This is a genomic window from Mariniflexile soesokkakense (genome assembly GCF_039650365.1).
Taxonomy (GTDB): Bacteria; Bacteroidota; Bacteroidia; order Flavobacteriales; family Flavobacteriaceae; genus Mariniflexile; species Mariniflexile soesokkakense.
On record NZ_JAZHYP010000002.1, the window covers coordinates 519,044 to 576,542 of the forward strand.

Consider the following 57,499-nt stretch of genomic DNA (forward strand, 5'->3'; position numbering starts at 1 on the left):
TTAATGGGCTTTGGGCTAGATAGTGACGCTATACACTCACCAAACGAACATTTTGGCATTTTCAATTATTTAAAAGGCATCGAAACCATTCCGTTATTTTATAAATATTTTACCAAACTTTCAAAATAATATGGGCGTTACCACAAGGGTCGCGCTATCCACTATTAGTTTTGGCTCGATGCTTCCGCTCGCCAAAAGCTAACCGTTACTATCGCTAACGCAACCTAGCAACACACCATGAAAAACCAACACAGCAACCACTTAATTCAACTTACACTAGCCACTTTTTTTATTAGTACATCGGGTGCATTAGGTAAATATATAGATATGCCAACCTCCGTAATTATTTGGTGGCGATGTATTTTAGGTGGTTTGTTTTTATTTACATTTTGTAGTTACAAGAAAATCAACCTTAAAATTTATTCAAAAAAAGACCTGCTACCCATTATTATAAGCGCCATTTTAATGGGAGGGCATTGGATTACTTATTTTTATGCTCTAAAGCTTTCAAATGTAGCATTGGGCATGTTATCGCTATTTGCATATCCCATATTAACAGCTTTATTAGAACCGTTTTTTATTAAAGTGAAATTCGACCCCATATATATTGTATTAGGAGTTATGGTGTTGTTGGGCATATACATTTTAGCCCCAGAATTTAATCTGGAAAGCAGCTATGTACAAGGTGTATTGTTTGGTTTACTATCTGCTCTTTTTTATGCATTACGCAACATTATATCTAAAAAACTTACCAACATATATAACGGAACCAGCATTATGCTTTATCAAGTAATGATACTCTCCATTGTCTTAATGCCCACATTGTTTTATTTGGACACTTCTGGTATTAAAACCCAATTTCCATTTGTTATTATGCTCGCACTTATAACCACAGCTATTGGGCACACCATGCTGGTAAACAGTTTAAAACATTTTTCTGTAAGTACGGCCAGTATTATTAATAGCACCCAACCCATTTTCGGAATCATCATTGCTTTTTTCTTTTTAAATGAAATACCAACTTTAAACACCTTTTTAGGTGGCTCACTAATTCTTGCTACGGTAATTATTGAAAGTGTTCGGTCTAGAAATAAGTAGATACAATTCATTTGTTTTATCAGACTTCACAGGTTTCTAAAACCTGTGAAGTCTTTTTTATTGATTTAATGTAACAAATTGACTGTCTTAACGTTCTAATAGACAATCATCAATCAAAATCAATAATCATGTTAAAACATTTTTTTATTATCTGCTCAGGTTCGGATACCGATATTTTAAGCAGCTGTTCTAAAGGCGAACAAAATAAATATGCAGGCATAGGTGCCACTGTATTTTTTACAGCTATCATGGCGTTTATTGCTGCTAGTTTTGCTCTATATACGGTTTTCAACAATCTTTATTCAGCTATCTTTTTCGGGTTTATTTGGGGGCTTCTTATTTTTAATCTAGACCGTTATATTGTTTCAACCATCAAAAAAACTGGAAACGTTTTGGATGAACTCATACAAGCATCTCCCAGAATTTTGTTAGCTGTTATTATAGCCATCGTTATTTCAAAACCACTAGAATTAAAGATTTTTGAGAAAGAAATTAATCAGGTGCTTTTAGAGCAAAAAAACGACTTAACATTGGCTAATAAAATCCAAATTTCGAAACAATTCAACCCAACCATTGAAAATTTAAACAAAGATATTAGTGCTTTACAACAAGAAATTATTACTAAAGAAGCCGAAGTTAATGCACTTTATGATACTTACATAACCGAAGCCGAAGGAACAGCAGGAACCAAACTATTAGGTAAAGGACCTGTTTACAAAGAAAAAAGAGACAAACACGATGCGCTATTAGCAGAATTACAACTACTTAAAACTAAAAATAAAACAAAAATCGAAGCCTCTGAAAAACAAATAACAGCACTAAAAATTGGTTATGAAAACCAAATTATAAGCACACAACCCATCATCAATAATTTTGATGGGCTAATGGCGCGTGTAAATGCCTTGAACAAACTGCCTTGGCTTCCGTCATTTTTTATTTTCCTTTTATTTATCGCTATTGAAACCTCTCCAATTTTCGCTAAATTATTGTCACCAAAAGCTGCTTACGATTATAAATTAGAAGATGAAGAAACCGCCCTAAAAACAAACGTTGCTCAAAATATAAGCCAAAGAGAAGTGATGTTAAAAGCTGATTTTGCTATTAACGACCGTATTTATAAAGATTTAGAAAACGAAGACGAACTATACACCTACAAGCGCACAAAAGCGAGGGAACTTATGCAGCTTCAAGCAGACGCCTTCTATAAACAACAAAAAAATATATTATAAATTATGCAGCTATTTCCGTTTTGAAATGATTGTATAAATCTTTGCAACCCAAACCAACAATAGACAAGTTTTTGTTTTTTGCAATAGCTTCTCTATAAAGTGCTGTTAAAGCATTAACAGCAAAACGGTCCATACTATAAACATCTTCAATACTTATAGTTACTGATTGTTCTTTCTCAAAAATGTTTTTAAATTCACTTTGAAACACCCCTAAATTATCTTTGTTTAGTGTCCCTTTAATTTTAAAAAAATTGTTGCAGTTTGAAATTTTTAAATCCATAATAAGTTATTTAATTTGATTAAACAATAAATTTAGGCTATCAATCAATTAGTTTATTATCAAGTAAATATAAACACTAAAAGTCTATTACCATTATTTTTTCGATAAATCGATTTTAACTTTAGATTAACAAAAATTATATGCTAAATTAATCGATGAGTAACACTTTTTAAAATAAACAATTCGCTATTTTTACCACCATTCAAAAAAGAGAAACACCTATTTTATGAAAAAATTTATATTTCTAATTTGCTTTATTTCTGCTTTTAGTTTGTTTGGACAAACTACTGAACAAAAAGATAAAGATGCGATTCAAGCTGTTTTAAAAGCACAGCGCATAGCATGGTCTAAACATAATATTGAAGAATTTATGGAAGGCTACTGGAAAAGCGACTCACTTAAGTTTTATGGTGCAAATGGGATTACTTATGGTTGGGAAAACACCCTTATACGTTATGAAAAAAGTTATCCTACCGAAGCACATACTGGCAAATTAAGTTATAAAATAAACGACATAACTAAAATAAGTGACGGTGCTTATTTTGTTTTAGGAGAATACCATTTAAAACGTGACGTTGGAAATGCCGATGGTATTTTTATGCTTGTTTTTAGAAAAATTGAAGGCGAATGGAAAATTGTTGCTGATACTTCTTGTTAATTTAGTTTGAATTACGGTATCGCTTAGAAGTTACCAATACATTTCTATTTTAAAGATGAAATCGTGAATACGCCGTATTTGCAGTGAAAAACCCAAGCCTTTTGGTAACACCCAAATATTACAACTTTTTAACGTATTTAGTAATAATTACTATGTGCTGACCATCTACTTTACCCTCAATATATTCGGCGTTTTCATGGTCTAACCGGATGTTTCTAACGGCTGTACCTTGTTTTGCTACCATACTAGAACCTTTTACTTTTAAATCTTTAATAAGAACTACCGAATCGCCTGCTTCTAAAATAACACCATTTACATCGCGATGTATTATTTTGTTGTCTTCGTCTTCATGCTCACCAGTAGCACGTGCTAAAGCCAAAGCCTCATCGTTTAAATACATCATATCTATCAAATCTTTTGGCCAACCTTCATTTCGCAACCTTTGTAGCATTCTCCATGCCATAATTTGCACCGCAACAAACTCGCTCCACATACTGTCGTTTAAACAACGCCAGTGGTTTGCATCCATATCTGTACTTTCTTCAATTTGACTTAAACAGTTACTACAAACCAACAAACTATTGTCTACATTTTCGTTTAATGAAGGTGGAATGGTGTATTGTTTTAATTGATTATTTGAAGTACAAAGCTCGCAGGTATTGTTACTTCGTTCTTGTAATGTTTGTAATACACTCATGAATATGGTTTTAATTCTGCAATAATACAGCAAAATAGAAGGTTCTACAAGTTTAGATTTGTTTGATGCTTTTTAAAATAAAAAAGGGTGCTTGATGCACCCTTTTTTAATAAATTAACCAGTTGGTTGTAATTCAATATTTAAACTATAACATCGGTTTTATTATGTAAAATTTCAGAAATTAAAGTAAAATAATGGCACCCAACGGGTTAAATTATGATATTTTTACTTGGAAAGATCGTGAATAAATGTGTACAAATAATCACCATGAACCCCTGTAAAATATTTACCCCAAGCTTTTCCTTTTGCTTTATTAGCTTCGGTGTCTGGATAGGCAGCTTTCATTAATTCATCATTTCTATCGAACATTTTATCTAAATCTGATAAAGAATCTAGGTAATATGCTTCTATAAACTCTGTTTTGTCAGAACCCCAAGCATGCACATTTGGATAGTATGCTTTTACGTATTCGTTTTTTTGAACAATGGCGGCATTGCCTTCCATTCTTAATTTATCAAACTCTTCCATGGTCCCCTCCTCCGGGAAGGCAAAATAACTTTTTTTAAGATATAACACCATATCTTTTGTTGGTTTCTCAGTCATGAATTTACCACCAGAAATAGGTGCATAAATCTCATCGGAGTGCTCGTTGGCGTAATAGGAACCTAGATTTTTTAAGAAGGCCTTACGCTTAGTTTCGTCTGGCCATGCTTCCTTTTCTAATTCAGCATTTCTTTTTCCAAACTTACCTATATCATCCCAAGAGGCAAAGGTTTGTACTGTAATAAATTCGGTATTATCAGCTGTCATATTATGCAAAAACATGGCTGTTCCCATGATGTATTGATTTTTCATGGTTACTTTTTCCAGATACTCTTTTTCGGCTGCTTTCCACTCACTCATTTTAAAATCTTCTTTATCCATATTCCAATGGTTAGTAGTTACCGTAATGAATTCTGGCCGTTTAGGAGCATCATCTTGTGCTAAAACTGTTGTGGTACTAAATAAGAATAGCGTTAGAGCTATTACTGAAAATAATTTGTTGGTTGTTTTCATAATCTGTTAAAAAATTAAAGTTAATATATTGGTTTACTAAATACTACTTTAAGATTTTAGGGCTTACTGATTATGCTACTAATAAATTCTGGGATAGAAAATAACGAATTAAGTAAATATACAAAAAAGCCCTGAATTACAACAATTTAAACTTTATATTAATTATAAAGTGTCTCTTAGCTTTTTAGGCATACTTTTTACAACCATACTATAAGAATGATCAATAAGTTTCAATATGAATTTAGGTTGTAAATCGCCCTCTTGGATATAAACAGTATTCCAATGCTTTTTACTCATGTGATATCCTGGTTGTATACTGCTATATTGAGCACGAAGTTCTTCGGCGTAGTCGGGGTCGCATTTTAAGTTTATGGTTTTTTCTCCAGACTCCCATTTTTTTAAACCGATTAGGGCAAACATTTTACCTAGCACTTTAAATACAAGCGTGTCTTCATCAAAAGGGAAATCTTCAGTAACTCCCTTTTTCTTAATACAATATTCGTGAATCTGTTCTATGTTCATTTTAGAAAAACTTATATTATCTTATATAAAACAGGTTTACTAGGTGTTGCATCATTTTCGAATGGCGCTATTTGAAGGTTTAACAGATACCTACCATCTTCAATTTTATTGGGAACATAAATGAGTTCTGTAATGGTACAATCTAACCTTTGTTTACCATTAAAATCCCAAAAGGCTTTGTGTGCTAACAATTTTCCACCATCGTGTTCTCTATCAATACTTGGCAAATCTATAAGCAGGTGTTTAATGCCTTTGTCACGTATAAACACTACGGCTTCTTCAGTCATATAAGTCCAATTGGTATTTGAATAATGCCTTTTTTTCTTGTCTTTAGTATTCGGCATTGTCCTAATTACCAACGCTTCTGGCACATTGCCTTTCAAAAGTAATTCTATTTGCTTTTTTGAAATTACAGTATCTTTCATGTACTTTTCTGCAGCTACCGAAATTAATTCTGCAGTAAAGAAAAACTGCTTTATGTGCTTATTTACTGAATGAAACTCCTTAGTAATGTGCCCAATACATTCTGTATGTGTTCCATGCGCATGCGGATTGAAATAAATATTATTAAAATTAACCGATGCCCCAGCCTCTACACTACCAATCCAATCTTCATTTTTAACAGGATCGATTATAGGGTCGTCTAAATACCATGCATTTACATTGTTTTCTGAAGCACTTAAAGGCATTGAAATATCTAACGGTTTAGACAAATCTATTTGGAATTTCTTGGAGTTATATTGAATGGTGGCAATCATGCTAAATTAATTTTAAACAAGTCTGAAGCGATTCCATCGCTCAAAAATTTACCTTTTTTTGTGACTAATAATTTATCATCATCAATATACAACAAATGTTGGTTAATGTATTTTTCAGATTGTTCTAAAAGATATTTTTTATACTGAATTCCAAAATCCTGTTCAATTTTTTCTAAAGAAACACCCCAAACGGTACGTAAACCTGTCATAACATATTCATTATATTTATCGGTTGTTGACAGTATTTCGGCTTCAATAGGAAGTATGTTTTGTTCAATCGATTGAATATATTTTGAATTGTTTCGCACATTCCAACCCCGTTCATTACCATTAAACGAATGTGCAGAAGGACCAATACCTAAATAGGGTTTCCCTTGCCAATAAGCCGAATTGTTTTTACTGAAATAATCATGTTTTCCGAAGTTAGATAATTCATAATGCACAAATCCAGATGTTTCCAACTTTTCTATTAAAATATGGAATTGCTGTTGTGCCAAATCATCATCCACATTATCAATTACGCCATTCTTTATAAAAGTATCTAAAGCTGTTTTAGGTTCTACAGTTAAGGCATAACTTGAAATATGCGGAATATTATAACTCAAAACTGTTTCAATATTTTTTATCCAGTTATTATTAGTTAAACCTGGAATTCCGTAGATTAAATCGATGGAAATATTATCAAAGTGTTTAGTTGCTTCTTTCAAACAACTTTTTGCCTCATCAGCATTATGAGCGCGATTCATGAGTTTTAAATCGGCCTCAAAGAACGATTGTACGCCTATACTTAATCTATTTACTCCAACTCTTTTATAATCTTCAAAAATAGTTCTCGACTGGGCTCGAACGGACACTAAATCATCTGGGTTTGCTTCTAAAGTAATTTCTGGATTTTTGGCAACTTCATAATTATTGTAAACTTCTGAAATCAAAAATCTTAATTCATCAATCGTCAATAAACTAGGTGTACCACCACCAAAATAAATGGTTTCAACTGTTATATTTTTGAATTCCCCTTTGCGTAACTCGATTTCTTTCACCAACGCCTTAACCAAGCCGTCCTTCTTTTTCAACGAGGTTGAAAAATGAAAGTCACAATAATGACATGCTTGCTTGCAAAATGGGATATGGATGTAGATTCCTGCCATTATTTTTTCACTCTATCTCCATTCTGCTTCACAAAAGCATCCCAACCAGAATAACTCTTACCAACCTCTATTCTTCCTGAATTATAAAAATGGCACACGGCAGCCGCTAAACCATCTGTGGCGTCTAGATTTTTTGGTAATGTTTTTAAACCCAACAGGCTTTGTAACATCTTAGCAACTTGCTCTTTACTGGCATTTCCATTACCTGTAATTGCCATTTTTATTTTTTTAGGAAGGTATTCCGTAATAGGGATTTCTCTACTTAAACCAGCAGCCATAGCAACACCTTGTGCACGACCAAGTTTTAGCATACTTTGTACATTTTTTCCAAAAAAGGGTGCTTCAATAGCTATTTCATCAGGATGATGTGTATCAATAAGTTCAATAGTACGCTCAAAAATAAGCTTTAGTTTTAGGTAATGGTCGTCGTACTTTTTTAAATCGAGCTCATTAAGTTGCAAAAAAACCATGGTTTTACCCACTACTTTTATGAGACCGAATCCCATAATGGTCGTTCCGGGGTCAATACCTAGAATAATTCTTTCTTTACTCATTAATGTGTTCTATTTGATTTGGTAACAGAATATTGGTTTAATTTGTAGCCTGAGTTTATGATTTACACCTTGCCATACAAAACTAAACAATTCTTTTTTGTACTTATTAAAATAAGCATTGTTGTTGCTGCTTTTTATTTTATATACCAAAAACTAACGAGTAACAGTGCATTTAATTTTTATGATTTTATTCATAAAAATGGTGTTTTTTCATTAAAACGCTTTGTAATTTTACTGATTTTAACTGGCATTAACTGGTTTTTAGAAATTTTGAAATGGCAAAAAATAGCATCTGTCACTAAAAAAATAACTTTTAAAAATGCATACAAACAAAGTTTAGGAGCCTTAACCGCATCCTTATTCACACCAAATAGAATTGGTGAATATGGCGCCAAAGCGATTTATTATACTAAAGATTCTAGGAAACGTATCTTGCTAACAAACCTACTTGGCAACATTTTGCAAATGAGTGCTACTACCTTTTTAGGTATTATTGGATTTAGCTTTTTTGCAACCAAATACAACATATCATTAAATTACTCTAAACTGCTTCTACTAGTGATTTTTACAATAATTAGCATTGGTTTAGGAGTTTTTATAATTCGAAAAACCAAGTTAAGTATCAAAGGGTTTTCTTTAGAAAAAATAAAGGATTTCATTTTAAATTATCCAAAGAAACTTATTTTCTACGGGTTTTGTTTGTCGTTGCTACGCTATGTTGTATTTTCATTTCAGTTTTACTATTTACTGGGTGTTTTCGGAATAAATATCTCTTACCTACATGCCATGAGTATTATCTCATCTATGTATTTATTGGCATCTATAATACCGTCCATTTTTATTTTTGACGTGTTTATAAAAGGAAGCGTTGCCATATATTTATTTAGCTTTGTTGGGGCAAATGCTTTTACCATTTTATGCATTATAACCCTTATGTGGGTGTTTAATTTTGTGTTTCCAAGTATTCTGGGAAGCTATTTTGTACTGAATTTTAATTTCCCTAAAGACGACTTATGACTCTAATTAGCATTATCATCACCGTACTTTATTTGGCTTTAATAGCAAGTTTCGTTTTCGGTTTTGACAAGGTTAAAACTTTCAAGTTGGAAGGTTCAACCTCTAAAACAACATTTTCAATAGTGATTTCCTTTAGAAATGAAGCTGAAAATTTACCTGCTTTATTAAAATCGATAAGCTCACTAAATTACCCAAGGGAGTTATTTGAAATTATTTTTGTTGATGATGATTCGGAAGATGATTCTGTTGAAATTATAAAAAAAACGCTAGAGAACCCATCGAATATTTCAATTATAAAAAATAAAAGAGTGTCCAATTCACCAAAAAAAGACGCTATCTCCACAGCCATTAAACAGGCTAAAAACGAATGGATTGTTACTACCGATGCCGATTGTCTATTACCAAAATATTGGTTGGATAGTTTTGATGCGTTTATTCAAAAAAAATCAGCAAATTGTATTGCAGCACCTGTTACCTACTTTAATAAAAACAGTTTTTTAAATCGGTTTCAGTTACTCGATCTATTAAGTTTACAAGGCGCTACTATGGGCGGTTTTGGTATTAATAAACCTTTTTTGTGCAACGGTGCAAATTTTGCTTACAAAAAATCATTGTTTATAGAGTTGAATGGTTTTGAAGGAAATACTAATACGGCAAGTGGCGACGATATTTTTCTACTTGAAAAAGCGGTGAAAAAACACCCAAAAGAAGTTCATTATTTAAAATGCAACTATGCTATTGTAAAAACCCATACGCAACCAACTTGGGAAACTCTATTAGCCCAACGTATACGTTGGGCAGCCAAAACCAGTGCCTATAATAATTGGTTTGGTAAGTTTACAGGCCTTATCGTTTTACTTAACAATACGCTTATTATTGTTTTACTGGCACTTTTAATAGCTGGTATTTTTAATTTGAAGGCATTTCTATATATCTGCATAGTAAAATTCAATATCGATTTCTTTTTAATTTATAAATCGGCAGTGTTTTTTAATCAAAAAAGCGTGTTAAAAAGCTTTATTATTGGGTTTCTAGTATACCCTTTTTTTAGCGTTTATATTGCTTTTATTTCCATGTTCTCTAGCTACAAATGGAAAGGACGTACTTTTAAAAAGTAATATTAATTGGCGTGAATAATAATGGGCAATTCAAACTCTGTTTTTACTTGTTGCCCACGTTTTATTGCAGGAAACACTTTTGGCAAGGAATCTAAACTACAATAAATTAATTCTTTTACATGAGGAATTTCTTTAATTATTAGACTATCCGCTTCTATATTTAAAAGTGACAACATACCAGTTTCAGACACTTGAAATTTTAAGCTTATGGTATCGGTAACATCGTGGGTGACAACTATGGATTTATTTTGAAGATATCCTAAAATATGAGTTGTTAAAACCTGAGTAAAACAAGCCGTTTTCTCATTTTTAGTTTCATTAGAATCGCAAACAGAAAAAGTAGGATATACGTCTACATCGTTCCAATTAAACGTTTGCAACTCTTCATTCAAAATAGCTTCTGAAGATGTTTTTTTTACATTAAAATACTCACAAGATGTAAGCATTAAAACTAATATAAAAACACAAATTTGTTTCATGGGTTAAAACTAAAGCCGAAAAGTACGATTTTTTTGGTTTTTAAATTCAACAAAACCCTAATTTGTATCAATTTGCTTAATGACATGATATATTAAAGAAGAAACCCTATGGGTCTCTCACATCCATAGGGTTTATGTAAATTGCTATTATCAACAAAAAAATTGAGGGATTTCTAATTTTTTGAAGTGTTGACATGACAAATATACGAATAACATATTTTTTTAAGTTACGGGAAACCCGTAATACATTTACGGGTTACGCATAGACCTCAAGTATAATAGGCAAGTTGAGTGTGAAAAAAATGCAAAAAAAATTTGCTTATTTTAAATTAACAAGAAACCCCTCACTTTATCATACAAATCCTTTATTTTTGGCAGCATTAATAAGCGTTTCGTCTTGCCCATCTTGAACTTCAAAAATCTCTCTTAATTGCTTTTTGCGTTTTTCAACAGCACTTAAAGAAAGATCTAAATGGGATGCTAAATTTTTTGTTTTTACGCCTTGTGATAACAAGTGAAGTATCTTTCTGTTTTTTTCATCAATTACAATATCACTTGTAATAGCTTTTCTTATAAAACTATTAACCGTACCACTATAAAATGGCGGATTGTTTAGTACTGCTTGAAAAGCACTGGCTAGCTCGCTAGATGTTAAATCACTTTTAATTAAAAATCCTTCTGGGTCTATGGTTTTAATAATATTATGAATTCTAAACGATTCATTAAACATGGTTAAAATTATAATTTTTGAATTTGGCAGTACCTTACGAGCATAAGCTGCTAAATCTTCACCGGAAGTCATTAATCCATCTGCAGATGGCGGCAAACTAATATCTACAAACAATACGTGGTACGGATTTTCCTTTTCTACAGATTTATCCATAAAAGCTATGGCTTCATCACAATTATTCGCGATATCTATTTCTAACTGTTGGGTTTCCTTTTTTGTAAAAAGCAATGTGTTTTGATAACCTTCAATAATCATTGGGTGGTCATCAATCATTAAAATTTTAATTTTTTGATTCATAAATTTGGTTAGGTTATTGGGACTTGCATGGTTACGGTTGTACCTATGCTTTTTCTGGATGTTATATCCATAATACCATTTATTTCTTTAATTCTAGAATTCATGTTTTTTAAGCCTATACCTGATTTCGTTTTATTAACATCAAAGCCTACGCCATCATCAATTAGGGTTAGCCAAATTACATTATTTTTCAATTTAAAACTAATATCAACTTTTGTTGCACCGGCGTGTTTATAAATATTATGCAATGATTCTTGAATAATTCTGTAAATATGAATCTTATTTTTATTAGAAACCTCATCCCAATTAATAATACCGTCATGTTCTAAATGATACACCAAATTATAAACTGTTGCCTGTGTTTCTACCAATGTTTCAATGATGTCTATAAACCCAGAGCCCGACACAAAATCGGTGTTTAACTCGTGCGATACTTTTCTAATATCTTCCTCTATCGTTTTAAGTTCGTTAATATATTGGTTTCTTGTTCTTATAGCTTCGTCGCTAGTACTCATGTTTAGACTGTCTAAGCTCAATCGAGTTCCAAATAGGCGTCCTAAAACACCATCATGCAGTTCTTCTGAAATGCGTTTTTTCTCTAAAGCTCTTGCTTCTTCAATTTTCTCATTTTGAGAAAGCATTAAGTTGTAAATTTCTTCGTTTGCCGCTTGCTGTTCTTGTATAAATTGTAATTCCTTATTCTTATTTCTTTGCCTAATTACAAGATATAATAAGAAAGATGCAATAATTATAATTACTGAAATTACCAAAAGCCATAACCGCTCTTTTGCGATTTGAATATTTTCCCGTTCAATTTGGTTGGTTTCAAAACGAATTCTTGCAAATTTATTTCTTATGGAGCGTTCGTTTTTTTGCAAACTATCATTCAAACTTATATAAGACTTTAAATGTTTAGCAGCAACCTCACCTTCTTCAATTTTTGAAAGCAACAACAACGATTTTAATAAATCGTCGTTATGATACTTCTCAGAAATATCTTTAGCTATATAGGCATAATATCTAGCCAATTCTTTATTGCCTTTATCGTTATAATATTCGGCTAAATGTTGATTAATAATGATGGAATTATACCCCTTGTATTTTATACTATCACTAATTTTTAATGCTTTAAGATATAATTCTGGAAGTTGTGAGTGCCTTTTTGACAAATACAAAGTATGTGCATAATTATCTAACACCAAAGCATAAAAACCAGGGTTTTGGTTAATTAATTCTTTGTTCTCTAGAATTTGAATATAATAATCTATAGCCAAATCAAACTGTTCAGCATTTTTATACGTGTTTGCAAGATTATTTTTAGAGATGTCTATTGATTCCTTATTATCACCTTTTAATTTTTCTTTAAGCTTAAGAGCCTTTTCGTGATATTTAATAGATTCATCATATTGTTCGAGTTCTTTAAAAACTATTCCTAAATTATTGTAAATAAACGCTTTCCTTATTAAAACATCATCGGTCCCATTCAATGATTCTAATAATGATAACGCTTCTATTGACGTAACTTCACTACCAATAAAATCTTTTTCATTTTTTTGAATTACAGCAACACCATACAATGTTAAAGCTAATTGATACTTTGCTTTTAGTTGCTTAAATATTTTTTCAGCTTTGTGATAATAATAAAAAGCACTATCGGTTAAAGGAGTCGTTTTTCTATAGTACTCAGCAATAGCATAATGAGTTTCAGCAATTGAAGAGGAATCTTGCAGTTTAATATTTGCTACAAGTTGTTTTAATGAGTCGATCTTTTCTAAATCTTCGCTTTGTTGACCAAATGAATAATTAAAAAAAACAATAACTATTATATAAAAGAAATTAAATTTCAATAAAAGGAGTTATTACAGATTCCCTCAAAAGTATTTATAATTTCTTTATAAAAAAAGCCCTTCACATTTCTGCAAAGAGCTTTTGTTTATTAAAACTAAAATAATTTATTTATTCATCAACATCTCCACCTGTATAAACTGTGGTTTCAGTTTGTGGAGACACTAACACATCATCTTCGTTTAAGTCTTGTTTAGTACAAGAAGTTAATGATGCAAAAAGTACTGCTAGGATTAAGGTAATTTTTAGGGCTTTCATAAATATTTGATTTTAAGGTTATATTAATTTTTTCTTTAAATTTTTAAATAAAATCTTAACCAAGACTTTGAAACAAAATCTTTGTTAGAGGGAAAAAATGGATAATTAACTTAAAATCGAATGCACACAAAAGCACACAGATTTTTAAATACTATTTTGAGGGAATATGACTTTACAGTCAAAAAAAATGGATTAATTTTACTTAAATTGCAGAGGGAAATTTTGGGGGCTATTTAAGTGGTGCTAACTTACGACAATTTTCATTAAATAAAAAAATAAAACAGATGAAATGTATGTTTTTATCGATAAAACATATTTTTTTACTAAAAAAATCAATAAAAATAACCTTATTCCTACAAAGTGGATTTGCTTTTTATTAAAGTTGTTTTTACAATTTTTGTTTTAACATCTATATCACCCGATTTATTTTGAAGTCTATTAATTAGTAATTGAGCTGCATTGGCACCAATCTCTTTAGCATGCTGTCTTATAGTTGTTAATTTAGGAATTGTGTGATACGAATCTGATTTGCTAGCAAAACCTATCACCGATATATTTTTAGGCACTTTTAACCCTAATTTAACCGCGGTGTTTATAGCTATAATTCCTGATGCACTATCGGCAGCCACAACACCATCTATTGTTGTGTTCTTTTTAAAAAATGACATTATTTTTTTTTGCTGATCGTCTTTCTTTTTTATCTTTAAAACTATCGGCTCATAAGCATTGTTTTCTAAAATAGCTTTTTTATAACCTCGTTCACGCAATTTACCTACGCTTAAACCATCTAACGTACTTATAAAAGCAATGTTCTTTCGTTTCTCTAACAACAGGTTTTTAGTTGCATTATAGGTAGCATCAAAATCATCTACAATAACTTTATCACATAAAACATCATGCGCTACTCTATCAAACATAACTATAGGCAAACCCTGGCTAATGGTCTTTTTAAAATGTTCAATTTCATTTTTAACTTGGGTTTCTTCCGCTAGAGATAAAATAAACCCATCAACACTACCATTGGCCAACAACCTAAGACTTTCCTTTTCCTGCTCTAAAGATTCGTTAGAAATACAGGTAATAATATTGTAACCATATTTACTAGCTTCTCTTTCAATACCAAAAAGCACTTTAGCCAAAAAATGGTTTAATATATCTGGAATGATAACCCCAATAGTTTTAGTTTTGCTTTGCTTTAAACTTAAAGCTACTTTATTAGGTTTATAATTATACAATTCAGCAAGCTCTTTTACACGCTTTACAGTTTCTTCACCAATTTCTTCACTATTATTTAATGCTTTAGAAACCGTAGATATAGAAACATTTAACTCTTTTGCTAATTGTTTTAAGGTAACCATACTTGTTAACGTGTAAATTAAATTTAATGCAATTTACAAAAATACACGTATCAAAATAGCGAATAAAATTTAACAGCACTATTTTCATTAATAAAAAAACAGATTAGCATTTATCTAACATTTTATAAGTTTTAGAATAGTATTTTTGTGCATATTATATAATTTATGAATTTTTCAAAAGTAAAACTAGTAGTTTCAGACATGGATGGCACCCTGCTAAACCCTAAAAGCGAAGTAAGCCAGAGATTCTTTAATCAATTTAATGAACTAAAAAAAAGGAACATTCACTTTGTTGCCGCTAGTGGACGCCAATACCAAAGCATTTTAGAAAAACTGGATACCATAAAAGACGACATTTCTATTATTGCAGAAAATGGGGGTATGATGAAATATGACGATAAAGAACATATTTTACTAAAACTAAATTCTGAGAATATTAAAAAGTCTGTTGAAATATTACGTCTAATAAATGGTGCCTATATTGTTTTGTGCGGAAGAAAATCGGCATACATAGAAACTTCAAATCCCGATTTTGTTTCAAAATTCAACAAATATTATTCTGAATATAAAATTGTGGAAGATTTAACCAAAGTTATCGATGATGATTTTCTGAAGATAGCTGTTTACCATTTTGAATGTTCAGAAAAAAATATATTTCCTTATTTAACTGCTTTAAAAAACGACATGCAAATTATTGTTTCCGGACAAAACTGGTTAGATATTTCGCATGCCAATGCAAACAAAGGCTACGCACTAAGAATTCTTCAAGAAAAATTAGGAGTAACAAAAGAAGAAACAATGGTTTTTGGTGATTACAATAACGATTTACAAATGCTAAAACTTGCTTACTTTAGTTATGCTATGGAAAACGCACATAGCGAAGTAAAAAAAACAGCACGCTTTCAAACCAAAAGCAATTCTGAAGAGGGTGTTGAATTTATACTTGAACAACTTATTACAAGCTAAATGTGAATTCAAGCCATAAATGTGAAATACACGTTATCGATAAAGCTTATTTAAAATTAAAAACAAAAACAGGCTTAGCAAAATTTTGCTAAACCTGTTTTTGTTTTTTTTTAAGATTTATAAGACTTTTATTTGCCCAAAATTCTAAACATACCAGTACCACAACTTGGGCACTTACCCTTCATTGCTTTTCTACCATTTTTCATAGTAACTTCGGCAGCATCTTTTATCTCTTTTTTGTCTTTACATTTTACACAGTATCCTTCCATGATTTATTGAATTTTATTTTTATTAAAAATTAATTTTTATAAATGTAAGTTTTATTCTAAGTGCGTGCAAATAAAAAATAAATATTATCTGGTTTTTTTAAAAAAAATGTGCTTAAAAGATGATTTCTAAAAAACATTCTGATTTAAAACCTTTATTCGCTTAGTGTAATCGCAAAATTAAAAGGTTACTAAGCAGCATCAAATCAAAAACACCTTGTTTTCTGTAAAAAACAGAAAGTTTATTATTGAAATATTTCCAAACTACTAAATCTATTAATGAAACATTCTTTCAAGAAAAAAACAATACCTAATTAACCCCTTAAAATTTGCCGATTTATTTGTGCTTTAAGTATTACAACCCTCATTTAAAACATTTGGTTTAATGGCACAATCTACATTTATATCAATTACTCCTTGAAGCTTACTCATTGTTAAGGGCTTATTTATATATCCTGAACACAAAGGGTGCATGTTCACTTTATTTATATCTTTTAAATTACCTGAAGAAGAAAGTATATAAATTTTCAAATTATTGGTTTCTAAAAAGTCCAATCTACCAAGCCTTTCAAGAAATTCAAATCCAGTGCATTTTGACATATTTATATCTAAAAACAACATATTGGGTCTTGTAAAATGGTTTAGATTATTTTTATGCAATGAAATTTTTAGATACTCTAGTGCGAGTAAAGTGTTTTTAAAATGCACAACTCTTATATTGCTATCGTATCTTTCAATTACTTTCTGGCTGACAAATAAATCTATCTTATTATCATCTACCAACATTACATTTTTAATTGACATCATACGGTTTTAACAGTTCTTAAATTTTATTTTTAAAGCATCCTCCTGCATTAACTTTTGCTTAATGCCACTAATATCTTTTACTTCTTGGGTAGAAATTGTAGCAGAAACAACAATACCCCTATTATTTATTACAGGTCCTATTTGCGATACAAAAATGGTGTTTGCTCCTACCGAATTAATACCGATAGTTTCAAATTGGTCTAGTTTGCCATCATCAAATACATTCTTAACTATTTTCTTAACCATGTCGTGAAAAATAGGGCTAAAAAAACTGTATAAACTACAGCCTACAACTTCGGTCGCACTCAATTTTCCAAAACCTTGATTTGAAATAAGAATTTCTCCAAATACATTTATAGAATGTACTGACGTGGACATATTGCCAGAAAATGGCATTGTCAGTTTTTTACTGCCTACACTGTTTTTGGCATCATATCTTGTTTTTACATTAAAATAAAAAGCAACGAACTTATCTATTTCCCCATTACTATTCCTTCCAGGAATTATGGTTGTATCCAATTTATATAATGTACCCGAACTTGTATAATCTGACAATATCCCTTTCCAAATTTGCCCACTCTTTATAACTGTCCACAAATCATTATAAATGGGATTAGCATGTAACTCTGATTTTAAAATGGTATTTAATTCCCCCTGAATTCTACTTTCAGGAATCTCTATTAGCTTACAAAACTTATTGTTTGCATAAATTATTCTTCCTATATTATCTATTATAGAAATACTTGATTGATTCTCTAAAAAATCTTCTAATATGCTTTCTGGTTTTTCTCTCCAGAGTTTTTGCTTAATAAGTTTCATAAAATTTTTAATTCTGTTTTGCTAAACAAAAAACACTTGAACTGATGTTTTTAATGATTTACAACCAAAGGGATCCATTAATCTCTTTGTACACATAGTGTTCATTGCCAATATTATAATAGTATTTGAATTTGTTTTTAGAAACACCTAATAGCTATGTTGCTTTTACAAATTCCGAAAAGGCTTTCTCAGGATTTACCCCCCCCATATAATATTTAAGAGGTGCCATTTATTGTATTTTTGACATTAATTGAATACATCAATGCTTCATTATAATTGTTGAATATCTTAAAAGGGGTGATGGGTTCGTAAATTCTTTTATAAGAAATAATTAATAATTTAACTTTTAAGGAATTGACTACAAAAGCTTCAGACAAACTTAATTTAGAAAGTTCGGGGCTATTTGCTAATTTTTTAGCTGCACTATTTAAAAAAGTCCCATGTGTATTTCTTAAATCTATTAGAAACGGCATTTTTTCACCTTTACATAAAATAGATACGGCTTTTAAATAACTTTCAACAGTTTCTTCGTTTAAATTACGGGTTTGATCTGGGTTACAAATTTCACAAAACAAAACCCCTTTATCTATCCAAAACTTGCTGTGCTCCATTTGTATAACATTTTTATTTTCATCCATATATTTATTGAGAGTTAAAAATATAATTGGTTTTTAGAGAGTAATTGATAGCATTTTCATAGCGCGTAAATATTTTATTAGGAATAACAGGATCTTGAAACCCCTTTATTACGATAAGTACAAATTGTAAAAAAAATGAGTTTACAACAAACGATTTTGAAAGTATTGCCAATTTAAGCTCTGAATTCTTTGACAGTAATTTTACTACCGACAATGCATAGGCATTACTTAATTGCCTAACATCTATAAGCATAGGAAAATATCTACCATTAGACAAAGTAGCAATGGCTTCTAAATAATCTTCTATAAAATCTTCGCTAAACTCCTTTTTGCATTCCTTAGGTATAAATTCGCAAAAAAGAATACCCTCTTCCAGCCAAAATTTAGCTTTTCTACATTTTATGTGTTTGCCCATAAAGTCATTCAATTTCACAAACGAATAACAATTGGCATACCAAAACACATTGAAGTATATTTTAAATAATGCAACTAAATGGTTAATAGTAATTTACATTCATTCAAAACAAGCAACCAACAATTACAAACTCACGGAATACCGTTAAATAAGATGGAGGGTATTTTAAATTAACGGAATACCGCTAATTCTTTAATGGCTTAACTATTCCGAGTTTAGCCATTTTATCACGTAATGTGCTTGGTTTTAGGCCTAGTAAAACTGCAGCCCCATTAGACCCGCTAATTTTCCAATTGCACTGCTCTAACACCTGAACAATATGGTTTCGTTGTGCAAAATCTAAAGATAAGTTCTGGCTGTTAATGACGGATTTTAATTTTTGATTTTTAGATTCAAAACCAGGAATTAATAACGTTTCACTGGTTGATAATATAGAGGCTCTTTCAATTAAATTTTCTAATTCTCTAATATTTCCTGGCCAATTATATGATTTTAATTGATTCATGGCATCATCAGAAATATATTTAATATTCTTCCCGTACGCTTTATTGAACTTATCCACAAAATGCTCTACCAACAAAGGAATATCATCTTTACGCTTTCTTAATGCTGGGATTTCTATTGGAAACACATGAAGCCGAAAATACAGGTCTTCTCTAAATTGTTTTTTCTTAATTTCTTCTTTAAGATTCCTGTTTGTAGCAGCAATGACCCTTACATCTAACTTTTTTAAACCTGTACCACCAACAACTTCAATTTCGCCTTCTTGTAAAAACCTTAAAATTTTAGGTTGCATATCCAATGGCAACTCACCTATCTCGTCTAAAAATAAGGTGCCGCCATCTGCTAATTCAAATTTCCCAACTTTGTCACTAAACGCCCCTGTAAACGACCCCTTTTTATGCCCGAATAATTCACTTTCCATTAATTCTCTAGGAATGGCTGAACAATTTACTTTTATTAATGGCTTGCTATTCCTCAAGCTTATATTATGTACTGCTCTTGCCAGTAATTCTTTTCCAGTACCAGACTCCCCTAATAGCAGTACGGTGGCATTAGTTGGCGCAACTTTTTCTACCTCGGTAAGCACATTACTAAATGCTGCACTTCCATAAACCATTTCTTCGTAGTTAAACACCAAATCCAACTCATGCCTTAGATAAACATTTTCTTGCTCTAATTGATTTCGCAATGCGCTTAACTCTTTATTAGCTTCAATGAGTTGCTCATTAGCCATTGCTATTTTATTTTCAGCCTTTTTACGGTCGGTAATATCTCGTATCACACATATTAAATACTTTTTACCACTGTCATCAATAAATCTCGTTTTTTTTGTAGAAATTATTAGTGGTTTTTTTCCTTTAATCGTAAGGCTCTCTTCGTTGATGTTTTCAATACCTGTAGAAAGCACTTGCTTATCAATATTTAAAAAACTTTCCATTTCTTCAGGAGGCACATCTTCAGCCAGTGTTTTTCCAATGATATCAGCTCTAGTAAGATTAAATATTTTACAAAGAGCATCATTTACAAAAAGCAATCTACTTTGGTCGTCTTTTACAAAGAAAGGATCTCCAATATTATTTATAAAGTTGCCTAAAGACTTTTCACTTTTTATTAATAGCTCTTCCGCCTTCTTGCGTTCTGTAATATCATTTATTGTGACAAAAAAGGCAGTGATTTCACCATTGCTATTCTTTATTGATGAAGTTGCAACGGCGGCAAGAAATCGCTCTCCACCTTGACGCATAAAAAGAAACTCGAAATCACCTATTTCACCTTGCAAAGTCTTTTTTAAACACTCCTGAATAGCACTATAAGATTCTGGGGGCCAAAACGGAAATGGCGCCGTTTTACCAAGCAAATCCTTCTTTTCAAAATTAGTTAACTTACAAAAGGCTGGATTAACATCTATAATTACTCCATTCGTGTTCATAACTACTAGCCCACTTTTTAAGGAAAATATAAGATTTTCAGAAAATTCTTTAGCTGCTTTTACTTCGATTTGCGCTTTAATCCTATCTGTAATATCCTGAAAAAATATTGAAATCCCATCTTTAGAAGGAATTACACGGTTTTCAAACCAACGATCCCAATGCTGATAATACGCTTCAAACGAAAAGGTTTTCTGGGTTTCAACAGCTTTATAATAATTGTTATAAAAAGACTGCCCAACAGCTTCAGGAAATTCCGTCCAAATATGTTTTCCAACTAAATCGAGTGGTTTTCTACCCAATATGCTGGCAGCTTTTTTATTTACGTAAGTATAAAACCAATCTTTGTTTAACGAAACAAATCCATCGGTCATATTTTCAATTGAATCGATAATAAAATCTTTCGCAATTAAAAGTTCTTCTGTTCTTTTTATTAAATCTTTTTCCTGTTTTTTATAAATTTGAAAGCCATCAAGATTGTTAATCGTATTTAAAACAAAAGCTTCATCATTTATAAAAATAGTATCAAACGACATTAAAACTCTTTTCTCAATGCCATTTTTTAATCGGACAGAACATTCATAGGATACAACCTCCTTTTCATGTAACAATCTTTCTCGTATTAACGCTCCACTCTCTGCACTTACTAAATTAAGACTGAACGCGCTTTTATCTATTGCTTCCTTTTTTGAATACCCCGTAAACTGCTCCCATGCTGGGTTAACAAACACATAATTTTTTGTAGATAAACTTGAAATTGATTTAGGAATAGGACTATTTTGAAAAAGACTAATAAAGAATTTTATTCTTTCAGATTTAGAAATTTTATTTAATCCTTGAGGTGTTTTCATTCTAAAATTTATATGATTCTTTTTAAAATTAAGCAGTATTAAAAGCTAGATTATCAATTACACCAATATAGTAAATTCTTTCTTACATAGAAAAAGAATTAAATATAATTCACAACTAACTGTTTTATATTTATTTATGATTTTTTATAAAAAAACGATGAAATTTAAGCAAATTAATAAACAATTCAATAATTATGCAGTGTAGAAAATTTAAAAACATGAATAAAACAAAAAAGCATCCCGATTCTCTGTAAAGAAAAAAGGAAAGCTTCTCATTGGTTAAGTGCCCAACTTGATTGGGTACCTCTACCTTTAGCAAACACGAAGTGTTTACTAACAACACAACTTCTTTATATTGCCAAAAAAAGCCCTAATCTCTTAGAGCTTTTTAGCAATTTTCGCGGTCTGGACGGGACTCGAACCCGCGACCTTCGCCGTGACAGGGCGACATTCTAACCAACTGAACTACCAGACCGTTGCTTTATTGCGGTTGCAAATATACATGCCTTTTTTAATATCTCAAATCTTTTTTTAATTTTTTTTGAAACATTTTTTCTAAACAAACTTTTTTCGTTCTACCATGTAGGTTGTCAAGATGTTATCAAAATCTTTATTTACATCAGCCTCTACATATTTTATCTTGTATTGCAGGCATTTAAGTTTTAAAGCTTCAAAATAAGTGCTCACAGCATCATTGTAATTTTCTTTAATACTATCGGCATATAAATTAATATACTCCCCTGTTTCAACATCGATAAAGCGTTTGGGCTTGTTATCAAAGTTGAATTTTAATTCTTTCTCTTTATCAAACACATGAAATAGAATCACTTCATGCTTATTATATTTTAAATGTCGTAAAGCCTCAAACAATTTTGCGTCTTCTTCATTTGTTTGAAACATATCGGTAAACAAAAAAATCATAGAACGTTTATGAATTTTTTCCGCTATTTCATGCATATATTTATAAGTCTCGGTTTGCTTGCTTTTATGCTTTGAAACAACAGCTTCACTTAAATGGTTCAATAACATTTGATGATGACGCTCACTTCCTTTTTCAGGTGCATAATAATCATAGGCGTCACTATAAACACTTAAACCAACAGCATCCCGTTGTTTTTTTAAAATTTGCATTAAAGAGGCTGCTGCCAAAACCGAAAACGCTATTTTATTAAGGTTTTCAATTGAAAAAGAACGCATTTCTGGATAATGCATCGAACTACTATTATCTATAATAATATGACACCTTAAATTAGTTTCATCATCATAACGCTTGGTATAAAGTTTCTCTGTTTTTGCAAACAATTTCCAATCTATATGGCGTGTGCTTTCTCCTTTATTATATATTTTATGCTCAGCAAATTCTGCCGAAAACCCATGAAACGGACTTTTATGCATACCAGCAATAAACCCCTCGACTACTTGTTTTGCAAGTAATTCGAGGTTTTTAAAACCTTCTGCTTTATTTAGTTCGTTTTGTATATTCACAAAATCTATCCTAAAACACCATCAACAATACCATACTGAACAGATTCTTGAGCTCCCATCCAATGATCGCGGTTGAAATCTTTCATTACTTTTTCAAAAGTTTGCCCACAATTATCGGCTAATATTTGTGCACTTAATTCCTTAGTCAGCACAATTTCTTTTGCTGTAATTTCAATATCACTCGCTTGCCCACGTGCACCACCACTTGGTTGATGAATCATAACACGTGCATGCGGTTGTATAAAACGTTTTCCTTTGGTTCCAGCAGATAATATAATAGAACCCATAGATGCCGCAAACCCTGTACAAATAGTAGAAACTTGACTGTTTAATGATTTCATGCAATCGTAAATAGCAAACCCCGATGTCACATAACCTCCTGGGCTGTTTATATATAGATGAATATCGTAAGTGCCCAAAGCATCTAAATACATCAATCTATCGATAACGTGTTTAGCAGATTTATCATCAACTTGCCCCCATAAAAACACTTTACGTTGCTCTATTAATTTACTATCTATGGCATCTTGCACTTTTATTTTATCACTCATTTTTATTTAATTTTTATCTAAAATAAAAAAAGGTTTACCATTATGGCAAACCTTTTTAGTTTTCTTTTTTTATTTCAATTACAAAAGCGCATCAATCGCCTCAGTATAAGCGTTTTTTGGAGCTACACCAACTTGACGACCAACAACTTCACCGTTTTGAAAAACCAAAACTGTAGGTATGTTACGCACGCCATATTTTGCTGCAAATTCTTGGTTAGCATCTACATCAACCTTTCCAACAACTGCCTTCCCATCATATTCTTCACTTATTTGTTCAATAATTGGCCCAACCATTCTACATGGTCCACACCAAGCTGCCCAAAAATCAACCAATACAGGTTTACTGCTTTTTAATACTGTTTCCTCAAACGTTGCATCTGTTATTTCTAATGCCATAATATTTATCTTTTAATTCGTAATCTATTTTAATTTTACAAAATTAGTCAAAAATTTCTCTAAAGCTTACAAGGTAACAATTTGTTTTCTTTATACTAACATTGTTTTGCACTATTATAGGTTTTTTAGGCACATCCAGATAGCTATCGGGACTAGGCTTTCAGCTATACCGCTCTTGTGTTGAACTTGTTTCAGTATCTCATTAATTTTTTTAAATGTTTATGTATATTAAAGCTTAAATCAAATTTAGTGTTAGCACAAAAAAGGATAGAGTTTATCCTGAGTGGAGCCGAAGGACTTCTATCCTTTGTGCAGAGGCTAACTTCAAAGACATTTACATACTAATTATTACACATTCAACCATTTTTACTTTTAATTATAGTATTATTCCACCTAAATTAAAGCCTTTTCAAAATAAATAAAGAAATATTTCATTTTGTTAGGATTCCTTACTATATTTGTATTGCAATAGTGCTTTAATTAAAATTTAAACCCATGAGTAAATCCGTTTTTTATCACGCAGGATGTCCTGTTTGCGTAAGTGCAGAGCATGACATTGTAGAATTAATAGGTGCTAACAATGTAGAAATTGTGCATTTTGGCAAAGACAAATCTAGAATTGCGGAAGCAGAGAAAAAAGGTGTTAAATCGGTTCCTGCCCTAGTTACCCCAACAGGACATGTATTGCACATTAACTTTGGCGCTTCCATGCAAGATGTAAAAGGTTAATTTTTCAACCACAAATGTCAATCTGAGCTTGCCGAAGACTTCATAGGAGAAGCATTTCGACAGGCTCAATGTGACAACAAGTACAAAATTGGCTGTAAAAATAATTCCATCCAACGGTTAGGATTACTAACTTTGTACAAGAATCTTAATTTGGCAGTTTTTATATGAACAGTCCTTTATTCAACCCAAACAATCAAGAAACCGACCTAACCAGCAAAATAGTGGCGGGATTAGAGCGTATTTCGGAAGCTTTTAAAGTATTGCTTTGGGAAAAAGCAAAAGCGTTAGGATTGAGCCCCATTCAAATTCAAATACTTATTTTTATTGCTTATCATAAAATAGAGTTTTGCAACGTTACCCATTTAGCTAAAGAATTCAACGTAACAAAACCAACCATAAGTGATGCCGTTCGGGTATTGATTAACAAAGGTTTTATTGAAAAAACATTCCCCACTTCTGATAGTAGAAGTTACACCATTCAATTAACCAATAAAGGCAAACACATGGTTACTGAAACCGAAAACTTTGCACTTCCAATAAAAACGCAACTTAATAATACCGACGCCTCCGATTTAAATTCGCTTTTCAAAACTATTAGCAACCTTATTTTTCAATTGAATAAAAGCGGTGTTTTAACCGTGCAACGCACGTGTTATGCCTGTAAATTTCATCAAAAAATTCAAGATACCGATTATTGTAATTTATTGGAAAAAGAGTTGTTGAATTCTGAAATTAGAATTGATTGCCCGGAGTTTGAAGGGAAATTATAATTTCTAATTCAACTTAAACATCACCTGTTCATTCTCCAACTCATTCAAAAGTTCCTGCGATACGCGTACCTTTTGCTTTCTACTGGGCATTTGTAGTTTTATTTGTTCTTTATTATCATAAACCACAAAATTAAGCATTTGGCTACCTGGGTGCATTTGCAACAGTTCTTTCAATTTTAATATTTTAGATTCCTGTAAATCGTCAATATTAAGTTGTATGGATAACTTTTTGGCATAGTTTTCCATCACATCGTGCAACAACTGGAAACTATTAAATTGCAACCTCGGTTCGCTTTTTTTACCGGTATCTTTATTTACCCAACCTTCGCGCACAAACGATTTTACAAACACAAAACTGTTTTGAAGTAAAAAATGCCTAAACTTTAAGTATTCTTCACCAAAAATACGGAACTCGAAACTATCGGTATAATCTTCAATGGTAAACATCGCCCAACCTTTACCTTGTTTACTCACGCGGTGTTGCACATCGGTAACCACGCCCCCAAAAACAAGTTCGCGGTTTACATAGGGTTCTAAATCTTTAAACAAGGCTAAATTGGCATTGCAAAAGGTATTCATTTCTATTCTAAAATCATCCAACGGATGTCCAGAAATGTAAATACCAACTACTTCGCGCTCCTGCGCCAATTTTTTCATAGTACCCCATTCCTCACATGGTGGCACTTGTGGTTCTGCTATTTGCACATCACTAGCATCGCCAAACAAACTTACTTGCGCGGAATTTTCGTTTTCTTGATGTTTAGCTCCATAACGAATGGCTTTTTCTAAAAAAGTAATACCATCGCCATCATCATGAAAATATTGCGCGCGATGCGTGGTACCAAAACCGTCAAAACCTCCTGCCAACGCTAAGTTTTCGAATGCCTTTTTGTTGGCAGCACGTAAATCGATACGCTTGGCAAAATCGAAAATGGATTTATAAGGACCATCTTTTTTTCTATTATCAACAATGGTGATTACTGCACCATGACCAACACCTTTGATGGCGCCCATTCCAAAACGTACCGCATTATCTTTATTTACTGAAAATTTATAGAAAGATTCATTTACATCGGGACCAAGTACATCCAACTTCATACGTTTACATTCTTCCATAAAGAAAGTAACCTGCTTGATATCGTTCATATTATTAGAAAGTACCGCAGCCATATATTCCGCAGGATAATGCGCTTTTAAATAGGCCGTTTGATAGGCAATCCACGCATAACATGTGGAATGCGATTTGTTGAAAGCATAACTTGCAAACGCTTCCCAGTCTTTCCAAACTTTTTCCAAAACCTTGGCATCATGCCCATTGGCACTCGCCTGTTCTACAAATTTGGGTTTCATTTTATCGAGTACCGCAATTTGCTTTTTACCCATGGCTTTACGAAGTACGTCTGCTTCACCTTTGGTAAATCCAGCCAATTTTTGGGACAACAACATCACCTGCTCTTGATATACCGTAATACCATAGGTTTCCTTTAGGTATTCTTCCATGGCATCCAAATCGTACTCTATGTGTTCATCGCCATGTTTACGGCGGGTAAAACTTGGAATATACTCCATAGGCCCTGGTCGGTACAAGGCATTCATAGCAATTAAATCTTCAAAAACGGTTGGTTTTAGTTCTTTAAGATGTTTTTGCATACCGGGCGACTCGTATTGGAACACCCCAACAGTTTCACCTCTTTGGAACAACTCATAGGTTTTCTCATCATCCAACGGAAACGTATCGGGGTCGAGTAAAATACCATGTTTTGCTTTTACAATTTTAACGGTATCTTTAATAAGAGTCAAAGTTTTTAACCCCAAGAAATCCATTTTTAACAAGCCCGCTTCTTCTACTACCGAGTTATCAAACTGGGTAACATACAAATCGGAATCTTTCGCTGTAGCAACAGGAACGAATTTGGTAATATCATCGGGCGTGATGATAACACCGCAAGCATGAATACCTGTATTACGCACAGAACCCTCTAGAATTCTTGCAAGATTTACGGTTTCAGCTTCTAAATCACTCCCTTCGGAAATATTTAAAAGTTGATTGACTTTTTCTAAATCTTCTGCCCTGAATTTACTACCCAATTCCTTTTCACTTAAACCGAAAATTTTGTTCAGTTTGGACATGGTAGGAATCAATTTCGCTATTCTATCAGCATCAAATAAAGGCAAATCGAGCACACGAGCGGTATCTCGAATGGACGATTTTGCAGCCATGGTACCATAAGTAATAATTTGTGCTACCTGATTGCTTCCGTATTTTTTGATAACGTAATCCATGACTCTGCTTCTGCCTTCATCATCAAAATCGATATCAATATCAGGCATACTAATACGATCTGGATTTAAGAAACGCTCAAAAAGCAAATCGTACTTAAGCGGATCGATATTAGTAATCCACAAACAATACGCTACCACCGAACCTGCCGCAGAACCACGACCCGGACCTACCGATACATCCATATTTCGGGCTTCGCGAATAAAATCTTCAACAATTAAAAAGTAACCCGGATATCCTGTATTTTGAATAACATCCAACTCAAAATCCAAACGTTCTTTAACTTCTTCTGAAAGTTCTTCGCCATAGCGCTTTTTAGCACCTTGATAGGTTAAATGGCGTAAATAGGCATTTTCACCACGTTTGCCACCATCAACTAAATCTTCTTCATTTTTAAATTCATCGGGAATGTTGAAAGCCGGCAATAAAACCTCTCGAGCCAACTCATACGCCTCAACTTTATCTACAACTTCTTGAATGTTACTAATCGCTTCAGGCACATCCTTGAAAAGCGATTTCATCTCCTCCGAAGACTTAAAATAATAATCTTGATTTGGCAATCCGTAACGATACCCACGACCACGACCAATAGGCGTTGCCTGCTTTTCACCATCTTTTACACACAATAAAATATCGTGCGCATTGGCATCTTCCTTCTTACAATAGTACGTGTTATTGGTAGCGACCAATTTAACGTCATGTTTTCTAGCAAGTTCCATTAACACTGGGTTTACACGATTTTCATCTTCTTGGTTGTGGCGCATTAACTCCACATACAAATCGTCCTCAAACTGTTCTTTCCACCAAATTAAAGCTTCTTCTGCTTGGTTTCCGCCAATATTTAAAATTTTACTGGGCACTTCCCCATATAAATTTCCTGTTAAAACAATTAAATCTTCTTTATATACTTCAATAAGTTTTTTATCGATTCTAGGCAGATAATAAAATCCGTTAACAAAAGCGTGCGATGATAATTTTGCCAAATTATGATAGCCATTTTTGTTTTTAGCCAGTAGCACGATTTGATAACCATTATCTTTTCTGGTTTTATCGGTGTGGTCTTCACATACAAAAAACTCGCAGCCAATTATGGGTTTAATCTCTACAGCCTTTGGAGTTTCCCCTTTTTCAATGGCAGCATCATTCTTTGCTTTCACCCCTCTATTATGATTGCTTACTGCTTTCACAAAGTGAAAAGCGCCCATCATATTCGCATGGTCTGTTAACGCTACAGCAGGCATATTATGTTCGGCTGCAGCTGAAACCAAATCGGTTACGCTGATGGTTGATTGTAATACCGAAAACTGCGAATGGTTATGAAGATGAACAAAATCAACTTCCTTTAAATCGGATACATTCTGCTTAATTTCTTCGGTAGAAATAGTTTCAACCTGAACACTTTTTAGACGTTCTCTAATTTTTGAACTTTCCTTTTTGAGGTTGATATGTTTTAAACCTATAAGCTGAATTTCAGCAGGATTCGCTTCCTTAAACTTTTGAAAATAATCGGGTTGAACATCCAGTTGCTCTTTAGTGTATCCTTCTAAACGAATCAATTCTAAAAAACAACGCGTGGTTGCTTCCACATCGGCTGTTGCGTTATGCGCTTCCGAAAAGGGCACATTAAACAAATATTCATGCAATTCTGTTAATGTTGGCAACTTAAATTTACCGTAACGCCCACCAGGAATTTGACACAAACTGGCAGTATGTTCCGTACAGGTATCTAAAACAGGGAGTTCTTGCAATGGGTTTGCAACATCACCACGCACAAATTCGGCACCCATAATATTCAAATCGAACTTCACATTTTGCCCAACAACAAACTTGGTTTTACTTAATGCTTCATTAAATTTTTCTAAAACTTCGGCTAACGGAATCCCTTGTTCTTGGGCTAATTCTGTTGAAATACCATGAATTTTTTCAGCATCATACGGAATATTAAATCCATCAGGTTGCACCAAATAATCTTGATGTTCGATACAATTCCCTAACCCGTCGTGTAATTGCCATGCAATTTGAATACATCTAGGCCAATTATCGGTATCGGTAATGGGCGCGTCCCAACGTTTAGGCAAACCAGTGGTTTCTGTATCGAAAATTAAGTACATTTTTTTGTTTAGATGTTTGTTGTTAAGCCGTTTAGAAATATCAAACGAAGATTATAAAAATACAGAATTATATCACTTTTAAAAGTTAAAGTTATAAAGAGTTTTAAACAAAAACCAAATACCTATTTGCCAAATAAAATTCATTTAAAAAGTCTATTTTTGAATCTATCAAATGAAACACCATGAAAATCAAACTCTTTTTTCTAAGCTTTTCTATCTGTTTTCTAATTAGTAAGGCGCAAAATATCCCCATGTACGTTGGCACCTATACCGATGGGTTTAGCGAAGGCATTTATAAATTTGACTTCAACCTTAAAACCGGAGGACTTAGCAATCTGCAATTAGCAATAGCTACCGAAAACCCTTCATTCATCGCATATGCACCAAATAAAAAATATTTATACGCCGTAAGCGAAAGTTTAGGAGGCACGGTTTCTTCTTTTAAAATCCAAGAAAATGGCCTGTTGAAATTTCTAAACAAAGTAAGCAGCAATGGTACCGGACCTTGCCATATTTCGTTAAACAAACAAGGAAACAAAGCAGTAGTTTCCAATTATCGCGGTGGCAGTGCGGCTGTTTATAACATTTCAAGAGATGGAAAACTTAATGATGCTTCTCAAGTTTTTGAATATAATACCACAGACAAAGTATCGCACGCACATTCGGCACAATTTTTTAAAGACGAATTATACATAGCCGACTTGGGCATGAATACAGTGTATCACTACAAACTAAAAAACAATAATTACGAATTAACCACAACTTCTATTTTTAAAACTACCGAAAACCCTGGCCCAAGGCATTTTGCTTTAACAAGAAACGGGCAATTTATTTATATTATTAATGAACTTAGCGGTTCGATAACTTCGGTTAAAAAAACAGATTCTGGTTTTGAACAAATTGACTTCGATTCCACTTTAGAAGACACGTACGAAGGAAAAAATGCTTGTGCCGATATTCATTTATCTAAAAACGAACTTTATTTATACGGTTCTAACCGTGGTGAAAATTCCATTGCGGTTTTTAAAAGAAACAAATTTGATGGTACTATTGAAAAAATTCAAACCATGCCCGTTCATGGCGACTGGCCCAGAAACTTTACGCTGGACCCCTCTGGAAAATTCTTACTGGTCGCCAATCAAAAAAGTCAAAATATCACCATTTTTAGCATCGATGCCTCCACTGGAACACTTACTTTTTTACACGACGTAAAAGCACCAAGACCCGTTTGCTTATTGTTTTAAGAAAAGCGCAATTATTAATTGTTAATTATTAATTATTAATTATCTTTGCGCCCTCATTAATAACCGAGGTCGAGAACCTCAAATAATTAATTATTATGCCAGTAAAAATTAGATTACAAAGACATGGTAAAAAAGGGAAACCTTTTTACTGGATTGTTGCAGCCGATGTACGATCAAAAAGAGATGGTAAATACCTTGAAAAATTAGGAATTTACAACCCAAACACAAACCCAGCAACTATAGATTTAAATGTTGATGGTGCTGTACAATGGTTACAAAACGGTGCGCAACCAACCGACACAGCTAAAGCTATTTTATCTTACAAAGGTGCTTTACTAAAAAATCACCTTGCAGGTGGTGTTAGAAAAGGCGCTTTAACAGAAGAACAAGCTGAAGCTAAATTTACTGCTTGGTTAGAAGAAAAAGCAGGTAAAGTTGGTGCTAAAACTGATGGTTTAGCAAAAGCTCAAGCTGAAGCAAAAGCTACGGCGTTAAAAGCTGAAAAAGCTGCTAACGAAGCTCGTATTGCTGCCGCTGCTCCTGTTGTTGAAGAAGAAGCTACTGAAGAAGTTGTGGCAGAAGAAACAGCTACAGAAGAAGCTCCTGCTGCTGAAGTAGAAGCAAAAGAAGAAGAATAAAAAATATATTTTTTATACTTTTAAACTCCGGTACATGTATCGGAGTTTTTTGTATCTATAAATGTCATAACGAGCGCAGTCGAGATGCCATTAATTTAAGTATAATAGTTCTCGACTGCGCTCGAACAGACCAATAAATCATGAAAAAAGAAGATTGTTTTTACTTAGGAAAAATTGTAACAAAATATAGTTTTAAAGGCGAACTTTTAATCAAGTTGGATACCGACCAGCCTGAATTATATGAAAATTTGGATGCCATGTTTATTGATGTTCGCAATACGTTAATTCCTTTTTTTATTGAAAGTTCGCAGCTTCATAAATCTGATTTACTGCGTGTACAATTCGAGGATGTTAACAATGAAGCCGATGCCGATGCCTTAATAAAAAGCGACGTGTATTTGCCGTTAGAATTTTTACCAAAACTAGAAGGCAACAAATTCTATTTTCATGAAGTTATTGGTTTTACAGTTGAAGATGTTAATTATGGCACCGTAGGCACCATAGTAAGCATTAACGATTCTACCGCCCAAGCGTTGTTTGAAATAGAAAATGATGGCAGAGAAATTCTTATTCCTATGAATGATGAATTTATTGAAAAAGTAGATAGAAAAAACAACACCATTTTTGTTAAAACACCGGAAGGATTAATTGATTTGTACTTATAATTCTTTTCAGGATTCTTTATAAAAACAAAGGCTCATTTTATTAGAATGAGCCTTTGTTATTTAGTTATGTTTGTATTACACAACAAATTCTTCTTGTCGCTTCATAGCATTCATATTACCATAAATACTATCGCGTTGTTTAACCAACAGTTTACATGTAGATAGTGGCAAATTAATTTCCCTTAATAATTCGTTGTATTTTTCAATGCTCAATCTTTTTAAGCTATAAACTTCTTCCATTAAGTCATCTTCCAAATTCAAAAGTATATAATCCCTAAAGTTTGTAAAAACGCTATCGAAACTTCTACTTAAACCATCAAATTTCTTAGGTTTGCCATCTAACTTTTTTAGTTCCGCTCTTAACTGTCTACCAAATTCATTTCTCTCAAAACCTCTTTCTCTAAAAAATGCTTTTAAATTATCATCAGTAGCTAAATCAAGAGCTTTTAAATAAACTTTTTCAACCTCATAATTCATAATTAACAAATTATTAAGCTTACTTAAAATTTTTTCTGAAGACTTCATATAAATAATCTTTAGTTTAGCACTTTCAATAAATTCTTTTAAGATGCGTATTGTTTCACATCTATCCTGCAATATTAATAACGTAAATAATGCCATTTTATTTTTTAACACAGTTTAGCATATATTGTGGCATTTTACACACTTTTTCAACCTTAATTTCTTAATTTTTTAACACAACATGCATGTCTAACAAACCATTTAAATTTAAACAATTCGAAATTCAACAAGATAAATGCGCCATGAAAATTGGTACAGACGGTGTGCTTCTAGGAGCTTGGACCTACATACAAAACAATCCTTATTCGGTTTTAGATATTGGTGCAGGAACAGGCGTTATTTCTCTTATGCTTGCACAACGCTGTAATGCCGAACTTATTGATGCCATTGAAATTGATGACGATGCCTACGAACAATGTGTCGATAATTTTGAAGCATCTCCTTGGGGCGATAGACTGTTTTGTTACCATGCTGCTTTGGAAGAATTTGTTGATGAAATTGAAGATACTTACGACTTGATTATATGCAACCCACCTTTTTATTCAGAAGATTATAAATCAGAAAACCAAAAACGCGATTTAGCCCGATTTAGTGACGCCATGCCTTTTGAACATTTAATAGAAAGTGTTTCCAAATTATTGTCTGAAGATGGTGTTTTTTCAGTAATCATCCCTTTTAAGGAAGAAGGTGAATTTATTAAAATAGCCCAAAACTTCAATTTATTTTCAAATAGAATCTTGCACGTAAAAGGAAACCCAACTTCAGAAATTAAACGAAGTTTAATTGAATTTTCTTTTACTGAAAACCCCATAATTAAAGACACGCTAATTATTGAAACAGAACGACACGATTACACTGAAGATTATATAAACCTGACCAAAGATTTCTATTTAAAAATGTGATTGAATACTGAGAATTAATTAAATTTGAGGAATTACAATGATAAATTCTTAAAAAAACATAGGTTTTACTAAGTATTTTATTTTTAAGAAGTCATGAAATTCAAAATTACTAGATGAAATCAGATTTATTTGAAGCACCAGATTATTACAACCTGGACGAGTTACTTTCCGAAGAGCAAAAATTAGTCCGAAATGCTGCCCGAACATGGGTAAAACGAGAAGTCTCTCCCATAATTGAAGATTATGCACAAAAAGCTGAATTCCCCATGCAAATCATTAATGGGTTGGCAGAAATTGGTGCTTTTGGACCTTACATACCTGTAGAATATGGCGGCGCAGGTTTAGACCAAATTAGTTATGGCTTGATTATGCAGGAAATTGAACGGGGCGATTCGGGTGTTCGCAGTACCGCTTCAGTACAATCAAGCTTGGTTATGTATCCTATTTGGAAATACGGCACAGAAGCACAGCGCAAAAAATATCTACCAAAATTAGCCACAGGAGAATGGATGGGCTGCTTTGGTTTAACGGAACCCGACCACGGCAGTAACCCAAGTGGTATGGTTACCAACTTTAAAGATATGGGCAACCATTATTTATTGAATGGTGCCAAAATGTGGATTAGCAATGCCCCTTTTGCACAAGTAGCCGTAGTTTGGGCAAAAGATGAAGCAGGAAAAATTCATGGTTTACTTGTAGAACGAGGTATGAAAGGCTTTACCACACCAGAAACACACAATAAATGGTCGCTTCGAGCATCTGCAACGGGTGAACTTATTTTTGACAATGTAAAAGTACCCAAAGAAAATTTATTGCCTAACAAATCTGGTTTGGGAGCACCTTTAGGCTGCCTAGACTCGGCACGTTATGGCATAGCTTGGGGCGCTATTGGGGCGGCTATGGATTGTTATGATACCGCCTTACGCTACAGTAAGGAACGCATACAATTTGGTAAACCCATTGGTCAGTTTCAACTGCAACAAAAAAAATTAGCGGAAATGATTACCGAAATTACCAAAGCGCAATTACTCACATGGCGACTTGGGGTATTACGCAATGAAAATAAGGCAACCTCAGCACAAATATCGATGGCAAAACGCAATAATGTAGATATGGCGATAAACATTGCCCGAGAAGCTAGACAAGTTTTGGGAGGTATGGGAATAACAGGTGAATACTCCATCATGCGCCATTCTATGAATTTGGAGAGTGTTATTACTTACGAAGGCACGCACGATATTCATTTACTCATTACAGGTTTGGATATCACAGGATTGAATGCTTTTAAATAGAAAATATTTTAGACTTTAAGCCTTTTATAAAAACTTTTGAATCTATTCTTCGTAAGCTTTACTAAATGAAAATTATGATCAAAATTCGAGTTTTATTATGTTTAGCAGTCATGTTTAGTTGTTCTAAAAGTGATATGGTTATAGCCCAACAACTTGATGGTAGTCCAGAACCCCAGGTTCCTCAAGAGCAAAACAAACCAAACCAGGACACTACCAATCAAACAAATCATTTTAAAATTTTGGCTTTGGGCGATAGTTACACTATTGGGCAAAGTGTATGTGCTACCTGTAGGTTTCCAGAGCAATTAAAAGACAGTTTAAAAAACAATTTAGAAAATAGTGATATTTCCTTAGAAATTATTGCACAAACAGGATGGACCACAACCAAACTTAAAGAGGCAATTAGTAACAAAAATCCATCTAATGATTACGATTTAGTAACCTTATTAATTGGTGTTAACAATCAATATCAACAAAAGGATTTTAGTCTTTACGAAACTGAATTTCCAGAGCTTTTAAATAAAGCCATTACTTTAGCATATGATAATCCTAAAAAAGTTATCGTTATCTCTATTCCAGATTATGCTTACACACCTTTTGGACAATCAAGATCGAACCCATCAACCATTTCCAGCGAATTGGATGCTTATAATACATTTGCTAAAAGTCATTCAGCTGATAGGAACGTGACTTTTATTAACATTACCAATATAACTCGAGAAGGCTTAAACAACCCCTTTTTAGTAGCTTCAGATGGATTACATCCATCGCAATTAGCCTACACCAAATTTGTAGAACGCTTGCTTCCTGTATCTATTGAAAAGTTAAACTAAGTTTATTACTTTAGTTAAAACTTTTCCAATGTCATCAAAATCCAGATTAGACAACGCTTATAAAAAAGCTAAAATCATCAACTTTGATGATTCTAGTAAATTTATATTATTCAGTGATTGCCATAGGGGCGACAATAGTTTTGCTGACGATTTTGCTAACAACAGAAACATCTATTTTCATGCCTTAAAGCATTATTATGCAGAAGGTTTTCAGTATTGTGAAATAGGTGATGGCGATGAACTTTGGGAAAACCTCTCGTTTGAACCCATTTTTGAAGCACATAAAAACGTGTACATGCTTCTGCGGGAATTCCACAGAGAAAACAAACTGCACATGATATGGGGAAACCACGACATGGTTTACAGAAACCCAAATTATGTAAAAAAACATTTATCTACTTATTTTGATAAAACTTTAGGTGTTGATGTTGACTTATTTCCTGGAATTGAGTACCATGAAGGTATTATTTTAAAAAATACAACTACTAACCAAGACCTGTTTTTAACCCACGGGCATCAAGCCGATTGGTGGAACTATTTGTTTTGGAAATGGAGTCGTTTTATGGTTAGAATACTCTGGAAACCTTTAAATGTCATGGGAATTGCCGACCCTACAAGCCCTGCAAAAAACTATAGCGAACTTATTAAAGTAGAACGTCGAACCAAAAAATGGATTATAGAAAACAACAATTTAGTTACTATTATTGGGCATACCCACCGCCCACGTTTTCCAGAACCTGGAGATATTGCATTTTTTAACGATGGTAGTTGTGTACACCCAAGAAGCATTACGGGCATTGAAATTGTAAACGGTGAAATTTCGTTAATTAAATGGCATATAGACACGAATGATGATGGCGTGCTGCAAATTGTAAGAGTACTTTTGGAAGGCCCCAGAAAATTGATTGATTACAAAATAAGTTAGCCACTAACCTGCGCAACCAAATGGGTGTTTTTGCATCTAAAAAGAAAACAAATGCTATGAAAAAATTGATTTTCACTTTTCTGTCTTTCCTTTTAATTTTTGGTTGCAGCTCCAATAATGAGGTGGTATTACATGAAGATGATTATTTGATTTTTGGGCATTTTTACGGGTTTTGCCTTGGGGAAAGTTGCATTGAAACTTTTAAATTAACCAGTGATAAACTATATGAAGATTCTAACGACCAATACTCGCATGAGTCTTTTAATTTTGAAGCATTAGATGATGATAAATTTGAAGATGTGAAAGATTTGGTTGATTATTTTCCAACAAAGTTATTAGTGGAAAAAGAAACTGTGTTAGGTTGTCCTGATTGTGCCGATGGTGGCGGGATTTTTATTGAATATTCTAAAAACGGTATGATAAAACGCTGGAATATTGACCAAATGAAAGGTAATGTACCAAGTTATTTACATGCTTTTATGGATAAGGTTAACGAAAAAATAGACCTTATTAATAAGTAATAAACCCCGCCTACGAATGTATAAGCACCCCCAATGTGTTCACTTTTACGGTTTACCCATACAATAAATTAACTTAGTAGAAAAAGTGAATTTAAAGAAAGTTAGACTTTTTTATTTAATATTTGAGTTTTTGCAATAATTTACTTGTATTCTATTTGTTATATATGCATGTTATGCAACGTTTTTAACGGCAGGCACTTAAAAATTGCTTCCCATATTCGTTTATATACAATATACTTTCGGTAGTAGTTATTTGTAATTCCGTTTGTGGTTTAGCGATTTGGTATTGATTTAAAATATCATTTAAATATTTGTGACTTTTCAATTCACTATATCCATCTTTTCCATTAGTTCTATCGTAAAGTAATTCGACCAGTCCAAATTTGCTTAATCTTACAATACTTGAAGATATATCAAAAATATCATAACCTGATATCGTCCAACCTAAAAACCATTCAGGCGTCGCGTCAATAAAGTTTTTTCCTTTTCCTTTTAATGAAATATTCGGATTAATAACTTTCTGATAGCCTTTTTTAACAGATAGTTTATCAAAAACTTTGGCATCTAAACTATTCATTTGTTTTATTAATTCGACAAATGAAGGATGTACTTTTTTATCTTTTGTTGAATCCATTGAGTTAGCCAATAAATTAAGATACATTTCTCTCAATGTTTCGTTTTGAGCCGTATAAGTTAATGCTTGCATTAATGGGACCGCTATTTCTAGGTCAGGTGTTTTCCTGTTTTCCTCTGGTATCTTTTCAAACCTTTTGCTAATTCCTTCTTCAATGATTTGTTCAATTTTTTCCCAACTCCATAAAAATGCTCGAACTGGTGAAAGTAAAGCCTTGACACCTCTTCCTGCTACACTTCCAATTTCTTGAGTGGCTGGCTTTGCTAAATCTTTATAAACTTCAGGAGCTAATTTAGAAGCTTCATCAATAATTTTCCCTGTTGATTCTGGGTCTAACATATTTTTTTGTTTGGTTATGAAATGTTGCACAACTCGTTATATAACAACTTTTATGTTTCATATCCCGTAAATATAAAATTTATTTCTGTAAAAAAATACGCTAAACTTTAATATGGTAATACTACTAAAACTTAACTTGTTTTACGGTAGGTTGCGTTAGGGATAGCAGTGGAAAGCCCACAGCGAGGCAGGAGTGCGGACTTGTAACGTATAGCCCGACCCTTGTGGTGACGCCCAAATTGTTTAAATAAAATTTAAGCTATTCTATTGAGGAGATTCCTGCTTTCGCAGCAATGTGTTAACTTTCGGGAGCTAGTTCTACTTCTAGTCCGTTCATATCTGGAGTCATTTGAATTTGGCAACCCAAACGGCTATTGTCTTTTACATCAAAAGCTTCAGAAAGCATAGCTTCTTCATCATCGCTCATTTCTGGCAACGCGGTATCACTTAAAACATAGCATTGGCAGGATGCACACATGGCCATACCACCACAAATACCTATAGTACCTTCTGGAGCCAACTCGTAACTACGAACTACTTCCATTAAATTCATTGCCATATCTGTAGGAGCTACTACTTCGTGCGTAACACCATTTCTATCTGTAATTTTTATTGTAATATCCTGTTCCATGATTGTAATTTATATTGCTACAATTATATTGCACAATGCATGCCAAAAAAGCACTGCAAAAGTAATACTAAAAATGAATTTTGAATTTATTAAAAAGATTCTTTTTTTAAGATTGAATATTAAGAACACGTTCTATTTGTGGTGCATACTTTTTTATAGTCATTTCAACACCCGATTTTAACGTCATTTGATTAACACTGCACCCTACGCAAGCACCTTCCAATTGCACTCTTACTAAAGTGTCATTTTCTTCAATTGACAATAAAGAAATATCCCCACCATCACTTTGTAAAAAAGGGCGAATTTCATCTAGTGCTTTCTCAACATTTAATCTAACTTCTTCTGTAGTCATTTATTTCTTTTTTACTGCTGAACACCCAGCCATGGTTGTAATTTTTATTGCTTCGGTTGGTGGTAAATTTTCGTTACGGTTTACTACTTCCTGCACTACATTTTGTGTAAGTGTTTCAAAAGCTTGCTCTAAAGGTGTTGCGGTTTGTAACGCCACCGGTCTGCCCACATCGCCTGCTTCGCGAATACTTTGTACCAAAGGTATTTCACCCAAAAAAGGTACTTGTAAATCTTCTGCTAAATTTTTAGCGCCTTCTTTACCAAAGATATAGTATTTATTGTCAGGCAACTCAGCAGGTGTAAAGTATGCCATATTTTCTATAATTCCTAATACGGGCACATCAATACTTTCTTGTTGAAACATAGCGACCCCTTTTTTTGCGTCTGCCAAAGCAACATTTTGTGGTGTGCTTACTACAACTGCGCCAGTAATTGGTAAAGATTGCATAATGCTTAAGTGAATATCTCCCGTTCCTGGAGGCAAATCAATTAGCATGAAATCTAATTCACCCCAATGGGCATCAAAAATCATTTGATTTAATGCTTTTGCAGCCATAGGTCCACGCCAAACCACTGCTTGATTTGGTTGTGTAAAAAACCCGATAGACAGCACTTTTACACCATAATTTTCAACAGGCTTCATTTTAGATTTTCCTTCAATATTTACAGCTAAAGGTCTTTCAGCCTCTACATCAAACATTATAGGAATAGATGGCCCATAAATATCTGCATCTAAAACACCTACTTTAAAGCCCATTTTAGCTAAAGTTACTGCTAAATTGGACGTTACCGTAGATTTCCCTACACCTCCTTTTCCTGAGGCAACAGCAACAATATTTTTAATACCAGGGATAGGGTTTCCTTTTATAACATTTACTTTTGGTTTTACGGGCGCATCAACTTTTACGTTAATGGTTATTTTAGCTTTTTCGTAAACCTGCTCGTGTATTGTTTTTAAAATATCGACTTCGGTACGCTTTTTTGCCTGTAAACTGGGGTTTTTTATAGTAATATCTACAATAACCTCATCGCCAAAAGTTACTACATTGGTTACAGCACCGCTCTCCACCATATTTTGTCCTTCGCCAACTACTGTTATAGATTCTAATGCTTTAAGTATGTCTTGTTTATTGAGCTTCATTACACTATTTAGATTTATTCTAAGTCGCAAAGATACTGTGAATTATTTAAAATTTAAAGCGATTGAATTGAAATGATTGATGCTTATATTTGGTTTGCTTATAAATGGCAAATAATTATAATTATTTGATAAATTAGGAAATAATTACAATTCCTTTGAAGGATTCCAAAACACTTTTTCGAAATCCTGAATTTGGTTTTCAACTACTTTAACACCTTCGCTTTCTAAAAGCTGTTGCATTAAGCTTGTCCCATCGAAATGATGCTTGCCTGTTAATAAGCCCTTTCTGTTCACTACGCGGTGAGCTGGCACATCTTTAGCTACCGAGCCATTCATAGCATAACCAACCATACGCGCACTTCTTGCAGCTCCTAAATAATTAGCAATAGCTCCATAACTTGTAACCCTCCCGTATGGAATAAGCCTAGCAACTTGGTAAACCTTATCAAAAAAGTTTAAAGTCTCTGCTTGCATATATTACATTTCTTTGATGATATTGATTAATGTGATAATTGAAATTACTCCCGTTATTCCTCCTATTAAATAATTCATACTTTTTTGTGAAGAAATTGACTTGTCCTTAATTTTATCAAAAAAGAAAATATACACATAAAGCATTACAAACGTACCCATGGCAGCTCCTGCCACATACGATATGATACTTATTTGACTGAAATCCAACCAACCAATTGAAGCTAGAGTAATGGTCATGTAAGCTTGATATGGAATAGGAAACACATTAATCCCCGATAAGAAAATACCCTGAAAAAACCGACTGTGCTTACTCCTCATACGAGGCTCTGCAACTTGTGGCGGTTGCTCTTTGGCAATGAGTAAAAAATAGATTGTAATAAGAACAAAAATCACAAACGCAACGCGCTGAAGGATATCTATAACTTCTAAATGATTACTTAAATACCTAGCAAAAATAGCGGCCAAATAGGTTTGAACTATAACAATAACACAAACACCTACAGAGAACACAACCCCTCTAACATGTCCTTCTTTCAAGCTTATTTTAGCTGCGGTCATATTTAACAAACCTGGCGGAATAACACCAATAAAAGCTACAATTAATCCTAAAAAAAAGATAAAAGTTATATCCACAACTATTTAATTTTAAACCGAATATACGTAATTGGTTTGTTTTGTTCTAAATATTGCGATTCGTAAAAGGTTTGAATACTTGTAACTTCCTCCGGACTCCCTTCTTGTTTGTACACATTATGGTTTGCATATAGTACGTCATGCCCAGCACCATGCAACAGCCCAAGTGTATAGCCATGCATAAACTCGCTATCGGTTTTTAGGTTAACAACTCCATCTTCTTTTAAAATGGTTTTATAGCGCTTTAAAAACTCAGCATTCGTCATACGGTGTTTGGTGCGTTTATATTTTATTTGAGGATCTGGAAAGGTAATCCATATTTCATCAACTTCATTTTTTCCAAAAGCATGGTCAATAAGTTCTATTTGTGTTCGTAAAAAAGCTACGTTTGAAATATTGTCTTCTACCGCTGTTTTTGCTCCTCTCCAAAAACGAGCACCTTTTATATCAATACCTATAAAGTTTTTATTGGGATATTTTTTTGCCAGTGCTACCGAATACTCGCCTTTACCACAACCCAGTTCTAAAACCAGTGGATTGTTGTTTTTAAATACCGCTGTATTCCAGTTTCCTTTTAAAACATATTCATTATTAACCAACTCATCTCTTGTTGGCTGGTACACATTCCCAAACGTTTCGTTTTCTCTAAATCTTCTTAGTTTATTTTTACTTCCCACAGACTGCTTTATATAATAATTTGGTAAAATTAAGGAAATATACCTAAGCATTTATATGCTTATCTTTGAATTTACTTAAAAGTTGCGTTAGGATTGAAGCGGCATCCTTTTTAAAACAAGATTAGGAAGAAACATTGTAATTCTATTTTTTTTAGATTATTTAAGGACTTCACTTTTTGCAATAGCTGTTTTAAAAAGATATAGCGTAAAGCCCGACCCTTGTGGTAACGCCATAATTTAAACTATGAAAAAACGTATTTTAGTAGCACCTTTAAATTGGGGCCTGGGGCACGCCACCCGATGTATTCCTATTATAAATGCATTACTAATACATGGTTTTGAACCTGTGGTTGCTAGTGATGGCGTTGCACTTACGCTGTTGCAAAAGGAGTTTCCTACCCTATCTTCAATTGAATTACCGCCCTATGATGTTACCTATACCAAAAACGGCAAATTCTTAAAATTAAAACTGATTACAAATTCGCCTAAATTGCTAAATGCTATTAAATCCGAAAAAAAAACTACTGAAAATATTATTGAAAGCAATAATATTTCGGGGATTATTTCCGATAATCGACTGGGAGTTTACAGTAAAAAAGTGCCTTCGGTATTTATTACGCACCAATTGAACGTTTTAAGCGGAAGCACTACTTGGTTCAGCACTAAAATTCATGAAAAGTTTATAAAAAGGTTTGATGTATGTTGGGTTCCTGATGTTGAAGCTGACACTAATTTAAGCGGAAAGTTAGGACATCCTGATGCTTTTCAAATTCCAACAACCTATATTGGCCCTTTAAGTAGGTTTGAAAAACGTTATACAAATATTGTAAACGACCTTATGGTTTTATTGTCTGGTCCTGAACCTCAACGGACTTTGCTTGAAAATAAACTTCTAAGCGAATTAAAAAGCTACCCAAACAAAGTGGTTTTTGTAAAAGGGGTTATGGAAAAAGAACAAACCATACAAGTAATTGGCAACATAACCGTTTATAATTTTATGACAACGAGCTTATTAGAAAAAACCATTAACGAAAGTGCTGTAATTATATCTCGGTCTGGCTATACAACGGTTATGGACTTGGCTAAACTTAATAAAAAGGCTTTTTTTATACCAACTCCCGGCCAATTTGAACAAGAATATTTAGCTAAACAACTTACAGAATTAAACCTGATACCCAGTTGCACCCAGCAAGCATTTACTTTAGAGAAATTAAACGAAATAAATGATTTTACAGGATTAAAATCATTTAAATACGAAACCGATTTTAAAGAATTATTTAGCCTTTTCTAAAGTAAATGAAAACTCACTACCAACGCCAAATTCACTTTCTACATATATTTTCTCTTGGTGTGCTTCAATAATATGCTTCACTATAGAAAGCCCTAAACCAGAACCGCCTTCTTTTCGCGAACCACTTTTATCGACTCTATAAAAACGTTCAAATATACGTGATAAATTTTTTTTCTCTATACCCTCCCCATTATCTGTAACCCTTACAATAACTTTGTTCTTTATAAGGTTTTCTATACTTACTTCTGTAGTACCTTTTTCTCTTCCATATTTTATAGAGTTTACAATAAGGTTTGCCAATACTTGTTGTATACGTTCTTTATCGGCATTTACTAAAATAGGCGTAAAATAATCAGCATCAAACGTAAGTGTAATTCGTTTTTTTGAGGCTTTCATTTCGAGCATCTCAAACACACTTTTTACTAATTCCACTATATTAAATACCTCCTGGTTTAAACTTAAATCACCAACTTCTAACTTGGTTATCATATCTAAATCTTTCACTATATAGCCTAACCTTTCTACACCTTTACTCGCTCTTTCTAAATATTTATCTCTAAGGTTTTTATCTTCCATAGCTCCGTCAAGCAATGTTAAAATATAGCCTTGTACGGTAAATAAAGGTGTTTTTAATTCGTGTGATACGTTACCTAAAAATTCTTTTCTGTATTGCTCCCTAACCTTAAGCGATTCTATTTCAATTTTTTTATCGCGTGCAAATTTATCTATTTCTTCCGTTAAGGTTTTCATATCGGTAGTTATGGTACCTTTGGTCATGCTTGTTGATTCTAAAAGTGTTAAATCATCATATATTTTTTTTACACGTTTATAAATAAACCGCTCAACACTAAATTGAATAACAACAAAAGAAAACAAGTAGGTGCTAAAAGCAAGTAACAGTATGAACTTTGTATTAAAAGAATAAAATGCATATAAAAAAACACTCGTAAAGAGCGTTACATAAATAGTTATATAAAGCGATGTATTTATCGCAAACTTATATGATTTTTTAAATTTTGGTTGCATTAATCTACAAACTTATAGCCAACTCCTTTTATGGTTTTAAAGCTATCATCTCCTATTTTTTCGCGTAGTTTACGAATGTGCACATCTATGGTTCTACCTCCAACGACAACTTCATTACCCCAAACGTTATCAAGAATTTCATCGCGCTTAAAAACTTTCCCAGGCTTTGATGCCAATAAAGATAGTAATTCAAATTCTTTTCTTGGTAAAATAATTTCTTTTCCTTTTGAAGTAATTTTATACTCGTCCCTATTTATTTCTAAGCTTCCTATTTTAAATGAATCGGCAACATCTTCTTCTTTAAAACGTCTTAAAAGCGCTTTTACTTTACTTACCAATACTTTTGGTTTTATTGGTTTGGTAATATAGTCATCGGCGCCTGCATCAAAACCTGCTACTTGTGAATAATCCTCACCTCTAGCAGTAAGAAATACGATAAGTGTATTTTGTAAATCTGGGTTTTTTCTGATGAGTTCACAAGCTTCAATACCATCCATTTCTGGCATCATAACATCTAAAATAATTAGATTGGGAAGTTCCTTTTTTGCTTTTTTAACGCCCTCACTGCCATTTTCAGCAGTAATTATTTGATATCCTTCGTTTGATAAATTATAACCAACTATTTCTAAAATATCTGGCTCATCATCTACTAATAATATTTTAATGTCTCTTTTTTTCATTTTTAAAACGAATAAAACTCTTTTTTAAGTAAAGATAAAACTAATAACAAGAATTTATTGATAATCTACGATTAATAACATTAAGATAACAAACACATTACAGTAATTTAAACTTTCGTTAAAACACATATATCTTTAACACTTTTTTGGCATCAATTTTGTAGTAATTCAGTAACTTTACAGCGTTTGTTAGAACCTATGAAAAAAAACTACTTTTTAACTTTATTTTTTGCCTTAGCATTTTTTACAACCTTCTTGGGGTTTGGTCAAAATAGTGCTAACACAATTTTTATTCAACAAGACATAGAAGACTTATCCATTTATCCTAACCCTGTTAGTAACGGAAAAACATTTATATATATTACATCTAAACTAAATTTAACCAAGAAAATCGAGTTTTACGATGTTTTAGGAAAGCAAATTTTCAGTACTGTTTTAACAGGAAAAGAGTTAAATATTTCAAATTTAAGCAAAGGTGTTTATGTACTAAGAATTACAGAGGGCAACTTTAGCGAGACTAGAAAACTAGTGATAAAATAATAAAACTCACATTCTCAATAAATTATAAAGCATTTTTTTAAAGCGCTACTTTTTTGGTAGCGCTTTTTTGTTTATAAATACTACAAATGGTTCTTAAGCCAATAAAACTGCATTTTATGGTTATTATCGTACAAACCTGTTCAATTATCTTTATCTTGAATTCTTAACAAACAACCAACCAATTATGAAAAAACTTTACATTTTATTTTTTGCAATTTTAATTTCCGGACTTTCCTTTGGACAAACACCAACACTTAAAATATCCGGTAACGATGCTCCTGCTAATGGAAGCACAATCATAGATGACCCAGAAACAGCAGAGCCTAATAACGCAACCATTGATTTTGAAACTACATTTTTTACCGTTGGTGAACCAGGAACTAGTACTCAAGGCAACGGCTATATCATTTGGGAAGTTAGGGATGTAAGCGACAATAGTTTAGTTGATAGTGGCAATATTTACACAGCAAATGACTTGGTAGAATACCCTGTAACGGGGTTAGCTACTGGAAAAACCTATTTCTTAAGATCTGAATTAGTTGACAATACTGCAACTCCACTTACTCCTGACCCCGTAGTGTATTCACTCACCATTACTATATCTCAATATATAGACGTCACCAATTTAGCTTCGCTTAGAACAGGAACCGTTGACCCTAATACTTATTATCGCGTAACTGGTGAAGTCGTGAATACCTATACCAACAGCGGAAACACAGAGCAAATCATGTATTTCCAAGATGGATCAGCAGGAATTAAAGTTTTCGACCCAAATTATGAAGTGACTAGCTATGCCACTGGTGATGCTATTTCTAATATTCGAGGCCACTTAGAATTGGTTGACGGAGAGCTAGAGCTAGTCCCAACTTATGCAGATTGGGGAACTGCCACCACCAATGGAAATACACCTGCAGTTTCAACCGTTACAATTACCAACTTATTAGCCAATTTGGAAGATTACAAATCCGAATTAGTTAATATTAATTCGGTGACTTTTGCGGACGGAAATGGAACAAATACTTTTGCCTCTTTAACAGATTATAGTATAAGTGATGGAACTTCAATTATATTTAGAACTATTTTTGATAATGCTGACTATGTTGTTTCTTCATTCCCAATTCCGCAAGAAAGCCAAAATATTGTGGTGATTGTGTCGGTAGAAAATAGCACTGTTTTTGTAACCGCTAGAAGTTCAAGCGATATGACTTCAAGTCCACTTTCTTCTAATAATTTTGAAATAGAAGGCTTTAATATGTATCCTAACCCAACATCTTTAGGCTATGTAAACTTATCTAGCAAAAATAAATCTAATCTGGATGTAGCAATTTTTGATGTTCTAGGAAAACAAGTTTTAAAAAACACAGTTCGTAATAAGATATTAGACGTTTCAAAATTAAATTCGGGCATTTATATTATGAAAGTATATCAAGAGAATACCAGTATTACTAAAAAATTAGTAATAGAATAATTTAACTTACTTTATAAATTTTTAAAGCGTTACCGTTTGGTAGCGCTTTTTTATTTTATATACTTTTGCTATTATGATAAACACGAACGCTATTTTTAACATACAAACCGAAGAAGAGTTTGAAGATTTCGCATTAAAAATCTTTAAATTTCAGTTTGAAAACAATCGTGTTTACAGGTCGTTTTGCGATTTGTTATACAAACACCCAAGCGATGTAAAAACAATACAAGACATTCCATTTTTACCAATTCAATTTTTTAAAACACATGATGTCTTAAGCTCTAAAAAACCTATTCAAACTACTTTTACTAGCTCTGGAACTACAGGAAGCATGACAAGCAAACATCTGGTTACCGACTTAAAAATCTATGAAGAGAGCTTCAACAAAGCCTTTCAGCAATTTTATGGCCATATAGAAGATTATGTGGTTCTAGCATTGTTACCGTCTTATTTAGAGCGCGAAGGCTCATCTTTAATTTATATGGCTGATGCCTTGATTAAACAATCTAATCACCTAGAGAGCGGCTTTTATTTAAACGATCTGTCCGATTTAAAAAACAAATTAACAAGCTTAGATTCCGAAGGAAAAAAAATACTGCTTATAGGTGTTTCTTTCGCTTTATTAGATTTAGTTGAAACTCACCAATTCAACCTAAAGCATACCATTATAATGGAAACAGGCGGCATGAAAGGACGCAGAAAAGAGTTGATTAGAGAAGAGCTTCACCAACAATTAAAACAAGGTTTTGGAGCAGAAACAATTCATAGCGAATATGGCATGACCGAATTACTAAGTCAGGCATATTCTAAAGGCAATGGTATTTTTTACACCCCAAACTGGATGCGTATTTTAACCCGAGATACTGAAGATGCCTTGAGCATTCAACCCAAAGGTAAAGCGGGAGGTATTAATGTGATTGATTTAGCAAATATCAATTCTTGCTCTTTTATTGCCACTCAAGATTTAGGAAGAGTTAATAAAAACGGTTCTTTTGAAATTATTGGGCGTTTTGACAATTCTGATATCCGCGGCTGTAACCTTATGGTGCTGTAAGTTATAAACTGCTTCCCGACTTATTATAAAAATCACTTCATGAAACGAGCATGTTAAGAGCGTTATCACCCAAAGAAATAATTAATAGCGAACAGCATGTAACCATTAAAAAACAATAAAATAAGCACATGAAAAGTCTAATCACTATATTTTCACATTACGCATCTGTGTGCTTCTCACAAACTATTGACTATAATACTAAAAAAGGGCTTGCGGCAAATGGTTACGATGTGGTTGCTTATTTCAACAATCAAGCTATGGAAGGCAACAAAAATTTCATTGCTGAGTTTGATGGTATAAAGTATAAATTCGTTTCTAAAGAAAATCTAAATTTATTTAAGAAAACCCCTGAAACATACCTGCCACAATATGGCGGCTATTGTGCTTATGCCGTGGGTGCAAAAGGAGACAAAGTAAGCATAAACCCCGAAGTTTTTGAGATAAAGGATGGCAAACTCTACTTATTTTATAATGCTTGGGGCACAAATACTCTAGAATTATGGAAAAATGAAAATCCTGAAATATTAAGAAAAAAAGCTGATGAAAAGTGGAAACAAATAAAATTTAAAAAATAATTAATTTGCCATGTAAGTTTAAGCGATACCTTCCGACTAATGAACAAACTATGAAAAAGAATAATTAATTTTTTTTTTAGTTTGGTTGGTTAGTGAAAAGCCTGATTTCCCAATCAGGCTTTTTGTTTTTTAAACAATTCTTAAAATAAAATAGTTCTTTTTACCACGCTGCAGCAACACGAATTTTTCATTTATTAAATCTTTTGAAGTAATTCTATAATCGTCCTGTGCCTTTTCTTTATTTACCGAAATTGAGTTTTCTTTCAATGCTCTTCGAGCTTCACCGTTCGATTTTAAAAACCCTCCTTTTTCAGCCAAAGCAGCTATTATATCTAATCCAGATTCTATGTCGGCTCTTGCTATTTCAGTTAATGGCACACCTTCAAACACATCTAAAAATGTTTGCTCATTAAGCTTCTTTAAATCATTACCTGTTGAGTTTCCAAAAAGAATTTCACTGGCTTTAATGGCATTTTCTAAATCGTCTTTAGAGTGTACCATGGTTGTTATTTCCTCTGCCAAACGTTTTTGCAATACGCGCAAATGCGGTGCTACGTTATGTTCTTTAATTAAAGCATTAATTTCTTCTTCATTTAAAAATGTAAATATTTTTATATATTTTTCTGCATCAACATCACTAGTATTTAACCAATATTGGTAAAATTTGTAAGGCGATGTTCTTTCTGCATCTAACCACACATTGCCTCCTTCAGATTTTCCAAATTTAGAGCCGTCGGACTTTGTAATTAACGGACATGTAATAGCAAAGCCTTTTCCTCCTGAAATACGTCTTATTAATTCAGTTCCCGTAGTTATATTTCCCCATTGGTCGCTTCCACCCATTTGAATAGAGCAATCTTTTTCTTTATATAAATGAAGAAAATCGTAACCCTGTACTAATTGGTATGTAAATTCAGTAAAACTCATCCCTTCAGAATCATCAGATGAAATTCTGTTTTTAACCGAGTCTTTTGCCATCATGTAATTTACGGTAATGTGTTTACCTACATCCCGAATAAATTCTAGAAACGAAAAGGATTTCATCCAATCGTAATTGTTTACCAAAAGTGCTGCATTGGCTTCATTACTTTCAAAGTCTAAAAAATGTGCCAATTGATTTTTTATGGCTTCTTGATTATGCCTCAAGGTTTTTTCATCTAATAAATTACGCTCACTAGACTTCCCAGAAGGGTCTCCAATCATACCTGTTGCACCACCAACCAAAGCCACTGGTTTGTGACCACAACGTTGGTAATGCGCCAATAACATAATAGGCACTAAATTACCAATATGTAAAGAATCTGCAGTAGGATCGAACCCCACATAAGCACTTCGCATGCTTTCCATTAAATGTTCCTCTGCTCCTGGCATCACGGTATGAATCATACCTCTCCAAGTTAATTCTTCAACAAAATTCTTAATCATTATTTTTAAATTTTTATAAAACTAGGGCAAAGATAAAAATCAATGTATAATTCCTTTGTTTAAAAGTTGAAAGTTTTAAAGTTTAAAACAAACGATAACCAAAAACTATTGCCCAGACCAAATATTCACTATTTTAGTCGCATGATTTTAGTAACAGGAGGTACAGGTTTGGTGGGTTCGCATTTGCTTTACAGGCTTGTAAGTAATAACGAAAATGTTCGGGCTATTTATAGAAGTGAACGCAAAATAGAACAAGTAAAAAATGTTTTTGCTACGTATACAAGCAACTATGCATCACTTTTTGAAACTATTGAATGGGTACAAGCCGATATTTTAGATATTCCTGCTTTAACCGAAGCATTTAAAGATATTACTCATGTGTATCACTGTGCTGCTTTTGTATCTTTTGAACCTCACAAATACCCGCTTTTAAGAAAAACAAATATTGAAGGCACCGCCAATATTGTAAATTTTTGTATTTCAAATAACATTAAAAAACTTTGCCATGTTAGCTCGATTGCTACATTGGGAAAAACGCTTAATAATAACCCCATTACGGAAGAAACCATTTGGAATCCAGAAGACGACAATAACATTTACGCCATTACTAAATACGGGGCAGAAATGGAAGTTTGGCGTGGTACACAAGAAGGCTTAAACGCCGTAATTATAAATCCCGGGGTTATTTTAGGCGCCGGCATTTGGCACTTTGGCTCGGGCAGTTTATTCAAAAAAGCGCATAAAGGTTTAAAATATTACACATCCGGAACTATTGGACTTATTGCTGTTAACGATGTGGTAATTGTTATGACTCGATTAATGAAAAGCGATATCACCAACGAACGCTTTCTATTAGTTGCCGAAAACTGGACTTACAAACAATTTTTGCAAACTTTAGCACAATCTGTAAAAACAACACCTCCAAAAAAACTGGCGAATTCCTTTTTATTAAATATATCTTGGAAATTAGATTGGTTAAAATACCAATTAACTGGCAAAAAAAGACAATTAACAAAACACCTTACAAGCTCTTTAATGTCTAAAAAAAACTACAACAGCACCAAACTTAAAGCTGTATTAAGTTATAATTTTAAAGATATTAAGGAAACTATTTTAGAGATTGGCGATTTGTACTTGAAGCAGGATTAATTAAAATACCAGTATCTTCTTTAATTTTCTTTTTTAATAAATCTTCAGTTAAAGTATTCTTTTTCACAATTACACCTAATGAATCTTTAACTTCCAAGGCATTTATTGAATCTTTATCGCGCTTTTTCTGTTCCTTTTCTTCTTTTAACTTCTGTTCGTTTAAAACTTTTTTAAGCTTTTCTAAACTATCTGTAATGGTATTGTAAATTTCTTCGTAATCATTTATATGATAAGCATAATACTCGTTGCTTAAGGCAAATTGTAAACTATCTATGCCATATTTTTCAAAAACATAGCTTTCCAACGCAATACCATGCTCTTGCATTTTTTTTTTGTTAATAGTAGTAGCTGACCCCATTAATCTAGCATCAATCAAAATGTTAACCATGGTTTTTTTGGAAATCAAATTGCTTGGTTTTTTTGGCCCCCCAAAACTATTACAAGCTACAACAAGTAAAACAAGACTTAAACTAAGTATTAATCGTTTTATCATGACCTGTTAAAAGTTAATCTTTTAGCAGCCTTTACATCATTAAATTTAGAATTTTGATATACCAAACTACCATTTACAAAAGTATGGGTAATTCTTGACCTGAACGTGGTGCCTTCAAACGGCGACCAGCCACATTTGTATAAGATATTATCTTTGTTTACGGTCCATGGATTGTTTAAATCTACCAAAACCAAATCGGCAAAATAGCCTTCCTTAATATAACCACGCTTTTCAACCTGAAATAAAATAGCTGGGTTATGGCACATTTTTTCAACAATTTTTTCTATGGATATCTTACCTTTATGATGCATTTCTAACATAGCAGGCAAAGCATGTTGCACCAAAGGCCCCCCGGAAGGGGCTTTAGTATAAACGTTTTTCTTCTCTTCTAAAGTATGTGGAGCATGATCTGTAGCAATAACATCAATTCTATCATCTAGTAAGGCTTCCCATAATTGCGTTCTGTCTTCACCAGTTTTTACCGCAGGATTCCACTTTATAAGCGTTCCTTTTTTATCGTAATCTTCATCTGAAAACCACAAATGATGTATGCAAACTTCGGCAGTTATTTTTTTATCCTTTAAAGGAATTTTGTTACTAAATAAGTTTGTTTCTTTTCCTGTGGAAAGATGGAACACATGCAGTCTAGCTCCTGTTTTTTCGGCTAATTTAATAGCTTTAGAAGATGATAAATAACATGCTTCTTCGCTTCGAATTATAGGATGGTATTTTATAGGAATTTCATCCCCAAACTTATCTAAATGCTCTTGAAAATTCTTTTGTATAGTGGCCTCGTCTTCACAATGTACCGAAATAAGCAAGTTCGTGCTTTTAAAAATTTTCTCTAGCACTTTGGCATCATCAACCAACATGTTTCCTGTTGAAGACCCTAAAAACAATTTTAATCCAGCAACGCTATTGGCATCTACTTTTAAAATTTCTTCCAAATTATCGTTCGTGCCACCAAACATAAACGAATAGTTTGCCGATGATGTTTTAGAAGCTATTTCAAATTTCTCTTCTAATTTTTCAATAGTAGTTGTTTGCGGGTTGGTATTGGGCATCTCTATAAATGAGGTAATACCCCCTGCTATGGCTGCTTTACTTTCAGTTTCAATAGTAGCCTTTTGAGTTAACCCTGGCTCTCTAAAATGTACTTGATCATCAATTGCTCCTGGCAACAAATACTTTCCTTCTGCATCAATAACAAACACATCTGAAGATTTTGCACTAATTGAGTCGCTAACTTCTTTAATATATTCGCCTTCAATTAATATATCGCCATTAAAAATAGCCCCTTCGTTTACAATATGGGCATTTTTAATAAGTATTTTTTTTGGTTTCATAATGGTATCTACTTTTTGAATAGACTTTTTAATTTCATAGAAATAACCCCAAAAATAGCTTCAGATATTATTCCTGAACTTAATTTTGATTCCCCTAATGTTCTATCTGTAAAAATTACAGGCACTTCAGTTATTTTAAATCCTTTTAAATAAGCTTTAAATTTCATTTCAATTTGAAAGGCATAACCAATAAATTTAATTTTGTCTAAATTTATCGTTTCCAACACCTTACGTTTATAGCATACAAAGCCGGCTGTTGTATCGTGTATTTTCATACCAGTAATAACTCGCACATACCTAGATGCAAAATACGATATAAGCACCCGATTCATAGGCCAGTTAACCACATTAACACCAGTTACGTACCTCGAACCAATAGCTAACTCAGCACCTTCAACATGACATGCGTGATGCAACTTCACCAAATCCTTTGGGTCATGCGAAAAATCGGCATCCATTTCAAAAATATATTGATAATTTCTTTTCAAGCACCACTTAAATCCATGAATATAAGCCGTCCCCAACCCAGATTTCAACTTTCTAACTTCTAAAAACAACTTGTCAGGGAACTCTTTTTGGAGTTCCTTTACTTTTAAACCTGTTAAATCTGGCGAATTATCATCAACAACAAGAACATGAATAGCATCCGATTGAGAAAATACTGCTTTTATTATAGCCTCAATATTCTCTATTTCATTGTATGTGGGAATGATAACAATCGTATCAGTCATTCTTATATTTTAACGAAAATGGATTAATTTTTAGCAAATGTACATTATTAGCTGTTTATTTATTTTAAATATTCCTTAATAATTAAACCTTCTTCTGAAAAATTTATAATAATTTTACAATATGCTTAGGGATATTATATCAAACGATTTTTTTACTATCTTACTTGTGGTGGGAATGGCTCTTATTGCTACAGCAAAGTTAGCATCTCCCAAACGATTTAATGATTTTATTTCTGTTTTGGGAAACTCAAAATACCTTAAAATTTATTCGCGCGAACAGAAATTTTTCGACAAATTTGATGCTTTACTATTTGTTAACCTTATTATTTCAGTATCTCTTTTTTGCTTTATAAGCTTTAAATTTTTCACAAACACCAATACCATTTCGCCAGATACCATGTTTAAAATTTCTTTTGGTATTAGCGTATTTATTTTAATAAAAGTGTTTCTTGAACGGCTTATTGGCAGCCTTTTTGAAATGGATGCCATGATAGACCAGTACCTATTTCAAAAAATAAGTTACAAAAACTATTTGGGTCTTGTGCTTATACCCATTAACGCCTTGTTGCTGTTTAGTTTCAAACCCACATTAACTTTTTTTTATGTTAGTGTTATTTTATTGTTTATTGTAATCTTAATAGGACTCGTTACGTCTTTTAAAGCGCATCAAAGTTTAATAAAACACAACTTCTTTTATTTTATTTTATATCTTTGCGCACTTGAAATCGCACCGTGTATCATTTTGTACAAAGTAATCATTTCAAAATAGAAGAATTAACTACTTGCGCCTATGAAAGTGAAAACCGTTTTAGTATCTCAACCAGAACCTAAAATAGAAAACTCGCCTTATTTCGATTTAATAGAAAAACAAAAAGTAAAAATAGATTTTAGGCCTTTCATTCACGTTGAAGGGGTTTCTGCAAAAGAAATTAGACAACAAAAAGTTGACCTAAATAATTATACTGCTATTATTTTAACCAGTAGAAATGCTATAGACCACTTTTTTAGGGTTGCCGAAGAAATGCGATTTAAAGTACCCGATTCTATGAAATATTTTTGCCAGTCTGAAGCTGTTGCTTTTTATCTTCAAAAATACGTAGTGTACAGAAAACGCAAAATTTATGTTGGAAAACGTACTTTTTCTGAATTATCGCCTTTAATTAAAAAATATAAAGACGAGAAATTTTTAATGCCCAACACAGATAAAGTTAAGGATGAAGTGCCAGACACTTTAAATGCCTTGGGTGTAGATTGGAAACAAGCCATTTTTTACAAGACAGTTATTAGTGACCTTTCTGATTTAGCTGATGTTTACTACGATATTTTGGTATTCTTTAGTCCTTCTGGCATTGATTCATTATTTCATAATTTCCCCGATTTTAAACAAAATGAAACCCGTATTGCGGTATTTGGAGAAACTACTATTAAAGCTGTTGAAGAAAGAGGATTACGTGTAGATATTGCAGCACCAACACCTGAAACACCTTCTATGACGATGGCTTTAGAAAAATATATTGAAAAAGCAAATAAAGCAAAATAAGCTATTATCAAAATAAAAAAGGGATGATTAAAAAAAATCATCCCTTTTTGTTTACAATTAAAACGCGTATCGCTGCGGACCGCCACGTCTAATTTCCTCACTAGCAAAAGCTTCAAACTTTTTGAAATTTTCACGAAATGCATTGGTTAATTTAAATGCTGTTGTATAATAAGCTTCATCATCATTCCAAGTCGCTCTTGGGCTTAAAACACTTGTTGGAACACCTGGACATTCTCTAGGCTGCGCCACACCAAATACAGAATGTATGTGGTAATTATCATAGTTATACAGGCCTAAATCGCCATTTAAAACAGCATTAATCATAGCACGGGTGTATTTCAATTTCATTCGGGTTCCAACCCCGTATGGGCCACCCGTCCATCCTGTGTTCACCAACCAAACATTAACCCCCGACTCTATCATTTTTTTACTTAGAATTTCGGCATATTTTGCTGGATGTAAAGGCATAAAGGGCGCACCAAAACAAGCTGAAAAATTAGGTGTTGGTTCTAAAACACCAGCTTCAGTTCCTGCCACCTTAGCCGTATAACCCGATATAAAATGATACGCAGCCTGACTTGGTGTTAATTTAGAAATTGGAGGCAACACTCCAAAAGCATCAGCAGTTAAAAAGAAGATGTTTTTTGGGTTTTTACCGATTGAAGGAACCTGTATATTCTCAATATGATTTATTGGATAACTAACCCGTGTATTTTGTGTAATAGATGTGTCTTCAAACTTTACATCACTATTGTCATCCAAAACAACATTTTCAAGAATCGCTCCTTTTTTTATGGCATCATAAATTTCAGGTTCGTTATCTCTTGATAAGTTTATAACTTTTGCATAACAACCCCCTTCAAAATTAAACACCGTATTTTCAGCAGTCCAACCATGTTCATCATCGCCAATCAAACTTCTATTGGGGTCGGTAGAAAGCGTCGTTTTTCCTGTCCCAGATAAACCGAAGAAAATAGCCGTATCGCCATCTTTCCCTACATTGGCACTACAATGCATTGGCAGCGTGTTTTTATATACTGGAAGAATAAAATTCAGCGCAGAAAAAATCCCTTTTTTAATTTCACCAGTATAACCAGTACCACCAATAAGTGCTATTTTTTTAGTGAAATTTAAAATAGCGAAGTTGTGTTGTCGGGTACCATCCACTTTAGGATCTGCCATAAAACCAGGCGCATTAATCACGGTCCATTCCAATTTAAAAGTCTTTAATTCCTCATCGGTTGGACGCAAAAACATATTATAGGCAAATTGATTACTCCACGGGTATTCATTTACAACCCGAATATTCAATTTATAATTATCATCGGCACAAGCATAACAATCTCTAACAAAAATTTCTTTGTTCGATAAATAAGCTGCTACCTTATCATATAAAGCATCAAACTTAGCAGCATCAAACGGAATATTAATATTGCCCCACCAAACTCGCTCTCGGGTTATATCGTCTTCAACAATAAATCGATCTTTTGGAGAGCGTCCTGTAAATTCTCCGGTATTTACGGCTAAAGCTCCAGATGACGCCTCAACACCTTGACCTTTTTCAACAGCAATCGCATGAAGTTTTTCTGGGGACAGTTGATATTTAATTTTTGAATTTTTTATTCCATATTTTTCCAACGA

General features: G+C 32.9%; 62 protein-coding genes and 1 tRNA gene (2 of these 63 cut by a window edge). 25 read left to right on the top strand and 38 right to left on the bottom strand.

What is annotated here, in order from left to right; translation table 11 throughout:
- From VP395_RS05945 to VP395_RS05955, 3 genes are all read left to right on the top strand, one after another.
- Positions 1–129, top strand: partial view of a dipeptidase gene (locus VP395_RS05945; protein WP_346240832.1) — the 3' portion only. It extends 1,260 nt beyond the left edge of the window; the window shows 129 of its 1,389 coding nt (coding positions 1,261–1,389); its start codon lies beyond the left edge, outside the window; the stop codon is at positions 127–129.
- Between the two features lie 108 nt (positions 130–237).
- Positions 238–1,098 carry a DMT family transporter gene (locus VP395_RS05950; protein ID WP_346240833.1) on the top strand — a complete coding sequence of 287 codons (861 nt, stop codon included), beginning with the start codon at positions 238–240 and terminating at the stop codon, positions 1,096–1,098.
- Between the two features lie 128 nt (positions 1,099–1,226).
- Positions 1,227–2,327, top strand: coding sequence for a DUF4407 domain-containing protein (locus VP395_RS05955; protein WP_346240834.1), 1,101 nt, complete (start codon positions 1,227–1,229; stop codon positions 2,325–2,327).
- Between the two features lies 1 nt (position 2,328).
- Here the strand turns inward: VP395_RS05955 and VP395_RS05960 are convergent, their stop codons facing one another.
- The gene (locus VP395_RS05960; RefSeq protein ID WP_346240835.1) at positions 2,329–2,607 is read right to left on the bottom strand and encodes an STAS domain-containing protein; all 279 of its coding nucleotides are present in this window, start codon (positions 2,605–2,607) and stop codon (positions 2,329–2,331) included.
- A gap of 226 nt (positions 2,608–2,833) precedes the next feature.
- On the opposite strand from VP395_RS05960, the gene VP395_RS05965 reads away from it, so the two are divergent.
- Entirely contained in the window at positions 2,834–3,265 is a 432-nt protein-coding gene (locus VP395_RS05965) for a YybH family protein (protein WP_346240836.1), read from the top strand.
- 118 nt (positions 3,266–3,383) lie between these two features.
- On the opposite strand, the gene VP395_RS05970 is transcribed toward VP395_RS05965, so the two are convergent.
- The 6 genes from VP395_RS05970 to ruvC all read right to left on the bottom strand — a co-directional run bounded on the left by VP395_RS05970 (position 3,384) and on the right by ruvC (position 8,000).
- Positions 3,384–3,962 carry a PhnA domain-containing protein gene (locus VP395_RS05970; RefSeq protein WP_346240837.1) on the bottom strand — a complete coding sequence of 193 codons (579 nt, stop codon included), beginning with the start codon at positions 3,960–3,962 and terminating at the stop codon, positions 3,384–3,386.
- A gap of 225 nt (positions 3,963–4,187) precedes the next feature.
- On the bottom strand, positions 4,188–5,018 hold the full coding sequence (locus VP395_RS05975) for a hypothetical protein (protein ID WP_346240838.1): 831 nt from the start codon (positions 5,016–5,018) through the stop codon (positions 4,188–4,190).
- 162 nt (positions 5,019–5,180) lie between these two features.
- The gene (locus tag VP395_RS05980; protein WP_346240839.1) at positions 5,181–5,540 is read right to left on the bottom strand and encodes an MmcQ/YjbR family DNA-binding protein; all 360 of its coding nucleotides are present in this window, start codon (positions 5,538–5,540) and stop codon (positions 5,181–5,183) included.
- A gap of 11 nt (positions 5,541–5,551) precedes the next feature.
- The gene (locus tag VP395_RS05985; protein ID WP_346240840.1) at positions 5,552–6,298 is read right to left on the bottom strand and encodes a cyclase family protein; all 747 of its coding nucleotides are present in this window, start codon (positions 6,296–6,298) and stop codon (positions 5,552–5,554) included.
- Positions 6,295–7,446 carry a radical SAM family heme chaperone HemW gene (gene hemW / locus VP395_RS05990; protein WP_346240841.1) on the bottom strand — a complete coding sequence of 384 codons (1,152 nt, stop codon included), beginning with the start codon at positions 7,444–7,446 and terminating at the stop codon, positions 6,295–6,297. The genes VP395_RS05985 and hemW overlap by 4 nt, the downstream gene beginning before the upstream one ends.
- Positions 7,446–8,000: a crossover junction endodeoxyribonuclease RuvC gene (ruvC, locus tag VP395_RS05995; protein WP_346240842.1), complete on the bottom strand. Its 555-nt coding sequence runs from the start codon at positions 7,998–8,000 to the stop codon at positions 7,446–7,448. Before ruvC ends, hemW begins: the two co-directional genes overlap by 1 nt.
- 57 nt (positions 8,001–8,057) lie before the next feature.
- Here ruvC and VP395_RS06000 point away from each other — a divergent pair, with 57 nt between their 5' ends.
- Both VP395_RS06000 and VP395_RS06005 read left to right on the top strand, forming a co-directional pair.
- A complete protein-coding gene (locus tag VP395_RS06000; RefSeq protein ID WP_346240843.1) occupies positions 8,058–9,017 on the top strand; it encodes a lysylphosphatidylglycerol synthase domain-containing protein in 960 nt (319 codons plus the stop codon).
- On the top strand, positions 9,014–10,135 hold the full coding sequence (locus VP395_RS06005) for a glycosyltransferase (RefSeq protein WP_346240844.1): 1,122 nt from the start codon (positions 9,014–9,016) through the stop codon (positions 10,133–10,135). The genes VP395_RS06000 and VP395_RS06005 overlap by 4 nt, the downstream gene beginning before the upstream one ends.
- A 2-nt stretch (positions 10,136–10,137) precedes the next feature.
- On the opposite strand, the gene VP395_RS06010 is transcribed toward VP395_RS06005, so the two are convergent.
- The 5 genes from VP395_RS06010 to VP395_RS06030 all read right to left on the bottom strand — a co-directional run bounded on the left by VP395_RS06010 (position 10,138) and on the right by VP395_RS06030 (position 15,102).
- Entirely contained in the window at positions 10,138–10,614 is a 477-nt protein-coding gene (locus VP395_RS06010; protein WP_346240845.1) for a hypothetical protein, read from the bottom strand.
- A 352-nt stretch (positions 10,615–10,966) separates the two neighbouring features.
- Positions 10,967–11,641, bottom strand: a complete 675-nt coding sequence (locus VP395_RS06015; protein WP_346240846.1) for a response regulator — start codon at positions 11,639–11,641, stop codon at positions 10,967–10,969.
- An 8-nt stretch (positions 11,642–11,649) separates the two neighbouring features.
- Complete coding sequence (locus VP395_RS06020) at positions 11,650–13,488, bottom strand: ATP-binding protein (RefSeq protein ID WP_346240847.1); 1,839 nt, start codon at positions 13,486–13,488, stop codon at positions 11,650–11,652.
- 109 nt (positions 13,489–13,597) lie between these two features.
- On the bottom strand, positions 13,598–13,744 hold the full coding sequence (locus tag VP395_RS06025; protein WP_346240848.1) for a hypothetical protein: 147 nt from the start codon (positions 13,742–13,744) through the stop codon (positions 13,598–13,600).
- A gap of 353 nt (positions 13,745–14,097) precedes the next feature.
- Positions 14,098–15,102, bottom strand: a complete 1,005-nt coding sequence (locus VP395_RS06030; RefSeq protein WP_346240849.1) for a LacI family DNA-binding transcriptional regulator — start codon at positions 15,100–15,102, stop codon at positions 14,098–14,100.
- A 165-nt stretch (positions 15,103–15,267) separates the two neighbouring features.
- Between VP395_RS06030 and VP395_RS06035 the strand changes: the two genes are divergently transcribed.
- The gene (locus tag VP395_RS06035; protein ID WP_346240850.1) at positions 15,268–16,068 is read left to right on the top strand and encodes an HAD family hydrolase; all 801 of its coding nucleotides are present in this window, start codon (positions 15,268–15,270) and stop codon (positions 16,066–16,068) included.
- Positions 16,069–16,196: 128 nt separating this feature from the next.
- Here the strand turns inward: VP395_RS06035 and VP395_RS06040 are convergent, their stop codons facing one another.
- The 10 genes from VP395_RS06040 to trxA form a co-directional block, all read right to left on the bottom strand.
- Positions 16,197–16,337 carry a DUF5679 domain-containing protein gene (locus tag VP395_RS06040; RefSeq protein WP_162880137.1) on the bottom strand — a complete coding sequence of 47 codons (141 nt, stop codon included), beginning with the start codon at positions 16,335–16,337 and terminating at the stop codon, positions 16,197–16,199.
- 345 nt (positions 16,338–16,682) lie between these two features.
- The gene (locus VP395_RS06045; protein ID WP_346240851.1) at positions 16,683–17,141 is read right to left on the bottom strand and encodes a response regulator; all 459 of its coding nucleotides are present in this window, start codon (positions 17,139–17,141) and stop codon (positions 16,683–16,685) included.
- A 6-nt stretch (positions 17,142–17,147) separates the two neighbouring features.
- On the bottom strand, positions 17,148–17,960 hold the full coding sequence (locus VP395_RS06050; RefSeq protein ID WP_346240852.1) for a PAS domain-containing protein: 813 nt from the start codon (positions 17,958–17,960) through the stop codon (positions 17,148–17,150).
- 215 nt (positions 17,961–18,175) lie between these two features.
- On the bottom strand, positions 18,176–18,598 hold the full coding sequence (locus VP395_RS06055) for a DUF7793 family protein (RefSeq protein WP_346240853.1): 423 nt from the start codon (positions 18,596–18,598) through the stop codon (positions 18,176–18,178).
- A 4-nt stretch (positions 18,599–18,602) separates the two neighbouring features.
- On the bottom strand, positions 18,603–19,013 hold the full coding sequence (locus VP395_RS06060; protein ID WP_346240854.1) for a DUF7793 family protein: 411 nt from the start codon (positions 19,011–19,013) through the stop codon (positions 18,603–18,605).
- A gap of 184 nt (positions 19,014–19,197) precedes the next feature.
- Positions 19,198–21,795 (bottom strand): sigma 54-interacting transcriptional regulator, encoded by a 2,598-nt coding sequence (locus VP395_RS06065; protein ID WP_346240855.1) that lies wholly within the window; start codon positions 21,793–21,795, stop codon positions 19,198–19,200.
- Between the two features lie 401 nt (positions 21,796–22,196).
- A tRNA-Asp gene (locus VP395_RS06070) sits at positions 22,197–22,270 on the bottom strand.
- Positions 22,271–22,350: 80 nt separating this feature from the next.
- The gene (locus tag VP395_RS06075) at positions 22,351–23,280 is read right to left on the bottom strand and encodes a DUF58 domain-containing protein (RefSeq protein WP_346240856.1); all 930 of its coding nucleotides are present in this window, start codon (positions 23,278–23,280) and stop codon (positions 22,351–22,353) included.
- Positions 23,281–23,285: 5 nt separating this feature from the next.
- Positions 23,286–23,831 carry a ClpP family protease gene (locus VP395_RS06080; protein ID WP_346240857.1) on the bottom strand — a complete coding sequence of 182 codons (546 nt, stop codon included), beginning with the start codon at positions 23,829–23,831 and terminating at the stop codon, positions 23,286–23,288.
- 78 nt (positions 23,832–23,909) lie between these two features.
- Positions 23,910–24,227, bottom strand: coding sequence for a thioredoxin (gene trxA, locus VP395_RS06085; RefSeq protein WP_304386972.1), 318 nt, complete (start codon positions 24,225–24,227; stop codon positions 23,910–23,912).
- A 495-nt stretch (positions 24,228–24,722) separates the two neighbouring features.
- Here trxA and VP395_RS06090 point away from each other — a divergent pair, with 495 nt between their 5' ends.
- Entirely contained in the window at positions 24,723–24,956 is a 234-nt protein-coding gene (locus VP395_RS06090) for a thioredoxin domain-containing protein (protein ID WP_346240858.1), read from the top strand.
- A 164-nt stretch (positions 24,957–25,120) separates the two neighbouring features.
- A complete protein-coding gene (locus VP395_RS06095; protein WP_346240859.1) occupies positions 25,121–25,726 on the top strand; it encodes a MarR family winged helix-turn-helix transcriptional regulator in 606 nt (201 codons plus the stop codon).
- Positions 25,727–25,729: 3 nt separating this feature from the next.
- Here VP395_RS06095 and dnaE read toward each other — a convergent pair whose 3' ends face one another.
- Positions 25,730–30,118, bottom strand: a complete 4,389-nt coding sequence (gene dnaE / locus VP395_RS06100) for a DNA polymerase III subunit alpha (RefSeq protein ID WP_346240860.1) — start codon at positions 30,116–30,118, stop codon at positions 25,730–25,732.
- 182 nt (positions 30,119–30,300) lie between these two features.
- Between dnaE and VP395_RS06105 the strand changes: the two genes are divergently transcribed.
- The 3 genes from VP395_RS06105 to rimM all read left to right on the top strand — a co-directional run bounded on the left by VP395_RS06105 (position 30,301) and on the right by rimM (position 32,665).
- Positions 30,301–31,362 carry a lactonase family protein gene (locus VP395_RS06105; RefSeq protein WP_346240861.1) on the top strand — a complete coding sequence of 354 codons (1,062 nt, stop codon included), beginning with the start codon at positions 30,301–30,303 and terminating at the stop codon, positions 31,360–31,362.
- 95 nt (positions 31,363–31,457) lie between these two features.
- Positions 31,458–32,000 (top strand): 30S ribosomal protein S16, encoded by a 543-nt coding sequence (locus VP395_RS06110; RefSeq protein WP_346240862.1) that lies wholly within the window; start codon positions 31,458–31,460, stop codon positions 31,998–32,000.
- A 140-nt stretch (positions 32,001–32,140) separates the two neighbouring features.
- Positions 32,141–32,665 (top strand): ribosome maturation factor RimM, encoded by a 525-nt coding sequence (gene rimM / locus VP395_RS06115; RefSeq protein ID WP_346240863.1) that lies wholly within the window; start codon positions 32,141–32,143, stop codon positions 32,663–32,665.
- 75 nt (positions 32,666–32,740) lie between these two features.
- Here the strand turns inward: rimM and VP395_RS06120 are convergent, their stop codons facing one another.
- Positions 32,741–33,286, bottom strand: coding sequence for a DUF2383 domain-containing protein (locus tag VP395_RS06120; RefSeq protein ID WP_346240864.1), 546 nt, complete (start codon positions 33,284–33,286; stop codon positions 32,741–32,743).
- A gap of 86 nt (positions 33,287–33,372) precedes the next feature.
- On the opposite strand from VP395_RS06120, the gene VP395_RS06125 reads away from it, so the two are divergent.
- From VP395_RS06125 to VP395_RS06145, 5 genes are all read left to right on the top strand, one after another.
- Positions 33,373–34,089 carry a tRNA1(Val) (adenine(37)-N6)-methyltransferase gene (locus VP395_RS06125; protein ID WP_346240865.1) on the top strand — a complete coding sequence of 239 codons (717 nt, stop codon included), beginning with the start codon at positions 33,373–33,375 and terminating at the stop codon, positions 34,087–34,089.
- A 113-nt stretch (positions 34,090–34,202) separates the two neighbouring features.
- Positions 34,203–35,381: an acyl-CoA dehydrogenase family protein gene (locus tag VP395_RS06130; protein ID WP_346240866.1), complete on the top strand. Its 1,179-nt coding sequence runs from the start codon at positions 34,203–34,205 to the stop codon at positions 35,379–35,381.
- 74 nt (positions 35,382–35,455) lie between these two features.
- Positions 35,456–36,214, top strand: coding sequence for an SGNH/GDSL hydrolase family protein (locus VP395_RS06135; protein WP_346240867.1), 759 nt, complete (start codon positions 35,456–35,458; stop codon positions 36,212–36,214).
- 28 nt (positions 36,215–36,242) lie between these two features.
- A complete protein-coding gene (locus VP395_RS06140; RefSeq protein WP_346240868.1) occupies positions 36,243–37,139 on the top strand; it encodes a metallophosphoesterase family protein in 897 nt (298 codons plus the stop codon).
- Positions 37,140–37,195: 56 nt separating this feature from the next.
- Entirely contained in the window at positions 37,196–37,660 is a 465-nt protein-coding gene (locus VP395_RS06145) for a hypothetical protein (protein ID WP_346240869.1), read from the top strand.
- Positions 37,661–37,844: 184 nt separating this feature from the next.
- Here VP395_RS06145 and VP395_RS06150 read toward each other — a convergent pair whose 3' ends face one another.
- From VP395_RS06150 to trmB, 7 genes are all read right to left on the bottom strand, one after another.
- A complete protein-coding gene (locus tag VP395_RS06150) occupies positions 37,845–38,633 on the bottom strand; it encodes a DUF4393 domain-containing protein (RefSeq protein ID WP_346240870.1) in 789 nt (262 codons plus the stop codon).
- A 298-nt stretch (positions 38,634–38,931) separates the two neighbouring features.
- Positions 38,932–39,264 (bottom strand): 2Fe-2S iron-sulfur cluster-binding family protein, encoded by a 333-nt coding sequence (locus VP395_RS06155; RefSeq protein WP_346240871.1) that lies wholly within the window; start codon positions 39,262–39,264, stop codon positions 38,932–38,934.
- A 106-nt stretch (positions 39,265–39,370) separates the two neighbouring features.
- Positions 39,371–39,616 carry a NifU family protein gene (locus VP395_RS06160; protein WP_346240872.1) on the bottom strand — a complete coding sequence of 82 codons (246 nt, stop codon included), beginning with the start codon at positions 39,614–39,616 and terminating at the stop codon, positions 39,371–39,373.
- Positions 39,617–40,756: an Mrp/NBP35 family ATP-binding protein gene (locus VP395_RS06165; protein WP_346240873.1), complete on the bottom strand. Its 1,140-nt coding sequence runs from the start codon at positions 40,754–40,756 to the stop codon at positions 39,617–39,619.
- 144 nt (positions 40,757–40,900) lie between these two features.
- The gene (locus VP395_RS06170; protein ID WP_346240874.1) at positions 40,901–41,230 is read right to left on the bottom strand and encodes an MGMT family protein; all 330 of its coding nucleotides are present in this window, start codon (positions 41,228–41,230) and stop codon (positions 40,901–40,903) included.
- A 3-nt stretch (positions 41,231–41,233) separates the two neighbouring features.
- The gene (locus VP395_RS06175; RefSeq protein ID WP_346240876.1) at positions 41,234–41,863 is read right to left on the bottom strand and encodes a LysE family transporter; all 630 of its coding nucleotides are present in this window, start codon (positions 41,861–41,863) and stop codon (positions 41,234–41,236) included.
- 2 nt (positions 41,864–41,865) lie between these two features.
- Positions 41,866–42,540, bottom strand: a complete 675-nt coding sequence (trmB, locus tag VP395_RS06180) for a tRNA (guanosine(46)-N7)-methyltransferase TrmB (protein ID WP_346241010.1) — start codon at positions 42,538–42,540, stop codon at positions 41,866–41,868.
- A gap of 244 nt (positions 42,541–42,784) precedes the next feature.
- On the opposite strand from trmB, the gene VP395_RS06185 reads away from it, so the two are divergent.
- Positions 42,785–43,831, top strand: a complete 1,047-nt coding sequence (locus VP395_RS06185) for a glycosyltransferase (protein ID WP_346240877.1) — start codon at positions 42,785–42,787, stop codon at positions 43,829–43,831.
- Here the strand turns inward: VP395_RS06185 and VP395_RS06190 are convergent.
- Both VP395_RS06190 and VP395_RS06195 read right to left on the bottom strand, forming a co-directional pair.
- Positions 43,814–44,857, bottom strand: coding sequence for a sensor histidine kinase (locus VP395_RS06190; protein WP_346240878.1), 1,044 nt, complete (start codon positions 44,855–44,857; stop codon positions 43,814–43,816). The two genes, VP395_RS06185 and VP395_RS06190, sit on opposite strands and share 18 nt — an antisense overlap.
- Positions 44,857–45,537, bottom strand: coding sequence for a response regulator transcription factor (locus VP395_RS06195; protein WP_346240879.1), 681 nt, complete (start codon positions 45,535–45,537; stop codon positions 44,857–44,859). Before VP395_RS06195 ends, VP395_RS06190 begins: the two co-directional genes overlap by 1 nt.
- Positions 45,538–45,735: 198 nt before the next feature.
- On the opposite strand from VP395_RS06195, the gene VP395_RS06200 reads away from it, so the two are divergent.
- From VP395_RS06200 to VP395_RS06215, 4 genes are all read left to right on the top strand, one after another.
- Positions 45,736–46,077: a T9SS type A sorting domain-containing protein gene (locus tag VP395_RS06200; RefSeq protein ID WP_346240880.1), complete on the top strand. Its 342-nt coding sequence runs from the start codon at positions 45,736–45,738 to the stop codon at positions 46,075–46,077.
- A 184-nt stretch (positions 46,078–46,261) separates the two neighbouring features.
- On the top strand, positions 46,262–47,545 hold the full coding sequence (locus VP395_RS06205; protein ID WP_346240881.1) for a T9SS type A sorting domain-containing protein: 1,284 nt from the start codon (positions 46,262–46,264) through the stop codon (positions 47,543–47,545).
- 73 nt (positions 47,546–47,618) lie between these two features.
- Positions 47,619–48,599, top strand: a complete 981-nt coding sequence (locus tag VP395_RS06210) for a LuxE/PaaK family acyltransferase (RefSeq protein WP_346240882.1) — start codon at positions 47,619–47,621, stop codon at positions 48,597–48,599.
- 128 nt (positions 48,600–48,727) lie between these two features.
- Positions 48,728–49,174 (top strand): YHS domain-containing (seleno)protein, encoded by a 447-nt coding sequence (locus VP395_RS06215; protein ID WP_346240883.1) that lies wholly within the window; start codon positions 48,728–48,730, stop codon positions 49,172–49,174.
- A 129-nt stretch (positions 49,175–49,303) separates the two neighbouring features.
- Here VP395_RS06215 and tyrS read toward each other — a convergent pair whose 3' ends face one another.
- A complete protein-coding gene (gene tyrS / locus VP395_RS06220; protein ID WP_346240884.1) occupies positions 49,304–50,599 on the bottom strand; it encodes a tyrosine--tRNA ligase in 1,296 nt (431 codons plus the stop codon).
- Between the two features lie 66 nt (positions 50,600–50,665).
- On the opposite strand from tyrS, the gene VP395_RS06225 reads away from it, so the two are divergent.
- Complete coding sequence (locus tag VP395_RS06225) at positions 50,666–51,748, top strand: NAD-dependent epimerase/dehydratase family protein (protein ID WP_346240886.1); 1,083 nt, start codon at positions 50,666–50,668, stop codon at positions 51,746–51,748.
- On the opposite strand, the gene VP395_RS06230 is transcribed toward VP395_RS06225, so the two are convergent.
- From VP395_RS06230 to VP395_RS06240, 3 genes are read right to left on the bottom strand one after another with little or no spacing between them, the layout of a single operon-like run.
- Entirely contained in the window at positions 51,708–52,241 is a 534-nt protein-coding gene (locus tag VP395_RS06230; protein ID WP_346240887.1) for a DUF4296 domain-containing protein, read from the bottom strand. The two genes, VP395_RS06225 and VP395_RS06230, sit on opposite strands and share 41 nt — an antisense overlap.
- On the bottom strand, positions 52,238–53,587 hold the full coding sequence (locus VP395_RS06235; RefSeq protein WP_346240888.1) for a dihydroorotase: 1,350 nt from the start codon (positions 53,585–53,587) through the stop codon (positions 52,238–52,240). The genes VP395_RS06230 and VP395_RS06235 overlap by 4 nt, the downstream gene beginning before the upstream one ends.
- Positions 53,588–53,595: 8 nt before the next feature.
- Positions 53,596–54,318 carry a polyprenol monophosphomannose synthase gene (locus VP395_RS06240; protein ID WP_346240889.1) on the bottom strand — a complete coding sequence of 241 codons (723 nt, stop codon included), beginning with the start codon at positions 54,316–54,318 and terminating at the stop codon, positions 53,596–53,598.
- Between the two features lie 121 nt (positions 54,319–54,439).
- Here VP395_RS06240 and VP395_RS06245 point away from each other — a divergent pair, with 121 nt between their 5' ends.
- Together VP395_RS06245 and VP395_RS06250 are read left to right on the top strand one after the other, a co-directional pair.
- Positions 54,440–55,087 (top strand): DUF4271 domain-containing protein, encoded by a 648-nt coding sequence (locus VP395_RS06245; RefSeq protein WP_346240890.1) that lies wholly within the window; start codon positions 54,440–54,442, stop codon positions 55,085–55,087.
- A 21-nt stretch (positions 55,088–55,108) separates the two neighbouring features.
- Positions 55,109–55,858 carry a uroporphyrinogen-III synthase gene (locus VP395_RS06250; RefSeq protein WP_346240891.1) on the top strand — a complete coding sequence of 250 codons (750 nt, stop codon included), beginning with the start codon at positions 55,109–55,111 and terminating at the stop codon, positions 55,856–55,858.
- A gap of 57 nt (positions 55,859–55,915) precedes the next feature.
- Here the strand turns inward: VP395_RS06250 and pckA are convergent, their stop codons facing one another.
- Positions 55,916–57,499, bottom strand: partial view of a phosphoenolpyruvate carboxykinase (ATP) gene (gene pckA, locus VP395_RS06255; protein ID WP_346240892.1) — the 3' portion only. It continues 33 nt past the right edge of the window; 1,584 of the gene's 1,617 nt are visible here — the last part of the coding sequence; its start codon lies beyond the right edge, outside the window — the gene reads right to left on this strand; the stop codon is at positions 55,916–55,918.

What these genes read in the sequence shown, in the direction of transcription:
- VP395_RS05950 (WP_346240833.1), top strand. Translation starts at nt 238, where the DNA reads ATGAAAAACCAACACAGCAACCACTTAATTCAACTTACACTAGCCACT.
- VP395_RS05955 (WP_346240834.1), top strand. Translation starts at nt 1,227, where the DNA reads ATGTTAAAACATTTTTTTATTATCTGCTCAGGTTCGGATACCGATATT.
- VP395_RS05960 (WP_346240835.1), bottom strand. Translation starts at nt 2,607, where the DNA reads ATGGATTTAAAAATTTCAAACTGCAACAATTTTTTTAAAATTAAAGGG.
- VP395_RS05965 (WP_346240836.1), top strand. Translation starts at nt 2,834, where the DNA reads ATGAAAAAATTTATATTTCTAATTTGCTTTATTTCTGCTTTTAGTTTG.
- VP395_RS05970 (WP_346240837.1), bottom strand. Translation starts at nt 3,962, where the DNA reads ATGAGTGTATTACAAACATTACAAGAACGAAGTAACAATACCTGCGAG.
- VP395_RS05975 (WP_346240838.1), bottom strand. Translation starts at nt 5,018, where the DNA reads ATGAAAACAACCAACAAATTATTTTCAGTAATAGCTCTAACGCTATTC.
- VP395_RS05980 (WP_346240839.1), bottom strand. Translation starts at nt 5,540, where the DNA reads ATGAACATAGAACAGATTCACGAATATTGTATTAAGAAAAAGGGAGTT.
- VP395_RS05985 (WP_346240840.1), bottom strand. Translation starts at nt 6,298, where the DNA reads ATGATTGCCACCATTCAATATAACTCCAAGAAATTCCAAATAGATTTG.
- hemW (WP_346240841.1), bottom strand. Translation starts at nt 7,446, where the DNA reads ATGGCAGGAATCTACATCCATATCCCATTTTGCAAGCAAGCATGTCAT.
- ruvC (WP_346240842.1), bottom strand. Translation starts at nt 8,000, where the DNA reads ATGAGTAAAGAAAGAATTATTCTAGGTATTGACCCCGGAACGACCATT.
- VP395_RS06000 (WP_346240843.1), top strand. Translation starts at nt 8,058, where the DNA reads ATGATTTACACCTTGCCATACAAAACTAAACAATTCTTTTTTGTACTT.
- VP395_RS06005 (WP_346240844.1), top strand. Translation starts at nt 9,014, where the DNA reads ATGACTCTAATTAGCATTATCATCACCGTACTTTATTTGGCTTTAATA.
- VP395_RS06010 (WP_346240845.1), bottom strand. Translation starts at nt 10,614, where the DNA reads ATGAAACAAATTTGTGTTTTTATATTAGTTTTAATGCTTACATCTTGT.
- VP395_RS06015 (WP_346240846.1), bottom strand. Translation starts at nt 11,641, where the DNA reads ATGAATCAAAAAATTAAAATTTTAATGATTGATGACCACCCAATGATT.
- VP395_RS06025 (WP_346240848.1), bottom strand. Translation starts at nt 13,744, where the DNA reads ATGAAAGCCCTAAAAATTACCTTAATCCTAGCAGTACTTTTTGCATCA.
- VP395_RS06030 (WP_346240849.1), bottom strand. Translation starts at nt 15,102, where the DNA reads ATGGTTACCTTAAAACAATTAGCAAAAGAGTTAAATGTTTCTATATCT.
- VP395_RS06035 (WP_346240850.1), top strand. Translation starts at nt 15,268, where the DNA reads ATGAATTTTTCAAAAGTAAAACTAGTAGTTTCAGACATGGATGGCACC.
- VP395_RS06040 (WP_162880137.1), bottom strand. Translation starts at nt 16,337, where the DNA reads ATGGAAGGATACTGTGTAAAATGTAAAGACAAAAAAGAGATAAAAGAT.
- VP395_RS06045 (WP_346240851.1), bottom strand. Translation starts at nt 17,141, where the DNA reads ATGATGTCAATTAAAAATGTAATGTTGGTAGATGATAATAAGATAGAT.
- VP395_RS06050 (WP_346240852.1), bottom strand. Translation starts at nt 17,960, where the DNA reads ATGAAACTTATTAAGCAAAAACTCTGGAGAGAAAAACCAGAAAGCATA.
- VP395_RS06055 (WP_346240853.1), bottom strand. Translation starts at nt 18,598, where the DNA reads ATGGATGAAAATAAAAATGTTATACAAATGGAGCACAGCAAGTTTTGG.
- VP395_RS06060 (WP_346240854.1), bottom strand. Translation starts at nt 19,013, where the DNA reads ATGGGCAAACACATAAAATGTAGAAAAGCTAAATTTTGGCTGGAAGAG.
- VP395_RS06065 (WP_346240855.1), bottom strand. Translation starts at nt 21,795, where the DNA reads ATGAAAACACCTCAAGGATTAAATAAAATTTCTAAATCTGAAAGAATA.
- VP395_RS06080 (WP_346240857.1), bottom strand. Translation starts at nt 23,831, where the DNA reads ATGAGTGATAAAATAAAAGTGCAAGATGCCATAGATAGTAAATTAATA.
- trxA (WP_304386972.1), bottom strand. Translation starts at nt 24,227, where the DNA reads ATGGCATTAGAAATAACAGATGCAACGTTTGAGGAAACAGTATTAAAA.
- VP395_RS06090 (WP_346240858.1), top strand. Translation starts at nt 24,723, where the DNA reads ATGAGTAAATCCGTTTTTTATCACGCAGGATGTCCTGTTTGCGTAAGT.
- VP395_RS06095 (WP_346240859.1), top strand. Translation starts at nt 25,121, where the DNA reads ATGAACAGTCCTTTATTCAACCCAAACAATCAAGAAACCGACCTAACC.
- dnaE (WP_346240860.1), bottom strand. Translation starts at nt 30,118, where the DNA reads ATGTACTTAATTTTCGATACAGAAACCACTGGTTTGCCTAAACGTTGG.
- VP395_RS06105 (WP_346240861.1), top strand. Translation starts at nt 30,301, where the DNA reads ATGAAAATCAAACTCTTTTTTCTAAGCTTTTCTATCTGTTTTCTAATT.
- VP395_RS06110 (WP_346240862.1), top strand. Translation starts at nt 31,458, where the DNA reads ATGCCAGTAAAAATTAGATTACAAAGACATGGTAAAAAAGGGAAACCT.
- rimM (WP_346240863.1), top strand. Translation starts at nt 32,141, where the DNA reads ATGAAAAAAGAAGATTGTTTTTACTTAGGAAAAATTGTAACAAAATAT.
- VP395_RS06120 (WP_346240864.1), bottom strand. Translation starts at nt 33,286, where the DNA reads ATGGCATTATTTACGTTATTAATATTGCAGGATAGATGTGAAACAATA.
- VP395_RS06125 (WP_346240865.1), top strand. Translation starts at nt 33,373, where the DNA reads ATGTCTAACAAACCATTTAAATTTAAACAATTCGAAATTCAACAAGAT.
- VP395_RS06130 (WP_346240866.1), top strand. Translation starts at nt 34,203, where the DNA reads ATGAAATCAGATTTATTTGAAGCACCAGATTATTACAACCTGGACGAG.
- VP395_RS06135 (WP_346240867.1), top strand. Translation starts at nt 35,456, where the DNA reads ATGATCAAAATTCGAGTTTTATTATGTTTAGCAGTCATGTTTAGTTGT.
- VP395_RS06140 (WP_346240868.1), top strand. Translation starts at nt 36,243, where the DNA reads ATGTCATCAAAATCCAGATTAGACAACGCTTATAAAAAAGCTAAAATC.
- VP395_RS06145 (WP_346240869.1), top strand. Translation starts at nt 37,196, where the DNA reads ATGAAAAAATTGATTTTCACTTTTCTGTCTTTCCTTTTAATTTTTGGT.
- VP395_RS06150 (WP_346240870.1), bottom strand. Translation starts at nt 38,633, where the DNA reads ATGTTAGACCCAGAATCAACAGGGAAAATTATTGATGAAGCTTCTAAA.
- VP395_RS06155 (WP_346240871.1), bottom strand. Translation starts at nt 39,264, where the DNA reads ATGGAACAGGATATTACAATAAAAATTACAGATAGAAATGGTGTTACG.
- VP395_RS06160 (WP_346240872.1), bottom strand. Translation starts at nt 39,616, where the DNA reads ATGACTACAGAAGAAGTTAGATTAAATGTTGAGAAAGCACTAGATGAA.
- VP395_RS06165 (WP_346240873.1), bottom strand. Translation starts at nt 40,756, where the DNA reads ATGAAGCTCAATAAACAAGACATACTTAAAGCATTAGAATCTATAACA.
- VP395_RS06170 (WP_346240874.1), bottom strand. Translation starts at nt 41,230, where the DNA reads ATGCAAGCAGAGACTTTAAACTTTTTTGATAAGGTTTACCAAGTTGCT.
- VP395_RS06185 (WP_346240877.1), top strand. Translation starts at nt 42,785, where the DNA reads ATGAAAAAACGTATTTTAGTAGCACCTTTAAATTGGGGCCTGGGGCAC.
- VP395_RS06190 (WP_346240878.1), bottom strand. Translation starts at nt 44,857, where the DNA reads ATGCAACCAAAATTTAAAAAATCATATAAGTTTGCGATAAATACATCG.
- VP395_RS06195 (WP_346240879.1), bottom strand. Translation starts at nt 45,537, where the DNA reads ATGAAAAAAAGAGACATTAAAATATTATTAGTAGATGATGAGCCAGAT.
- VP395_RS06200 (WP_346240880.1), top strand. Translation starts at nt 45,736, where the DNA reads ATGAAAAAAAACTACTTTTTAACTTTATTTTTTGCCTTAGCATTTTTT.
- VP395_RS06205 (WP_346240881.1), top strand. Translation starts at nt 46,262, where the DNA reads ATGAAAAAACTTTACATTTTATTTTTTGCAATTTTAATTTCCGGACTT.
- VP395_RS06210 (WP_346240882.1), top strand. Translation starts at nt 47,619, where the DNA reads ATGATAAACACGAACGCTATTTTTAACATACAAACCGAAGAAGAGTTT.
- VP395_RS06215 (WP_346240883.1), top strand. Translation starts at nt 48,728, where the DNA reads ATGAAAAGTCTAATCACTATATTTTCACATTACGCATCTGTGTGCTTC.
- tyrS (WP_346240884.1), bottom strand. Translation starts at nt 50,599, where the DNA reads ATGATTAAGAATTTTGTTGAAGAATTAACTTGGAGAGGTATGATTCAT.
- VP395_RS06230 (WP_346240887.1), bottom strand. Translation starts at nt 52,241, where the DNA reads ATGATAAAACGATTAATACTTAGTTTAAGTCTTGTTTTACTTGTTGTA.
- VP395_RS06235 (WP_346240888.1), bottom strand. Translation starts at nt 53,587, where the DNA reads ATGAAACCAAAAAAAATACTTATTAAAAATGCCCATATTGTAAACGAA.
- VP395_RS06240 (WP_346240889.1), bottom strand. Translation starts at nt 54,318, where the DNA reads ATGACTGATACGATTGTTATCATTCCCACATACAATGAAATAGAGAAT.
- VP395_RS06245 (WP_346240890.1), top strand. Translation starts at nt 54,440, where the DNA reads ATGCTTAGGGATATTATATCAAACGATTTTTTTACTATCTTACTTGTG.
- VP395_RS06250 (WP_346240891.1), top strand. Translation starts at nt 55,109, where the DNA reads ATGAAAGTGAAAACCGTTTTAGTATCTCAACCAGAACCTAAAATAGAA.